Source organism: Desulfurispora sp. (assembly GCF_052744395.1).
The window spans coordinates 1-57,671 of record NZ_JBRAJI010000008.1; the positions used below are offsets into that span (position 1 = coordinate 1).

The window sequence follows — 57,671 nt, forward strand, 5'->3', positions numbered from 1 at the left end:
TAAATATCGCAGAATATCAAGGGTTTTTTAAAAATTTATTTCACGGATTCAGGTTATTGTTAATGATGTCAGCCAGGACGCAGTACCGATTTTATGGTAAATTAATATTCAGAAAAGGGGTTGTTTTTGGGGAGGATAACGGCAATGAGTTACAAGCTGATTGGTCGGCGGCTGCAGCTGGCCCGGGAGGAAGCCGGGCTCAGCCAGGAGCAGCTGGCGACCCGCCTGGGTTGTTCCCAGTCCACCCTGTCCAATTATGAAAAAGGCAAGCGGCGCTTGTATTTGGCCCAGTTGGAGAAGATTGCCCGGGTGCTAAACAAGCCCCTGGAATATTTCATGCAGCCTCTGACAGAGGAGTGGCCGGAGCAAAACCTGCCGGATGTACCCGGGCGTAAAGCAGCCGGGAGCGAACCGCCGGAGAGCCCCAACCCGATACTGCCGGAGGCCGATGCGCAGAAAATCCTGCAGGCGCTGGCCGCGCTTTCCCCGCCCCACCGCCGGCTAGCCGTTGATTTTATCCTGTGGTTGAAGAAACGGGAGGAGGAAAACAATGGTAAGCTTTGAACTCACCCCGACCCAGGAGGAACTGCGGGAGGAAGTGCGATCCCTGGTGCAGGAAAAAATTGTCCCGGCCGCCCTGTCGGCCGACCGGCGGGGGGACCTGACGTTTGACCGTTCCCTGGCCGAATTGCTGGCGCAAAAAAACCTGCTCACTCCTACGGTGCCCCGGGAATACGGCGGCCGGGGGCTGGACTATTTCACCACCGCGCTGCTGCTGGAGGAAATCAGCGCCGGCTGCGCCGGGCTGGCGGCAGTGGTGACGGCCAACATCCATGCTGCCAGTCCGCTGATTCTGGCCGGCAGCCCGGAGCAAAAACAAAAGTACCTGCCGCTGCTGACCGGACCACAGGCCAGTCTGGCCGCCTTTGCCCTGACCGAAAAGGCGGCCGGCTCGGATATGGGCGCCCTGGAAACCAGCGTCACCCCCTACCGGGAGGAAGGTGCCACCCCCGGCGCAGGCAGCGGACAGCGCTGGCTGCTGAACGGCAGCAAAGACTATGTGATCAACGGCGGAGTGGCCCGCTTTATTACCCTCTTTGCCACCACCAATCCGTCCAACAAAAGGGGCAGTCTGCTTTCCCTGCTCGTGCCCGGCGATGCGCCCGGCCTGCAGGTGGGCACAGTGCGGCAGAAAATGGGCATCCGCTACGCCCACACAGTACAGCTGTTGTTTAAAAATGTCCGCCTGAACGAGGAAAACATCATCGGCCGGCCGGGCAGCGCCTATCTTTTGCTCATGCAGACCTTCGACCGGGGGCGGGCCCTGGCCGGCGCCATCGGCATCGGCATTGCCCGGGCAGCCTACGAATACGCCCTGCAGTACAGCAAAGAGCGCATCCAGTTCGGGCGTCCGGTGTTCTCCCACCAGGGAGTCTCCTTCACCCTGGCCGAACTGGCCACCAGCATTGAAGCCGCCCGCCTGCTGGTGTGGAAGGCCTGCTGGCTGATTGACCGGGATCTGGACTACTCCATGGCCTCCTCCATGGCCAAGCTGGCGGCCAGCCGGGTGGCCGTACAGGTGACGGCCAGGGCCATGGAGATCTGCGGCGGCAGCAGCTACCTGACCGGCCACCCGGTGGAAATGTACCTGCGCGACGCCCGGGTGCTGCCCATCATTGAAGGAACCGACAATGTACAAAAACTGGTGATCACCTCGCTGCTGTGAAACCACGGGCCGGACATGACCGGCAGCAGGTCGGCGGCGGCCCGGGTGTTCATGTCTGTAACAGCACAGCCCCCACTGCACGGCGGGGGCTGCGTATTTCAGCGAACGGCCGCTTTCAAAACAAACCGGCCACAGCTCTGTTTTTCTGGATGCGCTCCCTGAAGAACCTGCCTGAGCCCTTCCTGACCCACCAGGCGCATAATTTCCTGCACCGGGATCACCCCGGGAACCGACCTTTCATGGCTGGCATAAGCCCGAATGCTGGCCACGCAGCCCGGACGCAGCTCCTCCCGCCCCTGCACCAGTACGAAAAATTTGCAATCCTCACAAAGATGAATGGCCTTTTCCCGCATCTGGGGCAGGTACAGGCGGTGTTTTTCCCACAGCGTGTTGTTCTTGATCTGCATCAAGCTCCCCTCCTGCAGCGACACCCCTCGGAAAATGGTCTTTTCACCGTGCCGGCTCTTGATGGCATCACAGGCCTGGCTCAATCGCACCTGCCGCTCCTGGCGGCCGAACAAATCGAGCTGCCTGTACCAACTGTGCACCAGACCGCCCAGGGTAACCCCCACCAGACGTACCGGCTGGCCCTCGCTCCAGTGGCGATCCAGAAGCAGACAGGCAGCCCAGTAAATGTCGTCCTCCAGGTCGGTGTAGTAGTGCAAACTGGTAGAACGGGTGAGGAAGTGAAACTCGCTGTCCCGCAGAGTGAGCGATACCGTCCTCCCTCCGTAACCTCCCTGGCGCACCCGCCGGGCCACCATCTGGCACAATTCCAGAATGACCGTCCGGATCTGCTCCCGGGTACAGACATCCCGGGGCAGAGTTTTTTGCTGCCCGATACTGCGGGAAACATCCAGCGCAGCGGGACTGACCGGCGAGCAGTCCTCCCCCCGGGCACAGTGCCAGAGTGTTTCCCCGTTTTTACCCCAGCGCTGTTTAAGAATCTGCACCGGAAAGGCCGCCAGATCACCAATGGTGCGAATACCGTAGTTGCGCAGGTGTCGTTCGTAGTGGCTGCCCACACCAAACAACTCCCGCACCGGGCGATGGTAAAAAGCCCGCCGGTAATCCTCCAGGGTGGGCAGCCAGGTCAGCCCGTCGGGTTTTTGCAGGCCGGCGGCCATTTTAGCCACCAGCTTGTTGGGGCCCAGGCCCACACTGCAGTATAGACCGGCCTCCCGGCGGATGCGCTGTTTGATCAGGGTAGCCGTTTCCAGGGGTGTTCCCCACAGGTGCAGCACAGCGGTGAGATCCAGAAAGGCTTCATCAATGGAAAATGGTTCCAGCAGATCGGTAAAATCGCGCAGAATGCCCAGAATGCGGCTGGAATAGGAAACATACAGGCGATAGTCAGGCTTAAAGTAATGCGCATCCGGACAGAGCACCCTGGCTTCACCCACCGCCATGCCGGTTTTCACTCCTTTGGCCTTGCAGGGATAGGAACAGGCCAGTACAATACCGGTGCGCTGGGCCGGATCTCCGGCCACGATCACCTCTTTCCCTTCCAGGGCCGGGTTCTCGGCCTGGTGACAGCTGGCAAAGAATGAGTTCATGTCCACCAGGGCAATCACACGCTCCATGCCACCACTTCCCGGAACGGGTGTTTTTAGAATAATAGTACGACAAACATTAGTTTTGTGTCAAGGAGCGAACAGTACCTGTGTTCCAGTTAATTTATGGGAAGAAAAAAGCAGCCTGCACTCCGGCTGTTCGGACAGCCAGCGTGAAAGCTGCTTTTTATGCCAACCTGTTTCCCCGCATCCTGGCCTTAAGCCGGATAGAACTCCGAACCCTGGGCGGCCAGTTCCAGATCCACTTTGATTTTTTTGGCCATTCTTTCCTGGAGAAACTGTGGTGCTACCTGGGGGAACAGCGCTACCGAGATCACATCCTCGGGCTTTTCCATGTAAGGTCCTGCTTCCTGCCTGGCTTTGGGCAGCTCGGGTTCAATCAGATCAGCCGGTCGGCAGGTGATGGGTTCCTCATCGCCAATGATTTTCTTACGCGCTTCTTCGTTTACGGGAGCCGGCGGTCGACCGTAGTAACCGCGCATATAATTCTTCACTTCATTGGTGGCCATTTTATAACGCTCGCCCAGGATCACATTGATGGCCGCCTGGGTACCCACAATTTGACTGGACGGTGTTACCAGGGGAGGGTAGCCGAAATCGGCCCGCACTCTGGGCACCTCGGCCAGCACCTCGGGCAGCTTGTGCAGAGCGTTCTGCTCCTTGAGCTGGTTGATAAAGTTGGAGATCATCCCGCCGGGCACCTGGTACTGCAGCACATTGGTGTCCACACTGGTGGAAGCATTATCGAACTGGGCATAATGCTTGCGCACCTCTTTGAAGTAGTCGGCTATTTCCGACAGCAGGGCCAGATCCAGTCCCGGATCATGCGGAGTATCCTTCAGGGCCGCCACCATGCTTTCGGTGGCCGGTTGGGAGGTTTGCAGGGCCATGGAGGAGATGGCGCAGTCAATAACGTCTACACCTGCCTCTACAGCTTTCAGATACGCCATCGAGGCCATACCGCTGGTATAATGGCAGTGCAGCTGTACGGGAATGCTCAACCTTTCCTTCCAGCCCTTGATGATCTCGTAGGCCGGGTAGGGAGCCAGAATACCGGCCATATCTTTCAGACAGATGGAATCAGCCCCCAGTTGCTCCAGTTCCTGCGCGGTGCGCATATAAAAGTCGAAGTCGTGCACCGGGCTGATTGTATAAACCACGGTAGCCTGAGCATGAGCTCCTTCCTGTTTGACCACCCGGATGGCCCTTTCCATGTTGCGCACATCGTTTAAAGCGTCGAAGATGCGGAAAATATCCAGCCCATTATAGACCGTGTATTTGATAAACTCATCCAGCACATCATCCGCGTAATGCTTGTAACCCACCACATTCTGGCCGCGCAGCAGCATTTGCAGGCGGGTCTTTTTAAAATGACGCCGCAGTACCCGCAGCCTTTCCCAGGGATCTTCATTCAGAAAGCGCAGGCAGGAATCAAATGTAGCCCCACCCCAGACCTCGGCAGAGTAAAATCCGGCGTCATCAATCTTCTCCACAATGGGCAACATGTGTTCCAGCTTCATGCGCGTAGCCAGCAGCGACTGGTGACCGTCGCGCAGTGTGGTGTCGGTTATCCGCACCGGTTTTTTATCGGTTGTCACAGATATCCTCCCCTTTTTTCGCATGCCGGAGCATGCCAGGAAGTTGTGTATGCACAACATTGTATACTGGTAAGGTGAGTGCACCGGGAAACCGATTGCCCAACCGGTCCCCCGTCTTGCTGATCAGCCACCTTCGCGGTTTAAAACTGCACGTATTCATGCATGGTTTGCATCACCTTGCGCACGGACTGGATCGATTTGTCCAGAGCTTCCTTTTCCTCGGGTGTCAGATCCACTTCAATCACTTTTTCCACACCCGCACCACCGATAATTGCCGGAACGCCGAAATACATGTCGGTTTGTCCGTACTCGCCATTCAAGTAGGCTGCTACCGGCAGAATACGCTTTTTATCCTTGAGCACTGCTTCCACCATCTGGATGACCGAGGCCCCGGGGGCGTAATAAGCACTGCCCGACTTCAGGTAGTTAACAATTTCTGCACCACCCTTGCGGGTCCGTTCAACAATAGCCGCAATCCGGTCAGCCGGGATGAGCTTTTCAATCGGTATTCCCCCGGCATAACTGTAGCGCACCAGCGGCACCATGTCATCGCCATGCCCGCCCAGAACGAACGCGCTGACATCTTCAAAGGAGATGCCCAGCTCCAGAGCGATAAAAGTTCTGAAGCGGGCCGAGTCCAGCACGCCGGCCATGCCGAATACTCTCTGGGGCGGCAGGTTGCTGGCCCGCATGGCCGCGTAGGTCATCACATCGAGCGGGTTGGTAACCACAATGATAATAGCGTTGGGCGAATAGCTGGCGGCCTGGCGGGCGCAATCAGCCACAATGCGCGCATTGGTGGCCAACAGATCATCCCGGCTCATGCCCGGTTTGCGAGCAATACCGGCTGTGATGACCACCACGTCGGAACCGGCTGTATCAGCAAAATCGTTGGTGCCTTTGATGTAGCAATCATAGCCTTCCACAGGGGCCGCTTCCATCAAGTCCAGAGCCTTGCCCTGGGGAATCCCTTCCACCACGTCAATCAGCACAATGTCGCCCAGCTCTTTGCTGGCCGCCCAGTGCGCACAGGTCGCTCCCACATTGCCGGCTCCCACAATGGTAATTTTATTGCGTTTCAAAACATCCAACCTCCCACATCTCGTAAATTAATGCTGTGCCCGGCAGCTGTTGTTAACCAATTACCACCAGAACATCGCCGTTGTTCACGGTCTGACCTTTTTGCACTTTAACTTCTTTGACCACTCCGTCCACCGGCGCAGTGATCTCGTTTTCCATTTTCATGGCCTCCAGAATTACCAGACCATCACCGGCTTTAACCTGGTCGCCCACGCTAACTTTGACCGCATTGATATTACCCGGCATAGGTGCGGTCACCACACCTGCTCCGGCCGGCGCAGCCGGTGCGGGCGCCGGGGCAGGAGCAGCCGGCTGTGCCGGCTGGCGGGCAGTGTTTACCACCGGCGGTACCGGCGGTGCAGCCACCACGGGGCCGGGAGCTGCGGGCGGGGTATATGATGGAGCAACCGGAGAGTTGCCGATCTCTTCAATTACAACGTCAAACACTTCCCCATTTACTGTTACCTTAAATCTGGCCATGCTTTAACCTCCTTGAATAATGTTGGCGAAATCACAGGGACCGGCAGATTTTTTGCTAAAGCTTGACTAACTCCCGCCGGCGCATATTTTCAATAATACCAGCTCTTTTCCACAGATTACCTGACGGTGCAGTCTGCTGGCGGCGAATAGAAGCAATTCTCTGCCCCGGCTGCAAATATCCGCCGGCAACCAGGGCGGCCGTGATGGCGGCAACCACCTGGGGCGAAGGATGTGCGGACATATTTACGCACCTCCTCATTAGACCGGCAGATTGCCGTGCTTTTTGGCCGGCCGGTTTTCTCTCTTGCTGCTGTAAATATCCAGTGCCCGGATGATCTTCTCCCTGGTATCGCGCGGATCAATTACATCATCTACATAAGCCCTGGCCGCCGCAATATAGGGATTGGCAAACTTTTCCCGGTACTCGGCCGTCAGCTTGGCGCGCATTTCCGGCGGATTCTCCGCATTGGCAATTTCATTGCGGTAAATAATATTAACCGCACCTTCTGGACCCATCACGGCAATTTCAGCCGTAGGCCAGGCATAGACGGTGTCGGCCCGCAAACTGCTGCTGCACATGGCCAGGTATGCCCCGCCATACGCTTTGCGCAGGATGATGGTTATTTTGGGAACCGTGGCTTCTGAATAGGCATAAAGCATTTTGGCTCCGTGTCTGATGATGCCGCCATACTCCTGCGCCGTGCCGGGCAGAAAGCCGGGAACATCCATAAATGTAACCAGGGGGATGTTGAAGCAGTCACAGAAGCGGACAAAGCGCGCAATTTTATCCGAAGCATTGATGTCCAGGCAGCCGGCCAAATATTCCGGCTGGTTGGCAATAATCCCCACCGACTGGCCGTTAATCCTGGCGAAACCCACCACCGCATTGCGGGCAAACAGCGGGTGCACCTCCAGGAAAGAGCCGGCGTCAACCACCAGATTGATGATGCGTTTAACATCATAGGATACGTTGGGCGAGTCAGGAATAATTTCCAGCAGTTCATCCGGATGGCCCGTCGGTGCCTGCGGCGCGTAAACCGGGGGATCCTCCAGGTTGTTGGAGGGGAGGTAACTGATCAACTGCCTGACCATGTTCAGGCAGTCGGTTTCGTTTTCGGCAATGAAGTGAGCCACCCCGCTGGTCTGGTTGTGCGTCAGAGCACCGCCCAGCACTTCCATGCTCACCTCTTCGCCGGTTACGGCCTTGATCACCTGCGGCCCGGTAATAAACATCTGGCTGATGCCCTGAACCATAAAAATGAAGTCGGTCAGGGCCGGCGAATAAACCGCTCCCCCGGCACATGGCCCCATAATTACCGATATCTGGGGGATAACTCCCGAGGCAATGGTATTGCGGTAGAAGATCTCACCATAGCCGTTCAGAGCGTCAACGCCTTCTTGAATGCGGGCCCCGCCCGAATCATTCAGGCCGATCACCGGTGCTCCCACTTTCATGGCCTGATCGAGCACCTTGCAGATTTTGGCCGCATGGATGCGCCCCAGGGAGCCCCCGGCCACAGTGAAATCCTGGGCAAAAACAAAGACCTTGCGCCCATCAATCATTCCATAGCCGGTGACCACCCCTTCACCGGGATTCTTTAAATTCTTCACATTTTCATCACCGGCAAAGGTATCGATCTCCACGAAACTGCCCGGATCAAAAAGCCGGGCGATTCTCTCCCGGGCAGTTTGCTTGCCCGCCTCATGCTGCTTCTCAATTCTTTTGGCACCACCGCCGGCGTGTATCTGTTCCCTGAGCTTGTTCAATTGCTCCAGTTTATCGTGCATTTACAACCCTCCCGTTATTTTCGCTCACACAGCTCCACCAGAGTACCCAGCGATGCCTTGGGATGGATAAAAGCAATCAGCGCTCCCCCGGCCCCTTTCCTGGGTATTTCGTCAATCAAACGCACACCCCGGGCTTTGAGTTCCTCCAGCTTTTCCGCCAGATTTTCCACCCGGAAGGCAATGTGCTGTACACCTTCCCCGTTCTTTTCAATAAACCTGGCCACCGGGCCATCCGGAGTCATGGATTCCAGCAGTTCCACCTTGCTCTCTCCCAAAGGCAGAAAAGCCACGCGCACTTTCTGTTCCGGTACTTCCTCGATACCTTTGACCGTAAGACCCAGCACCTGTTCATAAAATTCAATGGCCTGCTGGAGATCTTTCACAGCAATGCCGATATGGTCAATTTTGCTGATCACTGGGGCCACCTCCTGCCGGGCCGGCCACGCCCAATTTTTGCCGAATGTAATCCACCACCAGTCTGGTAGGGGTTCCCGGACCGAATATTTCGGCGATGCCGGCCTCTTTCAGCACGGGTATGTCTTCATCCGGAATGACCCCACCACCCAGTACCAGCACATCCTCCGCTCCCTGCTGGCGCAAACCCTCAACCACTGGAGGGAAAAGATACAGGTGGGCACCGGACAGGCTGCTCAAGGCCACCACCTGCACGTCTTCCTGCAGGGCCGCTTCCACAATTTGTTCCGGGGTCTGCCTTAGACCGGTATAGATAACTTCCATGCCGGCATCCCGCAGGGCCTGGGCGATCACCTTGGCCCCGCGGTCGTGCCCGTCCAGCCCCGGTTTGGCCACCAGCACGCGGATAGTTTTTTCCGCCATCACATTCCCTCCTAGAAAACTATCTGCTGTTTATACTCACCGAATACTTCTCTCAAGACTCCGCAAATTTCCCCCAGGGTGGCGTACTGCTGAACCGCATGGATGAAGTGGGGCATCAGATTTTCGGTAGTGCTGGCCGCTTCGCGAATATTCTGCAGAGCCCGGGCTACCGCCTGGTTGTCCCGTTCCGCCCGCAGCTTCTGCAGCCGGGCGCTCTGCTTCTCGCCCACGGCCGGATCCACCCGCAGCAGGTTGCGCGGCCGTTCTTCCTGCATCTGGAATTTATTTACCCCAATCACCACTTTGCGCCCGCTTTCAATATCCTGCTGGTAGCGATAGGCGCTGTTCTGGATTTCTCTTTGCATGAATTCTATGGCCTCCGGTGCTCCACCCATCTCGTCAATCCGGTTGATGTATTCTAAAGCCTTCTCCTCTATCTGGTTGGTCAGAGACTCCACATAGAATGAACCACCCAGCGGATCCACCACATCGGCCACGCCAATTTCATAGCCAATCACCTGCTGAGTGCGCAGGGCAATCAGCACCGAGTCCTCATTGGGCAGGGCCAGCGCTTCATCGCGGGAGTTGGTGTGCAGCGACTGGGTTCCGCCCAGCACAGCGCTGAGCGCCTGGTAGGCCACCCGCATGATGTTCACATCGGGTTGCTGGGCTGTCAGAGTGCAGCCAGCCGTTTGGGTATGGAAGCGCAGCATCCAGGAACGCGGATTTTTCGCTCCGAAGCGCTCCTTCATAATTCTGGCCCATAGCCGGCGGGCCGCCCGGAATTTGGCTATTTCCTCGAAAAAGTTCAGATGGGCGTTGAAGAAGAAGGACAGTCGCGGCGCAAAGGTATCCACATCCAGTCCGGCATCAATGGCCGCCTGAACGTATGCTATCCCATCAGCCAGTGTAAAAGCCACTTCCTGCACCGCTGTGGACCCGGCCTCCCGGATGTGGTAACCACTGATGCTGATGGTGTTCCAGTTGGGAATGTTCCGGGCACAGTAGGCGAAAATATCGGTAATCAGGCGCATGGAAGGAGCGGGCGGAAAAATGTATGTGCCCCGGGCGATATATTCTTTTAAAATGTCATTTTGAATGGTCCCGTTTAAGGCCGCAGGATCCACGCCCTGCTTCTGGGCCACGGCAATGTACATGGCCAGCAGGATGGCTGCCGGAGCGTTGATGGTCATGGATGTACTAACTTTTTCCAGGGGTATGCCGGCAAACAGCGTTTCCATGTCCTGCAGGGAATCAATGGCCACCCCCACCTTGCCCACCTCTCCCCGGGCCATGGGGTGGTCGGAGTCGTAACCAATCTGGGTGGGCAGGTCGAAAGCCACACTCAGCCCGGTTTGCCCCTGTTCCAGCAAATATTTAAAACGCTCATTGGTTTCTTCCGCCGAACCAAAACCGGCATACTGGCGCATGGTCCACAGCCGGCCCCGGTACATATTGGGCTGTACGCCCCGGGTAAAGGGATATTCCCCCGGCAGTGCCAGATCCCGGGCATAATCGGCTCCGGCCAGATCATCGGGTGTATAGACAGTATGCAGACTGATGCCGCTGTCCGTAACAAATTCTGCCTGTCTTTCCGGTCTTTTTTGCCGCTGGGCGGCCAGTTTTTCCTCCCACCGCTTTTTCTGGCTGGCTATGTCTTGAATAAAACCTTCATTAAACAAGCTCATCTAGCCCTCCTTTCACCGCACAGAGCGGGGCATATTTAATATTCTAACCCAGGGCCTGCTTGATTAAGCCCGGCACTTCAAAAGGCAGGGTGGCCACAGCGACACCGGCCGCCTGAAGCGCCTGAACTTTGCCTTCAAACGTACCTTTGCCGCGCTCGATGATCGCTCCGGCGTGTCCCATTCTCTTGCCCGGCGGGGCGCTCTTGCCGGCAATGTAGGCAATCACCGGTTTGCTCATTTTTTTAATAAACTCGGCCGCCTCTTCCTCGGCATTACCGCCAATCTCCCCGACCAGCACCACGGCTCTGGTTTCCGGGTCTTTGTCGAATTTTTCCAGAACATCAATAAAGGACAGGCCGACTACCCGGTCGCCACCCAGCCCCACAACCGTGGATTGTCCCAGTCCATTGGCCGAAAGGTTGGAAACTATCTCGTAAGTGAGGGTGCCGCTGCGGGCCACCACTCCCACCGGGCCCGGCTGGAAAAACTGGTTGGGCGGTATGCCGATTTTGCATTTGCCGGCCGAAACAATACCAAAAGTATTGGGGCCGATAATGGTCGTGCCTTTTTGCCGGGCGAAAGCAATAATCTGCATCTCGTCATGTACGGGAATGTGTTCGGTGATGATCACCACAACCTTGATCCCGGCATCAATAGCCTCAAAGGCGGCATCTTTGGCCAGAGCAGCCGGTATAAACAGGCAGGCGGCGTCCACCTTCTGCTCTTCCAGAGCGGCATAAACCGTGTCATAAACGGGAACGCCTTCGACTTCCTGCCCCCCCTTGCCAGGCGATACACCGGCGACAATCTTGGTACCAAAATTCAGCATTTGCCGGGTGTGGAACCGGCCCTGATTGCCGGTAATCCCCTGTACCAGGACATGAGTGTTTTCATCTATAATAATGGCCATTTTCTTCCCTCCTCACTAGTCGCGGGCCAGCTCGACCGCCTTGGCCGCTGCTTCGTGCATCACCCGGTAAGCCTCAAAGCCGTTTTCTTTCAATATGCGCACACCAATCTCCTCATTGGTGCCCACCAGGCGGATAACCACCGGAACCGGTATGCCGATTTCTTTTTTCACCTGCACCAGAGCGCTGGCCACATCATCACAGCGGGTAATGCCGCCAAAAATATTGATCAGGATAACTTTGGGATTGGTGGAAAGCAGAATCTCCAGCGCTTTGGCCGTAGCTTCCTTGCCGGTGCCCCCGCCGGCATCCAGGAAATTGGCCGGAGCGCCGCCATAATGCTGGATGATGTCCAGAGTGCCCATAGTAATACCGGCACCGTTGGCCATCACGGCAATATTGCCGTCCAGCTGCACATAGGAAAGGCCCAGGGCGTGCGCCTTTCTTTCTGCCTCGGTTCTTTCTTCCACATAGGGGATGTCCTTCTGTCTGAACAGGGCCTCGTCATCAATGGTCACTTTGGCGTCAGCAGCAATCAGGCTCTCCCCGCTCACCACCAGCGGGTTGATTTCCACCAGTTCGGCATCTTTTTCCCGGAAGATCTGGTACAAACGGGGCAGCAAAGCGTTAAACTCCTTGTAAATGCTGCCGCTCAAGTTCAGGCGGCGGGATATTTCCCGGGCCAGATACGGTTGAATGCCATAATTAACATCAATATGCTGTTTGACAATGTCCTCTTCCGGCACCTCTTCTATATCCATACCGCCCCTGGTGGAAGCGATCAGAACGGGCTTGCGGGCGGCGCCATCAATGGTGATGGCCACATAAAACTCACTGTCAATGTCCAGCTTTTCTTCCACCAGCAGCATTTCCACCGTATAACCCTGCACCTGTGTACCCAGAATCTGCGCGGCGGCCTGAGCGGCTTCCTCCGGACTGCCGGCAAACTTGATGCCCCCACCTTTACCCCGTTTGCCCGAAAGGATCTGCGATTTAACAACCACCTCTCCACCCAGCTCCCGGGCCACAGCGGCAGCCTCATCGGGAGATACCACCATTTTGCCGCGGGGTGTCCGGATCCCGTAGGCCGCCAGGATCTGTTTGCCCATATATTCAAATAGTTTCAAAACGCTTCCCTCCCTTAATTAATTGGTAGCAGGTACTAATAAGCAGTTCTCCCTGCCCGGCCCAAAAACCTTTTCCAGCCTGGCAAATTTCACCGCGTACCGTAAATCTTTACCCCTTCTTCGTAGAGGTCCCCCCCCAGGGAGTCATTGACCACGATTAAAGGAAAGTTCTCCACCACCAGCTCATGAATGGCCTCGGGTCCCAGCTCCGGATAGGCCAGCACCCGGCAGCTCTTGATGCAGCGGGCGATCAAGGCACCGGCTCCGCCCACAGCGGCAAAGTAAACCGCTTTGTGCTGCTTGATGGCCTTCAGCACTTCTGGAGAGCGCTTGCCCTTGCCAATCATCCCTTTCAGGCCCAGCGCCAGCAGGCGGGGAGCATAGGCATCCATTCTGCCCGAGGTAGTGGGACCAGCCGAACCAATCACCTGACCCGGTTTGGCCGGGGCGGGCCCCACATAATAAATCACCTGCCCCTTGATGGGAAAGGGCAGTTCCTGGCCCCGGTCAAGCAGTTCCATCATTTTTTTATGAGCGGCATCGCGCCCCGTATACAGGATACCGTTCAACAGCACACGCTGGCCAATGCGCAGGTTTTCCACTACTTCGTCTGACAGTGGTGTGCTCAAGCTAATGTGAGGCAATTAAATCTCCTCCCTGTTACAGTACCGCTTTTTTGTGTCTGGCGGCATGGCAGTTGATGTTAACGGCGACAGGCAGGCTGGCAATGTGACAGGGATAGGTGAGAATATGCACACCCAGCGCCGTGGTTCGGCCTCCCAACCCCTGTGGCCCAATCCCAATTTTATTGATTTCCTCCAGCAGTTCGCTTTCCAGCTCGGCCAGGTCGGGCTCGGGATGGGGCTGCCCCAGGGGCCGCAGCAAAGCCTGTTTGGCCAGCAGAGCGGCTTTTTCAAAAGTTCCGCCCAGGCCCACACCTACCATAATGGGCGGGCACGGATTGGGACCGGCATTTTTTACTGTTTCCAGTACAAATTTTTTTACACCTTCCCGGCCTTCTGCGGGTTTGAGCATGCGGATGGCGCTCATGTTTTCACTGCCGCCGCCTTTGGGAGCTACGGTGATGGTCAGCTGATCCCCGGGCACTATGGTGGTATGGATGACAGCAGGTGTGTTATCCCCGGTGTTGATGCGCTGTAAAGGATGGTTTACAATTGATTTGCGCAGGTATCCCTCCGTATACCCTTTTCTGACTCCTTCGTTGACAGCATCATAGAGAAAACCACCGGTTATGTTAACATCCTGGCCCAGCTCCAGGTAAACCACAGCAAAGCCTGTATCCTGACACATAGGCACAGCATTTTCCCGGGCGATGCGGGCATTTTCCAGCAATTGCTTCAATATATCCTTACCGGTAAGCGAAATTTCGGTATTGAGGGCGGCTTCAAACGCGTTTTGCACGTCTTCTCCCAGATAATAGTTGGCCTCCTGACACAGTCGGGCTACAGTGTCAATTACCTCCTGGACGTGAATAACTTTAATAAAAATCCCTCCTGTCTACTGGCTTTTGCATAAAAACCCTCTGCACAAGAACTATTGATACGCAAATATCATGCCATATTATAGAAAATATAAAATAGTAAAAACAATGGCCGGCCCCAAATTCGAATAATTAAAACTCGCCGCTGTTCACCTCCATTCTTATAAGTATTAGAAATAAAAACTAAAAAACCCTTTTGTTACAAAGGGTTTGTTAATAAATAAATGTTTCTAATATTTAAAAGGTATCATAAAAATTAGATACTCCCGCCGGCCGTCTTACTCAATCTTGCTTTTTTTCAGCTTATTATAAAGTGTGGCCAGAGAAATATTCAGGGCCTGGGCCGCCTTTCTTTTCCCTTCAACAGTATTTCCGTACTTGGCAATGGCTTTGCGGATCAGCAGCTGCTCCATCTGCTCAATGGGCATGATATCAATGTCTTTTTCGGCCATGCCTCTAAACTGGTTGATGTGCTGCAGCAGGCTTTTCTTGCTGAACACTTCCTCGTCCACAGTAACCATGATTCGTTCAATTACATTCTCCAATTCGCGCACGTTGCCCGGCCAATCGTAATTGTAGAGTATCTCCTCGGCTTCCTTGCTCAAACCCTTGACTTTCTTGCCCAGCTTGCGGTTGAGCTTGACGATCAGATTGCCCACCAGGTGCGGCAGATCTTCTTTGCGGGTGCGCAGGGGTGGTATGGTTATTTCCACCACATTCAGGCGGTAATACAAGTCCTCCCGAAACCGGCCCTGCCGGATCAGTTCGCGCAGGTTGCGGTTGGTGGCCGCAATCACCCGCACATCCACTTTAATGGTTTTATTGTCGCCCACGCGCTCAAATTCCATTTCCTGCAAAACACGCAGCAGTTTACCCTGGAGATGCAGGTTCATGTCACCGATTTCGTCCAGAAAAATGGTTCCGCCATTGGCCAGTTCAAACTTGCCGATTTTGGATTTTACGGCTCCGGTAAAGGCACCTTTGGCGTAACCGAAAAACTCGCTCTCCAGCAGGTTTTCCGGTATGGCGGCGCAGTTGACCTTGATAAAGGGCCTGTCCCGCCGCGAACTGGCGCTGTGGATGGCGTGAGCAAACAGTTCCTTGCCCGTACCGCTTTCCCCCAGCAGCAGGACTGTAGAGTGGCTCCTGGCCGCCCTTTCGGCCACAGTGATGCACTTTTTCAGCTCCGCACTCTGTCCGACAATGTCCGCAAAAGTATATTTGCTGGTGGTAGCCTGGCCCAGCTTTTCTGTCAGGTTTTCCAGCATGGAAGTGCGCTGTTTCAATTCTTCCAACAGCTTCATCACATCGGTGAAATGCTGAAATACCACCACGGCACCCTCCATTTTTCCGTCAATGAAAATGGGGGAAGCATTAGAGACGACTTCCGCATTGCTTCCTCCCACCCGGGTGCGGTGGCCGAAGATGCTCTGCCCGCTTTTTAGAGCCATGGCCAGAGCGCCATCCGGCGAGACCTGAAAAATGTTCTGGCCGATTCTCTCCTGTTCGGGTATACCGGTGATGCGCGTAAATGCCGGATTTACATATTTGATATAGCCGTTGTTGTCAACCACCTCAATCGCTTCTTGCACCGAATTGAGAATAGCCGACAGTTCACCCTGCATGCGCTTGAACTCTAGCAGTTCTTCTTTTTCCCGCAAAATATTCTTAATCAGATCAACTGCACCCAGTTCCACCACAGTAGCTTTTTCCGGTTTATATTTAAAAACCTCATCGCGCACTTCTCTGGCCGTGCTGGACAGTATGATTACATCTACCGGCTGTCCGGTCAGCAGTTCGCTAATGCGAGAGGTTACCAAAACTTCAGGATGGTCATCCCTGACGGAAGCAGCAGAACCTGGATCAGTGCTGACCACACCGGCCAACTCCACTTCCGGCATCGCCAGCAGACTTTTCAACACACCCAGCCCTTCCCGGCCCGCCCCGATAACGGCCACCCGTATTCTGGGCATCTAGCTCACCTTCTATAGCAGGAAATTTATCTATCTTCAGATAAATACGACGATTTTGCCTTTTATCCTTCTAATTTATAAAATGAAAAATTTTCTTTTTTGACGAACAGGCGTTTTAATTACTGATCAGATGTGCTATAATCTGGGTAACAGGATTGTCCAAACAACCGGAAAATATATCTTTATATGGAAGCGGGGTTTTATGATGAAACAGGAGCTTACACCGCGGGAAAAAGCTGTGCTGGACTTCATTGCCCGAAATGTACGGGTCAAAGGTTATCCCCCTTCGGTGCGGGAAATCGGCCAGGCGGTAGGCTTAAAGTCCAGCTCCACCGTGCATGGCTACATTCTGCGCCTGGAGAAAAAAGGTTATTTGCGACGCGATCCCACCAAACCCCGGGCGCTGGAATTGTGCGATGAACGGGCAGATATCATCCGCCGGCGTGTTCTGGTCGCCCCCATGCTGGGGCGGGTGGCGGCAGGGCAGCCGATTCTGGCAGTGGAAAATGTGGAATACCATCTCCCGTTATCCACCGAATTTTTTGGCGAAGGCGATTATTTCCTGCTGACCATCAGGGGCGAAAGCATGATTGAAGCTGGCATCCTGCCCGATGACATTGTGGTGGTCCGGCAGCAAAACATGGCCGAGAATGGTGATATCGTAGTGGCCCTGCTGGAGGACGAAGCTACCGTCAAGCGTTTTTACAAAGAAAAAGGCCGCATCAGACTGCAGCCGGAAAACAGGGCTATGGAGCCCATTATTGTCGACAATGTGGAAATTCTGGGCAAGGTGATCGGTCTAATGCGCCGGTACCACTGAACAGGCCCATCCTCCGAACTATACGCCCTGGAGATTCTCCAGAGCCCGGGCGGCCTGGACGACGGCCAGACGGGTATGGTGGCGGGACAGGCCCCCCTGCAGGTATACTATGTAGGGAGGGCGCATGGGCGCATCGGCGCTCAGCTCCAGGGAAGCTCCCTGGATAAACGTACCGGCCGCCATGATCACCGGATCGGCATAACCGGGCATATCCACAGGCTCCGGCCGCACATGGGCGTCTACGGGAGAGCTGGCTTGGATGGCCTGACAGAAGGCGATCACTTTTTGGGGTGAGTTGAGCACCACAGCCTGAATAATATCGCTGCGGGCCTCTGTGTAGCCCGGGGAAGTGTCATATCCCAGCTTCTCGAAGAGCCTGGCGGCAAAGACCATCCCCTGCAGCGCCTCCCCAACAAAAGCTGGGGCCAAAAACATCCCCTGGAATAGCAGCCGCACATAGTCCGGGCTGGGTCCCACCTCCCGGCCCAGGCCCGGTGCGGACCACCGGCTGGCGGCCATTTCCACATATTTATGCCGGCCAACCACATAGCCCCCGGTGGGAGCCAGCCCCCCACCGGGGTTCTTGATCAGCGAACCGGCTACCAGGTCGGCACCGATTTCTGTGGGCTCCCTCTCCTCAACAAACTCTCCGTAACAGTTATCCACAAAAATAACCACATCGGACTTCTGCGCCCGGATAAAATCAATCAGCTCTTTCATCCGGTCGAGGGTCAGGGCGGGTCGCAAGCTGTAACCCCGGGAGCGCTGCAACATGACCATCCTGGTACGGGAATTGATGGCCTGTTTGATGGCCTGGTAATCCGGGCTGCCGTCCGGCAGCAGTTCCACCTGCCGGTAAGTTATGCCGTATTCCTGCAGGCAGCCGCTTTCCCGGCCGCTTACGCCAATTATGGCGGCCAGAGTATCATACGGGGCTCCCTGCACGGCCAGCAGTTCGTCACCGGGACGCAGAACACCGTACAGACACAGAGCAATGGCATGCGTACCGCTAACAATCTGACTGCGCACCAGAGCAGCTTCGCTGGAGAAAACCCCGGCATATACTTCCTCCAGGATTTCCCGGGCCGGGTCGTTATAACCGTAGCCCGAGCTGCCTTTCAGGTGGAAATCGCTCACCCGGGCTTTTTGCATGGCCCGTAGCACTTTTTCCGTATTAAGGCTTACGGTTTCCTCAATCCGCCGGCAAACCGGCAAGGTGTCCACAACAGTCTCCTGATAAAGGTTGTACCAGTCACCTTCCAGTGTCAATTCTTCCACCTCGGCACTCAACAGATATTGATTTTCTGTCTGGCCCGCACCAGATCCTCCCGGTTGATGGTAAGTAAATCCTCCCGGGAAACCTGGCGGGCCTCCAAAAGCCGGACCGCCTGCTGGCGAATGGCCGCTTCAATAATGTTGCGTACCAGCCGGGCATTGCCGCTGTTGACATGCGACCTCTTGAGGGTCTGCAAAACTATGCGCAATTCTTCCCTGGCCCCGCCGCTCAGAACATATTGTTTTTGCTGCAGCATTACATCGGCTATGGCCAGCAGTTCGGTCAAATCGTAATCGGGGAAACGAATCTGGATGGGAAAGCGGGAACGCAAACCGGGATTGGTTTCTAAAAACCATTCCATTTCATCGTTGTATCCGGCCAGGATCAGGATAAAGGCATCTTTCTGGTCTTCCATTTGCTTAACCAGCACATCAATGGATTCCTTGCCAAAATCTTTTTCGCCGCCCCGGGCCAGGGAGTATGCCTCGTCCACAAAAAGGATACCGCCCAGCGCTTTTTTCACCGCCTCCCGGGTGCGCTGCGCTGTATGCCCGATATACTCGCCCACCAGGTCCGCCCTTTCCACTTCCACCAGGTGACCTTTGGGCAAAACCCCCATTTCCTTGAACAACTGGCCCAGCAAACGGGCCACCGTGGTCTTGCCCGTGCCCGGGTTTCCTTTGAAAATCATGTGCAGGACCTGGCTTTCCGTAGCCAGCCTTTCTTTTTGGCGCTTTTTCTGGATTTCGATCCAGGCATAAATCTCCCTGACCGCCTGTTTGACCTCCTGAAGCCCCACCAGCCTCTCCAGTTCATTCAAGATGGTCCGGATATTTTTTTGCCTTTGCTGTTCGGAGTCAGGTTTTGTCCTGTCCGGTGCCAGCTGGTTCCTCTTTTCACTCCACAGCACAGGCCTTCACCTCACCGGCTAACACTAATTAATTATACGCCGGTAAAGAAGCCGTTTTGCTTGAAAAAAGCAACAGGTCTCTCGGTGGAGAGACCGGTTGGGCCGGATTCTTTTCAGGAAGGCCTGTTTTCGGAAAAATTGGTGTTCACGGGGCGCAGCGGGCTGATCGTAGATATGGCATGTTTGTAAACCATCATTTGTTTACCATCACTTTCCAGAATCACGGTGAAGTTATCAAAGCCCCTGACCTGTCCCCGGAGCTGAAAACCATTTACCAGGTAAATGGTCACCAGGATATTTTCCTTGCGTACCTGGTTTAAAAAAGCATCCTGCAGATTTATTTGTGGTTTGGTCATTGGATTCCCTCCATATGTATTTATCTCTATGCATAATTCTTGTTCTACATTCCCGGGGATAATCCTGCCAGATCTCTGGAAATTTGTAACACTAAAGACTCCAGCGGCAGGCTGGCATCCAACCACTTGATGGCAGGATCGCCTCTAAACCAGGTTAATTGTCTTTTGGCAAAACGCCGGGTATTGCGCTTCAGGTTCTCCACAGCCAGAGGCAATGGAACCTGCCCCTCCAGATAGGCGGCGATCTCTTTATAACCCAGCCCCTGCATGGAAGTAAGGGTGGGAGAATACCCCTGTTCCAGCAGCCAGCGCACCTCCTCCACCAGCCCCTGTTGCAACATTTCATCCACCCGCTGGTTGATCCGCCGGTAGAGCAATTCCCGGTCCATGGTCAGTCCCCATTGCCGGATACGGTACGGCACCTCCCGGTTATTCCGGGGTTGATTGTGCCAGGAAAAAGGTTTGCCACTTAAATGGTAGACCTCCAGAGCACGGATAATCCGTTTCTGATCGTTGGGATGCAGGCGGCCGGCCGCGGGCGGATCAACCCGGGCCAGCATTTCATGCAGGTAAATATTGCCCTTTTCCCGGGCCAGTTGCTGCATCTCCCGGCGAAAAGCTTCATCCTTGCCGATGTGGCTGCAGTGGAAACCGGCCACCACCGAACGGATATATAAACCGGTGCCCCCCACCAGCATGGGCAGCTTGCCCCGGGCCAGCACAGCAGGAATTATTCTTTCCACTTCCTGCTGATACAGCGCCACGCTGTATTCCTGGTCCGGCTCGACAATATCAATCATGTAATGCGGAATGCCCCGGCGTTCCTCTAAAGTGGGTTTGGCCGTACCGATATCCATATACTTGTAAATTAACATAGAATCGGCAGAGATAATTTCACCGCCAATTTGCCGGGCCAATTCCACCGACAGCGCCGTTTTGCCTGTGGCCGTGGGGCCGGTGATCACCAGCAGCGTTTGCTCAGTTTTCTGCACCATCAGCCCCGCCCTCACGCTTTCCTGATAATTCCAAAGGCAACAGGCGCATATTTGCCGCCGGATACCTCACGAAAACCCAGCCGCTCAAATTCCCCGCTATTCCTGGTCTCTTTCAGCACCACCCTTTTCCGGGCCACCCGCAGGGCCAGCCGAATGGCTTCTGGCGACACGGGACGGTGATCGGCCAGCCGGCGTAGCGGCAGCATGGACGATGAACGCTGCAGAGGATGGCGAAACATGGGATCAAAATATACAACATCCACACTTTCCGGCGGCAGGGTCGACAGGTAGGTCATATGATCCGCCGTCTGCACCTTGATCCGGCGCAGGGCCAGGTTCAAGGGCGGTATCTCTTTATCCTGATAGGTCGCCTGCCCGTCTTTAACCAGCCAGGCCAGCAGGGAACTGTTCTCCAAACCGGTAACGCTGCCGGTTTCACCAACCACAAAGGCGGCCACAATGGCATCGGCGGCCAGACCCAGAGTACAGTCCAACACCACATCTCCCGGCTGCAGATCCATGGCTTTGATCATTTGGTCAGTTTTCCCGGCCAAAATTCCTTTTATACGCAGTTTGGCCATGCCTGGATGGAAAAACAAGTCGGTCCGGCCGTCCGTATAAACATTTTTATTTTTACCAATAACCAGCAAGCCCTGCAAATTGTTCTGCCGGAGGATTTTCTCCAGGCTGTTTTTTTCTCTGGGGATACAGGGCCATAGCAGATCCCGGGCGGCCTGCGCGGCTTTTTCCAGCACAGGAATCTCCGGATGCAGCGTGGTGGTTACAGCACTGGTCATGACGGCTACTTGCAACCTGCCTTTCAACTGTGGCTTCTCTTAAAATGAGCGGCAATCTCCAGCAAGGGCTTTTTCAGAATGGTCGGCCGGCCGTGCGGACACTGATAAGGGTTTTCCGTATCCCGCAGCCGGGCCAGGAGTTCTCTGATCTCGGATTCGGTCAGGGCCTGACCGGCTTTGGCGGCAGACTTGCAGGCGGCCATCCGGGCCATCTGCTTGAGCAGGTTGGCCGGAGTGAGATTTCTTTCGGCTGTTAACTTCTGCAGAGCGGCTGCAATATCGTAAATGAGGTGTTCGTCATCCGGCAAAACAACCGGCCAGCTGCGCAGCAAAAAGCTGTTTCCACCCAGAAATTCCAGCGACAGTCCCATTCTCTCCAGCAGATCCCGGTGTTCTTGCAAAAGCTGGGCTTCCCGAAAACTAAAATGCAGGGTTCGGGGCACCAGCAGCCTCTGGGGCATGGAGGGACTGTGGTTATAGGCCTGCAGCAGCTCTTCGTATAAAATTCGCTCATGGGCGGCATGGTGGTCAATAATATAGAAATTAACCTGATCGGTGGCCAGTATATACACGGGAGGCAAAAAGCCCACTGGAGTCATATCCGGCAGCACGGTTTTTTCCGGTCCGGAAAACAGGGTTTCCGGTTTCCCACCCGCAGCGGACACCGGCCGGTATGGTTCGGGCGGAGGAGGTTCTCTAATCTGTCCTTCCACCCGTTCTCCAACCTGTTCCCGGTGCTCCAGTAGAAAACCTGCCGTACCTTTTTCCATACTGCCCGTGCTGCAGTATGCCGCCGGTGGCGAGACAGCGGTCCCTTCTGCCGGTGCCGGTGCTGCCGGCAGGTTATTCCCCCGGGCCATACCGGTCTTATGCCAGCCCAGCACCGGTACCGGGTCGGTCCCGGCCAGCGCATCCCGGATGGCCCGGCGCACCAGGATAAAAACCTCCTGTTCGTCCTGCAGCTTTATTTCCATTTTGGCCGGGTGGACATTTACATCCACCCGGCGGGGATCGATGTGCAAGTTGAGCACGGCCACCGGATACCGCCCGGCGGGCAAGAAACTCTGATATACATCCAAAAGGGCCTGTAAAATGGTCCGGCACCGGACATAGCGCTGATTGACCAGGGTGGTAATATAGCGGGGCGTACTGCGCTGCAGGGCTGGCGGGGAAATATAACCGGCGAGCTGCAGCCCATCCCCGGTACCGGAAACCGGTAGCATTTGCCGGCCCACCTCCCCGCCGTAAACAGCACAGAGCACATCCAAAAGCCTGCTACTGCCGGGAGTATGCAGGCACAGACGCTGATTGTTCTTGTAAATGATGCTTATATCGGGTCGGGCCAGAGCCAGCCTGGTGATGTAATCGCTGATGGCGGCGGCCTCGGCTGACACAGATTTCAGATATTTGCGGCGGGCCGGTGTATTGTAAAACAAATCCTCCACACAAACAAAAGTTCCTGCCGGACAGCCGACAGGAGAAAAACCAATCGTCTCACCACCGTGCACAATAATCTGGTGCCCCTGTACATCGTGCCGGGTACGGGAACTGATCAGCAGCCTGCTGACGGCGGCAATGCTGGGCAAGGCCTCGCCGCGAAAACCCAGCGTAGTAATATGATCCAGATCGGGCAATCCAGCGATCTTGCTGGTGGCGTGCCGCTGCACGGCCAGCTTCAGGTCGGCGGCATCCATACCCAGGCCGTTGTCCCGCACAGCAATATACTTCGTGCCCCCCTCCCTGATTTCCACCTCTATACGGCGGGCACCGGCATCAAAGGAGTTCTCCAGCAGCTCCTTGACCACCGAAGCGGGACGTTCCACCACCTCCCCGGCGGCAATCAAATTGGCCAGGGCCGGGGGCAAAATGTTGATCCTGGGCAAATATCACACCTCCGAACGGGGACCCTCCGAACACCATTCCTGATTCTTGGCCCGCTCATAGGACATGTAGGTATCGGTAGTTTTATCCTGCAAATAAACATAGTCAAATCTGCCCTCTTTTTTGGCCCGCTCATAGGCATCGGCGGCTTCCGCCTGACAGCCGGAGCAGGCTTGAAAAGGCACGGAAACCGCAAAGATGCGGCTGGGCGATCCGTAACCCCGGTTGGCCCGGGATTCGATGATGATATATCCCGGACATTGCGGACACATCCGCACTTTTTCAAACTGTTCTTCTTCAATGTAATCAGTATCGTAGTAGATATTTTTCTTGCGCTGATAGAATTTACCTGTACCAAACAGTTTTTCTATATCAGCCCGGTCCCTATTTTCCCAGATCCCCAGTAAATTATCTACCATTCTTTTCACCTGGTCAAGCCGTTCCGGGCTCTCCTGGAACTTGCCCGGCCAGTAGTCCGGCTCGCGAACACAGGAATAATCATGGCCCGACAGGGCCAGCAAAATGGCCAGATTTACATAGGGTAGGGCCGACTCGATGGCATAACCGCCTTCCAGCACGGCCAGGTGGGGGTTCAGGCGCCGGGTAAACTCGGCATAGCCCTGGGCGGTAAAACGCATGCTGCCCAGCGGATCCGTGTAGTGGTTATCCTGACCGGCCGAGTTGATCACAAAATCGGGGGCAAAATCCTGCAGGACGGGCAAGATCAGCTGATCAACCACATAGAGAAAGGTTTCATCGGTAGTACCCGGGGGCAGGGGTATATTCAGCGTGCGGGCATAAGCCAGGGGCCCGCCCAGCTCATGGGTAAATCCGGTACCCGGATAAATAGTGCGTCCATCCTGGTGGAATGAAATGAACAAAACATCGGGATCGTGGTAGAATATCTCCTGCGTGCCATCACCGTGGTGCACATCGGAATCAATTATGGCAATTTTCTTCACACCATGCCGGCGGCGCAGGTATTCCACCAGCACAGCTTCGTTATTGATATTGCAAAACCCCCGGTTGCCGTGCACCACCCGCATGGCGTGATGTCCCGGCGGCCGAACCAGGGCAAAGCCGTTTTGCAACCGGCCTTCCATAATCAGGTCACCCAGCAGCATGGCGGCACCGGCCGCAATCAGATGGGCCTCGGTAACCTGGCTCTGCACCCGGGGCACGCAAAAGTGGACCCGGGCGATATCGTGAAAGGTGGCCAGCCGGGGAGCCAGCTCTTCAATGTTGGGCAAATCCAGGACACCCTCTTCAAAGATTGTGTCTCTGGTGTACAACAGCCGCTCCTCCCTCTCCGGGTGCGTGGGCGAGATGGACCAGTCGAAAGCAGGAAAGAAAACCAGGCCGGTTTTGCCGGACATCAACGACCACCTCCCCCAACATAGTGCAGTATACCGCGCTGGGTCTGGACACCAATATCAAAAATCTTGCCGCAGGTAACCCAGTTACGCACAACATTGAATACTTCCCGCCGGATGATCTCTACCTCGCCCAGCGAACCGGACAGGCCGGCGTTTTCCGCCCGCCGCTGCAACCAGGTCCGGGCCAGGGCAATAGCTTTTTCCTCGTTGAAATTACTTTCCTCTATTTTCCCCTGAAAGCCCTCTTCCTGAATGGTATATATTCCCTGCTGAGTATCGGCGCGCAGGCTTACCCGCAGGGTGGGCCGGGCCACGGCTGCACCAATGGCGTTGGCCACACTGGCATAGGGAGGCAGTACGGGCTGGCAGTTCATCCGGGAGGCAATCTGGGCAATCAGGCCGGATGCGCCTCCGCCCACCCCCACCACGGTGGTCGGGCGGACTTTTTTCTTCTGCAAAACCTCCCAGACCCGGTAACTGGGCTCCTGCTCCCAGCTCTTGAACATCTCATTGATTTCCTGCACAATGGTGTCCACCACCAGATCAGCTACCCGTACCGCAATTTCGGTACAGCTCAAGTTCAGCCCGTCTCCCAGCTGATACATGGCCTGGCAGGCCCGGTCATAATCCCCCCGGTGAAACAGCCCCAGAACGCGCAGGGCGTCTGTAGGGGTGGGGGCGGGTCCGCCCAGGCAAAAGGGTGGACCCTGCCTGCCGGACTGAAGAATGATGCGACTCTCCTGCCGGCCCAGCGTGGTATCGCCGCCCACGGGCACAGATTTTACAGCCAGGGCCCGCACATGGGTTAACTGATTGTAGATACAAACTCCCCGGGTAGCCAGCAGGGGCTGACCACTAAGCAGCAAAGCCAGGTCGGAAGTGGTGCCGCCAATATCCACCACCACGGCAGTTTCACCGGGCGGCAGCAGCGCCTGTACGCCCAGCGTGCTGGCCGCCGGCCCGCTGAAAATGGTTTCTATAGGCGATCTGATGGAATTTTTCAGCCGCATGGTGCCCCCGTCGGCCCGCAGAATATATATTTCCGCCTTCAGTCCGCGCTGTTCCAGGGCCTGAAAAACCGAACGCACAAAAAATTCATATTTGTCCCGGGTGGCACAGGTGAGCATTGTGGAAACAATGCGCCGGGGAAAATTCAACTGGCCGGCCACCATGTGCCCCAGTTCCACCTGCCACTGGGGGTGCAGCAGTTTGATATACTTTTCTATCTCTTTTTCATGTTTGTTATTGCGGGAGGAGAATTTACCCACCACGGCCACTTTGTTGTAACCGGCCGCCTCCAGCTGTTCCACCGCCCGCTCCACCTGTTTGAGATCCAGGGGGATGATTTCCCGGCCCCGGTAATCAATGGCACCGCTAATGATATGGGTTGGGGTGGCAAAACGGTAGTGGTCGTGGCTGAGACCGGGACCGGGGATGATGATCAGGCCTACCGGGTCATATTTTTTCTCGGCAATCAGGTTGGTGATCACGGTAGTGCTGAAAACCACCCGCTCAATCAGATCGGGTGAGACGCCATGCAGGATGCAATCCAGAGCCTCCAGCAGGGAGGACAGCAGATCCTGCCGTGTGACCACCTTGGCCGTTGCCCTGATCATACCCCGATCGAGCAGCACGGCATCGGTGAATGTTCCTCCCACATCTATGCCAATGAACACACATACACCCCCCCGGCAAATTACCCTTTTCACTTATCTGCACACAGTTGGGCCAGGATATTCAACGCCTGCACCGGTGTGATATGGTTGATATCTATATCCTGCAACACCGCGTTAATACGGGCACAGCCCGGACAGGCCGGTTGCCGGTCCTGACGAACACCGGCCGCAGTGTTCCGGCAGCCGGCAGCTGAAATTTCCCGGCTTTCGATATCGGCCAGAATTTCCCCCGCCCGCCGGATGATCTCGGCTGGCAGGCCGGCCAGGGCGGCCACGTGCAAACCGTAACTCTTATCGGCCCGGCCGGGTATGACCCGGCGCAGGAAGCAGACCTGCTGGTCTTGCTCCAGCACGGCCATGGTGTAATTGGCCACGCCGGGCAGGCAATCCAGCGCGGTCAGCTCATGGTAGTGCGTAGAAAACAAGGTGCGGGCCCGGATATGCACAGCAATATGTTCCAGCAGCGCCCTGGCCAGACAGATGCCGTCATGGGTGCTGGTCCCCCGCCCCACTTCATCCATAATAATCAGGCTGCGCGGACTGGCATTTTTTACTATTATTTCGCACTCTTTCATTTCGACCATGAAGGTGCTTTCTCCTGCCGCCAGGTCGTCCGCCGCCCCTATCCGCGTAAAAATTCTATCCACCAGTCCGATTATCGCCCGGTCGGCCGGCACGAAACTGCCGGCCTGGGCCATCAACACAATCAAGGCCACCTGCCGCATGTATGTACTTTTACCGGCCATGTTGGGCCCGGTGAGCAGGATGAGGCGCGTTTGCTTGTCCAGACGCAGGTCGTTGGGGACAAAGGACCCGTCATCCAGCACTTTCTCCACCACCGGATGGCGGCCGTTTTCGATGTACAATACGGTATCCTCTGTAATCAACGGCCGGGTGTAACCCGAGGTTACAGCTACCTCGGCCAGTGCTACCAGGGCATCCACGGTGGCCAGCCAGCGAGCGGTCTGCTGGAGCATTTCGATTTGTCCGGCCACCTTTTCCCGAATCTGGTTGAAGATATTATATTCCAGCTGAATCAGGCTTTCTTCCGCACCCAGGATTTGCTGTTCCAGTTCCTTGAGGGCGGGAGTAATAAACCTCTCCGCATTGGCCAGAGTCTGCTTGCGCTGGTAATCGGCAGGAACTGCGGCAAGGTTCGCTCGGGTGACCTCGATGTAGTAGCCGAAAACCTTGTTGTAACTGATCTTCAGGGACTTGATGCCGGTACGCTCCCGCTCCCGGCTTTCCAGTTCGGCCAGCCAGCTGCGGCCATGATCGGCCGCCCGGCGCAGCTGGTCCACCTGTGCGGAAAAACCGCTTTTAATCAGGTTGCCTTCCTTAAGGGAGGCGGGCGGGTCATCCGCCAGCGCCGCCAGCAGGTAATCTCCCAGCTCCTTGAGAGCACCGGTGACCGGCGGGTGCTCCCGCAGCAGGCTGGTGCGGCAGTTCTGGCAGACCGAGACAATCTCGGGCAGCAGGAGCAGGGACTGGCGCAGCGCCAGCATATCGCGGGCATTGATGGTAGTATAGAGAGTTCTGGTGGCCAGTCTTTCCAGGTCATAAATGCCTTTCAGATGTTTTTGCAGCGTCTGTCTTAAAAATGTGTCCTCCACCAGTTCAGCGACAGCGTCCAGGCGCCGGTTGATTTGCTCCACATCCAGCAGGGGCTGTTCCAACCAGCTGCGCAGCATCCTGCCCCCCATGGCGGTTCTGGTTTTGTCCAGTACCCAGAGCAGGGTACCCCAGCGTTCCCGGTGCCGCAGGGAATGAACCAGTTCCAGGTTGCGCCGGGTGCCGGCATCCAGAATCATATACTGGCCGGCAGTATACACCTGAATACTGCGGAACTGGCCCAGGGAATTTTTCTGTGTTTCCAGCAGGTAGGCCAGCAGGGCTCCCGTGGCCACCAGCGCCCCGGGATAGGCGGCCACCCCGCTGTTGCGCCAGCGGGCACCCAGCACCTGCTCCAGGTGCCGTCCGGCTCTGTCGGAGCAAAAGTATCCCTCCTCCAGAGCGGTCACGGCAGGGGCCAGCCGCTTTTTCACTTCTTCAACCAGCCGGTCGGTCACCTGACCGGCCGGCAGCAAAATTTCGGCCGGCATGGTTCTGGTCAGCTCGGCCAGTAATTGCCCTTCTTTTTCCGGGCCGTCGATTTGCGTGGCCTGCAGCAGGCCGGTGGTCACATCGGCAACAGCCAGACCGTAGTGCCGTTCGGAAAGAAAGACCGCGGCCAGGTAATTGTGCTGCTGCTCCTTTTGACGGGGCAAATAAGTACCCGGGGTCAAAACCCGGATTACTTCCCGCCGCACTATCCCCCGGGCCTGGGCCGGATCTTCCACCTGTTCACAAATAGCTACTTTATATCCTTTGTTAATCAGTTTTTCAATATAAGTATCGGCGGCGTGATAGGGCACGCCACACATGGGCACTCTTTCGCCCGCTCCGGCGTCGCGACCGGTGAGAGTGATGGACAGTTCCCGCGCTGCCAGCAGGGCGTCATCAAAAAACATTTCGTAAAAATCCCCCAGGCGGAAAAACAGGATGGCTTCCGGATACTGGGACTTGATTTGCAGATACTGTTCCATCATGGGGGTGTAAGCCAAAGCGATCCCTCCTGTTCAATTATAGCATAAAGAATTATCTGAAAAAAGAAAAGCCGACAGCTCTGTCGGGAAAGAACACGCGGTTTTAAACAGTTCTCACACACCACATCCGCTGCAGCTGGAGCAGCATTCATCCGAACAACTGTCCGCGCTGCAGGCAGCCTGACCCGAAATGGCCTGGCTGATAATGTTGTTAATCTCCTCCAGGATTTTCTCAAAATTCTGCTGGGCCCGGAAAAATCCCAGCACCAGCTCGTTGTCCAGCATTCTTTCTTCCAGGTCGGCAATGTCCTGCTTCTGGCTGTCGGTCAATTCCAGCCCCTGTCTTTGAATGGTCATATAGTACTTTTGTTTTCTGTTGAATTCTTCAATCAACGCCGCTGCTTCCGGGCTGCCGAGCATGGCCTGCTGGGCGGCCAGCATTTCCTGAAGTTCAGCGGAACGAGAAATCTCCTCGCCCAGTTCGCGGGCTTTTTGCAAAATAGCAGACAAAACCAAAACCTCCTAAAATAAATTTAATTTATGAAAAACCGGCTACGGGTTTTCCCTCCAGATAGGTTAAAGTAGCCCGGGTGATTTTTACCGGAACAATATCACCGGGGGCGATGTGCTGCCCTTCCAGCAGCACGGTCTTATTGGTGCGGGTGTGACCGCTGAGCACTCCCGGATTGGTTTTGCTCACTCCCTCCACCAGCACCTCGTGGACACGCCCGACTTCGGCCTGGTTGAGTTCCAGGGTGATCCGGTTCTGGGTTTCCACCAGCTCTTTGATCCGCGCTACCTTAACCTCCTCAGGTACCTGATCGGGCCGCTGTGCCGCCGGAGTACCCCGGCGGGGATTGTAAACAAACATGTAGGCATTGGCGAACCGGACTCGCCGCACCAAGTCCATGGTCTGGGCGAAGTCATCGTCCGTTTCCCCGGGAAATCCGACCATGATGTCGGTAGTAATGGCCACCCCGGGAATCTCCCGGTAAATATTTTCCACCAGGGACAGGTAATATTCCCGGTTGTATTTGCGGTTCATTTCCTTAAGCACCCGGTCGCTGCCGGCCTGCACAGGGAGATGGATGTGTTCGCAAATGGCCGGGCAGGCTTTCATCACCTCAATCAGGTCCGGGCTGAAATCTTTGGGGTGGCTGGTGACAAACCGCAGCCGGGAAATGCCGGTCTCCCCGGCCAGCAACCGGAGCAAACCGGCAAAATTCATACCGTTCTCCAGATCCCGGCCGTAGGAATTCACATTCTGCCCCAGCAGGGTAACTTCTTTGTAACCCCGCTCCACCAGGCTCCGGACTTCCTGCAGGATCTGTGCAGGAAGACGGCTTCTCTCCCGCCCCCGTACATAGGGCACAATACAGTAAGTACAGAAATTGTTACACCCCAGCATTATGGGCACCCAGGCCTTGATGCCGCTGCGGCGTTTTACGGGCAGACCCTCGGGCAGGCCCACACTCTCCTCCTGCCAGGCCAGCAGGCGCTTTTTGCCGGTCCGGGCCTGTTCAATCAAATCCGGCAGTTCGTGCGTATTGTGTGTACCAAAAATAAAATCCAGGTGGGGAAAGCGCTCTTTAAGCCTTTGCGCGGTTTCTTTTTGCTGGGTCATGCACCCCCCGACCCCTATGATCAGGTGGGGCCGGGCCTTTTTGTATTTGCGCAGCCGGCCGATCAAGCCCAGAATCTTGTTTTCCGCACTCTGGCGGACACAGCAGGTATTGACCAGGATAACATCGGCATCTTCGGGCTGCAAAGCGGCCTGGTAGCCCATTTGTTCCAGCAAACCGGACATGACCTCGCTGTCATACTCATTCATCTGGCAACCAAAAGTAATAACATGATAGTTCTGCATTTTGTTCACCAACATTTCGCCATACGGTTCATCCTGCATGCTTTGGTGCTATGTATTATATCATGATTTTATTTTTCCAACCAAAGTTTTTTGCCAGGTATCCGTCCGTTCAAAATAACAAAAATTTAGCCAAGTGCGAATTTTTCTATTGACTGAATGGTCATTTAGGATCAAAATTATAGATAAGTCCACCTGCAGTAATTCTGGTAAAAAGGGGTAATAACATGGCCGCCAACTTTTTGCTGAACACCAGGGATCACAAGTTTATCCTCAAAGAATGGCTACCCATGACACAAATCTTTGCTTACGACGCCTTCAAAGAGTCCTACAGTGTAGAAGACATCGACATGATCCTGGACCAGGCGCACAAAATGTGCCGGGAGATTCTGGCTCCCACCAACGAAGAGGGCGATAAGAACCCGGCCCGTCTGGTAGACGGAGAGGTTATCCTGCCTGAATCTTTCAAGGAAGCCTACCGTTTCGTTCAGGAAAACGGCTGGGGTAGCAGCAACCTGGACCATGAGAGCGGAGCTGCCCTGCCGGAAACCGTATTGACCGCAGTGAACGAGTTTATGCTGGGTGCCAACCCGGCTTTTGTCCCCTACGTGGGAGCTACTACCGGGGCAGCCCGGCTGATTCAGACCTTTGGCAGTGACTGGCTCAAGGAAATGTTCCTGCCCAAAATGATGGACGGCACCTGGACGGGCACCATGTGCCTGACCGAACCGCATGCCGGCTCGGATGTGGGCGACATTTTGACCAGGGCCTATCCTACCGATACCCCCGGTGTTTATAAAATCAAGGGAACCAAATGCTTTATCACCGGCGGCGATCACAACCTGACAGAAAACATCATCCACCTGCTGCTGGCCCGCATCGAAGGTGCCGCTCCGGGCACCAAAGGCATCTCGCTGTTCGTGGTGCCCAAGAACCGCATTAATGAACAGGGCGAAATAACCGGCTCCAACGATGTTACCTGTGTGGCTGTGGAGCATAAGATGGGCCTGAAGGGTTCGGCTACCGCCATGCTCAGTTTTGGTGACAACAATGACTGTTACGGCTACCTGGTGGGGGATCCCCCCGATGAAAAAGGGCAGGCCCAGGGCATGGCCCAGATGTTCCAGATGATGAACGGTGCCCGCTTTGAGACCGGCCTGATGGCTCTGGCCGTGGCCGCCGTGGCCTACCACAATGCCGCCCAGTATGCCCGCGAGCGCATCCAGGGACGGCCCATCACCAACCCCAAAGGTGAACGGGTACCCATTATCAAGCACGCCGATGTGCGGCGCATGTTGATGAACCTGAAGGCCCACAATGAAGCAGTGCGGGCCATGATCTACAAGACCGCCTTTCATATTGACGTGCTGCTCCACGAGCCGGATCAGGAGAAAAAGGCCTTTGCTGAAGCCCTGGTGGACGTAAACACACCGCTGATCAAGGCCTACGCTTCCGATGTGGTCTGGCCGCTGGTGGCCGATGCCATCCAGGTTTACGGCGGATACGGCTTCTCCGAAGAATACCCGGTAGCCCAGGCCGCCCGCGACTGCAAGATCTACTCCATCTGGGAAGGCACCAACTACATCCAGGCCATGGATCTGATCGGCCGCAAGTGGACCATGAAGAATGGCCAGGTGTTCCAGGGCTGGATGGCCGAGCTGCACAAAACCATTGAGTCGTTTAAAGGACTGCCCGAGTTCAGCCGCGAATACCAAATGCTGGCCCAGGCCTTCCAGACCTACCGGTCGATTCAGAAAACCGCCATGGGCTTCTACATGCAGCAGAAATATGAAATGCTGCCGCTCTACGCCACCCGCATCCTGCACTGCACGGCCAAACTTTACTGCGGTGCCCTGATCATGGAGCAGGCCGTACTGGCCCAGAACCAGATCGCTCAACTGGGCGAAGGGCATTTCGACTATGCCTTCTACCGGGGTAAAGTGGAAGCAGCCCGCTATTATGTACGCAACATTGTACCCGAAATCATGACCGTAGCCGGCATTATGGCCGATGCCGACACCTCGGTACTGGACGTCCCGGAGGAAGCTTTTGAATATTAATCACGGACAGGATCCAGTATGACACAAATCCACAGGTTATCTGCCATCTCCAAATACATCAGGGCAGCTCGGAAAAAGGGCTGCCCTTCTTTTCTCCTGGCTAATATCCTCTAATGAAAATGCAAACAATAAAATCAGCAAGCATTTCCAGGTATGATTGATGGTGTCAGAGGAGAGGGAAAATATGTCCCGGCGCACCAGAATAATTAAGCCACAGCCCCTGAGCAGTCTGCGGCAGGGGAAAATCAAAAAACAGGAGCAGTTCCAGGCCACCAGCGGAGAAAACAAGGCCGCTCAGGCTGTGCACAACCCCCAGCCGGCGGAGATGCTGCCGCAGCCGGTGCAGCGCGAACTGACCGCCAATATCCAGTTTCTGCAACAGGCCTTCAGCAATGCGCCCGATTTTGTGCTGCGGGAGATCCCCCTGAGCGGCCAGTGCTACAACAAGCTGGCCATTGCCTACCTGGATGGTATGGTGGATCTGGACGTGGTCAACCGGGATATCCTGGCCCCCCTGGTCTTTGCCGGGGAAAAGGCCCTGCTCTGCCTGGAAGAAAATCCGGCAGTGAACACGGCCAAAATGAAAAAAAGCCGCCAGATGCCGGATGTGCTGACCGCCATCCTCACCGGCCTGGCCGTATTGTTTGTAAACGGGCTGGAATATGCCTATATTTTTGATGTCATCACCTACCCGGCCCGCCCGGTAGGCCAACCCATTACCGAATCCACCATCCGCGGCCCCCAGGAAGGTTTCACCGAAGTGCTGCGCATCAACATCACCCAGATCCGGCGGCGCATCAAGGATCCCGATTTAAAGGTGAACATTTATAAAGTCGGCCAGCGCACTCAGACCGATGTGGCCCTGTTCTACGTGCGCGATTTGACCCCGCCGGCATACCTGCAGGAAATTGAAAAACGCCTGCAAACAATCCAGATTGACGGCGTGCTGGACACCGGTTACCTGGAGCAGATGATTGCCGACCATCCCAATGCGGTATTTCCTCAGGCCCTAACGGTGGAACGGCCCGACCGGATGGTAGCCAACCTGCTGGAAGGGCGGGCCGCCCTGATGGTGGATGGCAGCCCCTTCGCCCTGATCCTGCCAGTATCCTTTTGGCAGCTTTTTCAAAGCCCCGACGACTACTACCAGCGCTGGATCATGTCCAGTTTCATCCGCCTGCTGCGCTTGCTGGCCGTGCTGGTGGCCCTGCTGCTGCCGGCTACCTATATCTCTGTGGTTTACTTCCATTACGAACTGATTCCCCAGGGCCTGATCATCGCCATCGCCCAGGACCGTTCCCGCCTGCCCTACGGCCCGCTGGTGGAGGTTTTATTCATGGAGCTGACCCTGGAAGTGCTCCGGGAAACCGGTCTGCGCATCCCGGGCACACTGGGCCCTACCATCTCCATCGTGGGCGGCCTGGTCATCGGCGATGCGGCAGTCAAAGCCGATCTGGTCAGCCCGATTATGGTCATTGTAGTGGCCCTGACCGCGCTTTCTTCTTTGACCATTCCTTCTTTTGATACCGCTTACGGTATCCGGCTGCTGCGCTTTGTCTTCAGTATCCTGGCCGCCCTGCTGGGGGGATTTGGCATGGCGGTGGGAGTATATATGCTGACCATATACCTGTCCAGCATGCGCAGCCTGACCGTACCCTTCTGGGCACCGGTCATGCCGCTGTTTTATAGCGACATCCGGGATACCTTTATCCGGGCCCCCTGGCGCCTGCTTTCCCGCCGTCCCGACTATTTGCGGCCCCTGGACGCCATCCGGCAAAGAGTTTCCCGGCAGGAGCGCCCATCCCGCTGAAACTTTTTGAGGTGATCTATGGCCGACAAAAAAGCGCACCCCGGCGGACAGCACAATAGTATTACCATCACCCAGCTGGCCCTGACCATCACGGCCGTACAGATTGGCACCGGCATAGCCATCCTGCCGCGCCAGCTGGCCAAAGCGGCCGGGCACGACGGATGGATCAGCGCCCTGCTGGGGGGCTTGCTGTTCATCCTGCTGGGCCTGTTCATGCTGGGCCTGGCCACCCGCTTTCCCAGTCAGGATCTATACACCTATCTGCCTCGCATACTGGGTAAACCACTCAGCGTACTGATTATTGTTTTTCTGATTGTCAGTTGCCTGGGAGCACTGGCGGTAGGAACCCGGTCTTATGTCGATGTGGTGCAGCTCTGGTCGCTGCCCCGCACCCCCCGCTGGGTGCTGGCCACCCTGACCCTCCTGCCCGGACTGTATCTGGCCTGGTGTGGACTGCAGGCCATTACCAGGCTGGCCGAACTGTTCGGGTTTTTACTGGTTCTGGCCACATTTATGGTTATTTCCCCCTGGTCGGAGATCAACTGGGGCAACCTGTTGCCCGTGGGGGATGCCGGCTGGAAAAATATTGCCCTGGCTGTTATGCAAACCAAATACGCCTACGACGGCATTATCATTTTCCTGCTCCTGTTTCCCCTGCTCAAACCGCAGGACAGGCCCCGGGCCGGCCGGGCCCTGGCCGCCGGCATCACTATCACCACCGCGGTCTATACTTTAATGAGCATCATTACCACGGGAGTTTTTTCCACCGCAGCCCTACAGAGCGAGCTCTATCCGGTGATGACCCTGATCTCCCTCACCAAACTGGAAATAGTGCAGCGGATCGAGATAATTTTTATGTACATGAATATGATCACTATCATCACCACCCAGGGCCCCTTTGCTTACCTGATCACGGCCGGCCTGCAGAAGCTGACCGGCCTGGACCGAAAAATATTGCTCCTGCCTGTAGGCCTGCTCACCGTGTACCTGACCGCCTATCCGCTGGATCTTTTTGTCTTCGATACCTACAGCGAGTATATAGCCTGGGCCGTATTCCTGTTAGAAGCGGCCATCATCCCCCTGATCTGGCTCATTGCCCTGGTGCGCAGGCAAAGGGAGCAGTAACCAGACCTGTTTAGCCGGCCAGAAATGCCGCCGCTGTGGTACACAGGCAATTTTCCCCGCACACCGGACAGGGCTCGGGGCGTTGCTGCTCCAGAGCGGCGGCCAGGCGGTGGGGGTCCAGGGCCAGGTCAGCCCAGCGCTGCCAGTCCCCCCGCCGGGCGGCCTGCCCCATTTCCCGGCTCTGCTGCCAGGCCAGGCGGTTGCCCCGGGCCAGATCGGCGGCATGGGCGGCCAGACGGGCGGCCATCACCCCGGTGTAAACATCATCCTCGGTGGGCAGACCCAGATGTTCGGCCGGAGTAACATAGCAGAGGAAGTCGGCTCCGCTCTGTCCGGCCAGGGCCGCCCCGATGGCGGCGCTGATGTGGTCGTAGCCGGGAGCAATGTCGGTGGACAGGGTACCCAGAATATAATAGGGTGCCTGCTGACAGAGGCGCTTTTGCAACAGCATGGTGGCCGGGACGTGGTGCAGCGGCACATGGCCGGGACCTTCCACCATCACCTGCACCCCGGCGGCCCGGGCCCGGGCCACCAGCTGCCCGGCCACCATCAGCCCCTGGAGCTGGGCGGCGTCCAGCGAGTCGGCCGTGCAGCCGGGGCGGATGGCATCGCCCACACTCAAAGTGACATCATATTCCCGCAATATCTCCAGCAGGCGATCGAACTGCTCATAAAGCGGATTCTCCTGCTGGTTGTGCAGCATCCAGCCGGTCATAAAGGCCCCGCCCCGGCTGACAATATCGTTAATGCGGCCGGTTTCCTGCAATCGCTTTAATACATCAAAATTCAGGGCACTGTGTATGGCCATGAAGTCCATACCCTCGGCGGCCTGTTTTTCAATGACGGAAAATATGTCTTCGGCAGTCATGGCCACCACCGAACCGCGCTGTTCTATGGCCATCACTGCTGCCTGGTAGAGCGGCACGCTGCCTACGGGTACTCCGGCCGTGGCCAGGGTGAGCCGGCGCATGCCGTCAATGTCGCCCCCGGTGCTCAAATCCATAAAGGCATCGGCACCGGCCCGCAGGGCGGCGCGGATTTTCCTTTCCTCCAGGGCCGGATCGTCCCGGTCGCTGGAAGTGCCGATGAGGGCATTGACCTTAACCCGCAGCCCTTCGCCAATGCCACAGACTTTTTCCAGCCGGCGGTTTTTGTTTTTGGGTATGACTACGGTGCCCCGGGCCACTCTGTCCCGTACCACTTCCGGGGCGATGTTTTCCGCTCCGGCCACGGCCAGCATTTCGGGGGTAATTTCGCCGGCCCGGGCTTTTAATAACTGGGTCATGCAGCATCACCTTCCGGTAAATATTTTTATGCTTCCGGCAATAGTTAACAGGAATGTACCGGTTTATCCAGATACTGCGCGATCACCTGCATGGCGCAGTATTTACCGCACATGGCACAGGCGGCCGAAGCGGCACTGGTTTTCTGCCGCTGCTGGCGGGCCCGCCGGGGGTCAATGGCCAGGGCCATTTGTTTTTCCCAGTCCAGATTTTTGCGGGCCCGGGAAAGTTCATTATCCCACTCGGCAGCACCGGGCAGCCCCCGGGCCAGATCGGCAGCGTGGGCGGCAATGCGGGCGGCGATTACCCCTTCGTGCACCTGCCCGGCATCGGGCAAACCGGTGTGTTCGGCTTCTGTCACATAGCACAGGAATTCGGCGCCGGCCAGAGCGCTGAGCGCCCCGCCAATGGCCGCGCTGATGTGGTCGTAGCCGGGGGAGATGTCGGTGACCACCGGACCGAAGACAAAATAGGGAGCGCCCTGGCACAGGCTTTTCTGCAGGGTAACCGTGGCCGACAGGTGGTGCAGGGGAACGTGCCCCGGCCCTTTGACCATGATCTGCACCCCGGCCTGGCGGGCCCGTCTGACCAGCTCACCCAGCACAATCAGCTCCTGCACCTGTGGTGCATCCAGCGAGTCCTCCAGACAGCCCGGCCGAAAGGCATCGGCCAGAGCAAGCACCGTGTCATAGCGCCGGCAGATGTCCAGCAGGCGGTCAAACTGCTCATAGAGAGGGTTTTCCCGCTGGTTGTGCACCATCCAACCAATCAGATGGCTGCCACCAAAACTGACCAGCATCTCCTGCCGCCCGGCGCGGCGGGCCCGCTCCAGCACCGGCCAGGTCACTCCGGCATGCACGGCCAGAAAGTCCACCCCCTCCCGGGCCTGCTGTTCAATCACCGCAAAAAGATCTTCCACAGTCATGGACGAAGGGTGGCCATATTTCTCCCGGGCCACGGCCAGCGCCTGATAAAGGGGCAGTGTGCCCAGAGGCAGCCCGGCTTCGTCCAGAATTTTCCGGCGCAGAACATCAATGGGACCGCTGACACTGAGGTCCATCAGGGTATCGGTGCCGGCTCCCAGAGCGGCCTGCACCTTTTCCCACTCCGCGTCCGGGTGGACCGAGCGACCATACATGCCCACACTGGCGCTCACTTTAGTGCGCAGCAGGCGCCCGATCCCCACCGGCCGGCAGCGGGGACGCCGCTGACCGGCCAGCACCACCGCCCGGCCCTCCGCTACTTCTTCCAGCAATTGTTCCTCGGAAACATTTTCCTGACGGGCCACCTGCCTGAGGGCCGCTGTTGCTTCGCCCTGCCGGGCCAGTTCCAAAATTGTGGTCATAATCAAACCTCCCCTGAAGATGTAAAAAAGCCCACAACTCTTTCAACAAGAGCTGTGGACTTTACCATCATCGCACAGTAAACCTGTAGCCCTGCCGCGTGGCTACCAGCGAGCATCCGGCAGGCAGGTCTCCTGGCTCACGGGTCATCATCCCGGCTCACCTTCCCGGCCTGACGGCCAGTGGTGCTCGAACCGGACTCACCGCATACAGTGGCGGGACCGCGCCGTTTCAAACCCTGCGCAAAGCACCTGGGCAGCGGGTTTGCCGGTCTTCCCTATTCTCCTTGCCCCGGGACTCTCCCGGCCCCGGGCAAAGCACCTGCCGGACATATGCAGTTTTACAGCAATCTCGAAACCTGAACCGACGGGAAATAATACCACCCGTAATAATGTGAGTGTATTCTCTGCTTCCGGCAATTTTCCTGCCAGCAGGCAACAATTTATTTTGGCATCAAATAAATCTTTTCACTACTCAGTTGATTATGATAAAATATTTCTGCTTACAAGCGCCGCTTGTATACAGAATATTGTTTTTCTTCTCAACTATTTTGCCAGTATATTTCAAGATGTGACATTTTATTTAAATCTACACCGTTGGGAAAAGAGGGGTTTAGAATGGCACAGGAACTGGAAAAAAGGATTAAAGAAACCGGTCTGAAAATTTACCAGCTCATTGAGGGAGATGCCCCGTCGGTTTTCAAAAAAGAATTCTGGTCGGGCAAAATAATGGACTGGTGTATGCGCAACGAAGCCTTCAAAGTGGAAATGTTCCGCTTTGTTGACGTTTTCCCCAGCCTGAGCTCGTCGGTTTCGGTAGCCAAACACATTCAAGAGTATTTCTGCCGCCCCGATCAAGACTTCCCCAGCAGCCTGCAGTGGGGTCTCAAGCTGGTCTCGCCCAATTCGCTGGTGGCCAAGGTGGCCACCAAGGCCATTTCAGAAAACATCACCGGCATGGCCCGGCAGTTTATTGTGGGGGAAGACGCCCGCGATGCGCTCTCCACATTGAAGAAGCTGCGCAAGGAAGGCTTTGCTTTCACCGTCGATCTGCTGGGGGAAGCGGTGGTTTCCGAAGCCGAGGCCGACGAGTTCTACCAGCGCTACATAGAACTTTTCGAAACCCTGGCCAGAGAGCAGAGCAAGTGGAAACCTCTGGGCAACAGCCCGGGCGATCTGGACTGGGGATTTTCGCCCAAAATCAATGTTTCCATCAAACCGTCAGCCATGTATTCCCAGATGAATGCCCGGGCCTTTGATTTCTCGGTGGAGGCCGCGCTGAAAAGGCTGCGCCCCCTCTTTCGCCAGGCCAAACAAATTGGCGCCGCGGTCCTGCTGGATATGGAGCATACCGGGCTGAAGAACCTCACCCTGGCCATGTTCAGGAAGCTGCTGGAGGAACCCGAATTCCAGGATTACGAGCATGCCGGCATAGTTATTCAGGCCTATCTGAAAGATAGCGAGCAGGATTTGCGCGATCTGATTGACTGGGCTAAAGCCCGCGGCCGGCGCATTACCATTCGCCTGGTCAAAGGAGCCTACTGGGATCAGGAGGTCATCCTGGCCCGGCAGCAGAACTGGGAAATCCCGGTGTTCACCAATAAATACGAAACCGATGCCAACTATGAAAAGCTGGCCCGCATCCTGCTGGAAAACCACCAGTATGTGTCTTTTGCCTGTGCTTCGCACAACATCAGAAGCATTGCCTATGTCTGGGAGGTAGCCAAAGAACTGAACGTACCCGACGGGCGGTTGGAATTCCAGGTGCTGTACGGCATGGCCGAGCCAGTACGCAACGCCCTGCGCAGAGTGGGGCTGCCCTTGCGCCTTTATGCGCCCATTGGTCAGATGCTGCCCGGTATGGCCTACCTGGTACGCCGGCTGCTGGAGAACACGGCCAACGAGTCCTTCCTGCGGCAGAGCTTTGCCGAAGGGACGGCCCGGGAACAGCTGCTGCGCAATCCTCTGGAACTGCTGGCCGAAAACCCCACCCCGCCGGAGAAAGTTTACAGCGCTCCCGAGTACGGCGACAAGGGCGCTTTTACCAATGAACCGGTCATCGACTGGACCATAGCCGAAAACCGGGAACGCTTTGCCCGGGCTCTGGAAAAAGTGGGCAAAGAGCTGGGCCGGAAAATCCCTCTGTACATTGGCGGACGGGAAGTGCTCACCGCCGAGGAAATCATTTCCACCAACCCCAACCAGTCCGACCAGGTAGTGGGCCGGGTGGCGGCAGCCACCCTCAAAGAGGCCCAGATGGCCGTGGAAGCAGCCAAGCAGGCCTTTCCGGCCTGGCGGGATACTTCGCCCCGCGAGCGGGCCGAAGTGCTTTTCCGGGCCGCCGGGGTGGCCCGCCGGCAGCGTATGGAACTGGCCGCGCTACAGGTCTACGAGGTGGGCAAGAACTGGAGCGAAGCCGATGCCGATGTTACCGAAGCCATTGACTTTCTGGAGTATTACGGGCGGGAAATGATCCGCCTGGCCCAACAGCGGCGCATGGGCCGGGCCCCCGGGGAAACCAGCCATCTATTCTACGAACCCCGGGGGGTGGGCGCGGTCATCGCGCCCTGGAACTTCCCGCTGGCCATCTCGGTGGGCATGACTGCTGCCGCCATTGTCACCGGCAACACGGTGGTGTACAAGCCGGCCTCCCTCTCCCCCATCACAGGGGCCAAAGTATACGAGATCTTCCAGCAGGCTGGACTCCCGGCCGGCGTGCTCAACTTCCTGCCCGGTCCCGGAGGTGCCATTGGGGATTACCTGGTCACCCACCCCGATATTGCTTTTGTCACCTTCACCGGCTCCATGGAAGTGGGCCTGCGCATCATCGAGCTGGCTGCCCGCACCCCGGAAGGGGCCCTGGGGGTCAAGAGCGTGGTGGCAGAAATGGGTGGCAAGAACGCCATCATTATCGACTCGGACGCCGATATTGACGAAGCGGTTGTGCATACGCTGTATTCGGCCTTTGGTTTCCAGGGACAGAAATGTTCGGCCTGTTCCCGGGTGATTGTCCTGGAGGAAAACTATCAGAAGTTTGTGGACCGGCTGGTGCAGGCGGCGCGCAGTATCAATATCGGTCCGGCTGTAAACCCGGAAACCTACATGGGCGCGGTAATAGATGAGCAGGCCCGGCGCAAGATCATGGGCTTCATTGAGCAGGGCAAAAAAGAAGGCCGGCTGCTCCTGAGCCGCGAGGACGTGGAGCTGCCGGGACACTATGTGCCGCTGACCATATTTGCCGATATTAAACCGGAGCACGTGCTGGCTCAGGAAGAGATTTTCGGCCCTGTGCTGGCGGTGATCAAGGTTAAAGATTTCACCGAAGCGCTGCAGGTGGCCAACGGTACTCGCTACGCCCTGACCGGCGGTGTCTTCTCGCGCAGTCCGGAAAATATTGAAAGGGCCAAAAGAGAGTTCCGGGTGGGCAACCTGTACATCAACCGTGGCTGCACCGGGGCGATTGTGGAGCGCCATCCCTTCGGAGGCTTCAAAATGTCGGGTGTGGGCTCCAAGGCCGGCGGGCCGGATTACCTGCTGCAGTTCATGGTGCCGCGCACAGTGACCGAGAACCAGATGCGGCGCGGCTTTGCCCCTGCCGAGGAGGAATGCTAGGCTTTCCCTTCCGGTCGGCCGGGACAGACCGGACACTGCTGGCAGTCGGCCGTACACGGTTCCACATGAATGATCACATCCGGGTTTTGTAATTGGTCTTGCAAATCCTGTTCAATGGCATCACAGATGGCATGGGCCTGAGCAGTGGTCAGACGGGCCGGCACTACCAGCTGCAAGTCAATGTAGCGGTAAGGGCCGGCCTTTCTGGTGCGCAGGTTCTGGTAGGCAACGTAACTGGCGGAATGTTTTTGCAGCACCTGACAAATCAATTCTTCTTCACCGGCCGGCAGGGACTGGTCCAGCATGCTGCGCAAAGATTCCGCGGTCAGCTCCCAGGCCGCCCGGATGATCATCAGAGCCACCACCATGGCTATGGCCGGGTCCAGCCAGTACCAGCCCGTGAGGCGAATGCCCCCAATGCCGGCCAGCACGCCCAGAGAAGTATAAACATCGGTGCGCAGGTGCAGAGCGTCGGCCTGCAGGGCGGGCGAATCGCTCAGGCGGGCCACCCGCAGCAGGTGGCTGGAAATAAACCAGTTCACTGTGGCCGACAGGCCCATCACCAGCATACCCCAGTCCAGCCCCTGGACGACAAATTGCCGGTGCAACAGCCGCGGAACACTGTGATATATGATCAACACCGCCGCAGCAAAGATGAGCAGAGCTTCGGTAATGCTGGCCAGGTTTTCAAATTTGCCGTGACCGTAGCGGTGCTCTTGATCGGCCGGCCGGGCGGACTGCCTTACCGCCAGGTAGGCAATGACGGCCGCCAGCAAATCCAGGCTGGAGTGCACGGCCTCGGAAATCACACTGACCGATCCCATAAACAGCCCGGCAGCCAGCTTGCCCACAGTCAATATTGTATTGGAAGCAATGGAAAGCCGGGCGGCTTGAAATTTAGCCTTTTGAAATTGTTGCAATGCTCCGCCCTCCCGGATAAGTATTCCTGGCCTAATTATATTCGGTTGACCGGACTTTGTCAGCCTGCCAGGCCAAATTATTTTTTATACGTTCATAATAATTATTGTTATCATTTTCACTGACCGTTTCATTCAGCCATCCCGGCAGTAACCAATCTCAAACTTAATTGCGGGGTAATATAAATTTAACGGTTTGCTATTAAAATCATAAGTGTACCATCATTTATTCTTCAACCGAGGTGAACTTTCATGCGCCTGGCCTTTATTTCGGATATTCACGCCAATCTGCCCGCGCTGCAGGCCGTGTGGGCGGACATTGAACGACAGCAGTGCCAGCAGGTGTACTGCCTAGGCGACCTGGTGGGATATGCCCCCTTTGTGAACCAGGTGATCGAATTTGTCCGGGAAAAAGCGATCCCGTGTATCCAGGGCAACTATGACGATGCTGTGGGCCACTACCGCCTGCTCTGCGGATGTGATTTTGCTGACGACCGGGCCCGGGAGCTGGGAGAAAAATCCCTGGCCTTCACCCAGCAGGTGATCACGGCAGAAAACCGGGCCTTTCTGGCCGCACTGCCCGCCCAACTGCGCTTTACCATTCAGGGATGGGATTTCTTGCTGGTGCACGGCAGCCCGCTGCGCCAAAACGAGTATTTGCATCCCAACACCCCGGAGCATTACCTGAACAACCTGCTGGAGCAGTTTGCCTGCCAGGTGCTGGTCTGCGGGCACACCCACCTGCCTTTTATCAAAAATTTGCCCGCCGGGCTGATCATTAATGCAGGCAGCGCAGGTAAACCCAAACACGGCTCGCCCGCGGCCACCTATGTGTTGCTGGAGGCAGGCGAAGAAATCCAGGGCCGGGTTGTAGAAGTACCCTATGACGTAGCTGCAACAGTGCAGGCCATCAAAGAGGCCGGACTGCCTGAGGAATTCGCCCGCCTGCTGGAAACGGGCAACGGTTAAAAATCCCCATCCCGCCCCATAATATTACCGGCTGGCGTTTTGAGCCCGCCGGTATATTTTGGGGCCGCAGCATTTTCTGCTGTACGGGCCGGCAGCCAAATAGCGGCATCCTGATGGAGCGGGGAAAGAAAATGGCGGATAAAAAGAACTGGGACCTGCCGTATAGAAAAGTTTTTCAGCAACTGGTGCGGGCAGCTTACCAGGGGAACCTGCCGGAAAAAATGGCCGAGCTGGAGCAAAGTGGTGATGATTTAATCAGGGCCTACGTAAGATACGGCAGTGGGGGCGGTGACCCCCGACGGGTGGTACACCAAATCGGCACCTGCCAGAGCGATTGCCCGGCCGATGACGAGGTTTGCCACGCCTCCTGTTTATTCAACGGCATCGTCCGCGATATGGAGGGCCGGGTAGTACTGGATTACAGCCAGTGTACCGATTGTGGCCAGTGCGTGGAACAGTGCCGCTTTCAATGTTTGCTGGATCGCAAGGAATTTGTTCCACTCGTACAGATCTTGAAAGACAAAACAGTACCGGTGTTTGCCATTATGGCCCCGGCCTATATCGGTCAATTCGGTCCCCGGGTGACACCGGGCCGGCTGCGGGCGGCGCTGAAAAGTCTGGGTTTCTATGGCATGGTGGAGGTAGCCCTGTTTGCCGACATCCTCACCTTTAAAGAAGCCCTGGAATTTGACCGGCACATCAGAGATAACCGGGACTTTTTGCTCACCAGCTGCTGCTGTCCGATCTGGGTATCCATGGTGAAAAAGGTCTATCACCAGCTGGTACCCCACATTTCCCCCTCGGTATCGCCCATGGTGGCCTGCGGGCGGAGTATCAAACAGCTGCACCCCGATGCCAAAGTGGTCTTTATCGGCCCCTGTCTGGCCAAAAAAGCCGAGGCCAAGGAACCCGATGTGGCCGACGCCGTGGACGCCGTGCTCACCTTTCAGGAGCTGCAGGACATTTTCACAGCACTGGGCATCGACCCGGCCCGGATGCCGGAGGATCAAAGCGAACACTCCTCCACGGCCGGGCGGATCTACGCCCGCACCGGTGGGGTAAGCCAGGCCGTGGCCGCCACGCTGGAGCGCCTGCGCCCGGACCGGGCCATCAAAATTAAAGCAGTCCAGGCTAATGGAGTGGCCGAGTGCAAAAAACTGCTCTCCCGCCTGCTGGCCGGCGAGCTGGAGGCCAATTTCTTTGAAGGCATGGGCTGCGCCGGAGGCTGTGTGGGCGGGCCACGGGCCCTGCTGCCGGTGGACCGGGCCACACAGCTGGTCGATGAGTACGGCCGGGCTGCCCGCTACTACACCCCGGTGGACAACCGTTTTGTGCTGGAGCTGCTGGCCCGGCTGGGCATTAGCGAACTGGAACAGCTGCTGGATGCGGAAAAGGGCGGGCGCATATTTATGCGCCGGTTTGTTTGAACACAGGCTTCCCCAACTACTGAATTACTGAGTTTATTGAAAGCAGATTAATAAATGCTTAAATATAACCACCTGTTAATCTTTGAAAGCTGCCCGTCCGGCCTAACCGGTCGGGCAGTTTTTTTGCCCGGCTTTTTTCAACCCGGCAGTAACAGCGGTAATGTCCCCTACGTAGTATGTATTAGCCATTAATCAATTCTTTGCTGTGGGGTGAAAGTGTGACGACAACAACACCACGTCACAGAAAGGAGGGTAACCTTGCGCATGGCGGCAACCAAACTCAGCCTGAACACTTTAACCCTGACCCCCGGTACCGAAGCTGAACTGAACATAACTCTGGAAGAAGAGTTGCGTTCAGTGGTGCACGGAGTGGTGCGTCTGCCGGATGGTTCCTATGCCCACAACGCTGCGGTCAAGCTCTTTGTACAGGACCCGGCTACCGGCAACCTGGTACCCATGGCCTTTGCTTTTACCGATGAGTTTGGGCAGTTCCTCTTTGGCATTGAGGACACCACCCTGACCTACAAAGTCAAAGTGTTCCACTATGTACCGGAAAACCCGCTGCCCACCAGCACGCCTTAAAGCAGACGGCACGGCCGGCATCAATTGCCGGCCGTGTTCTGCTCGCCCAAAGGGCTATTACACTGCGGGGTGACAGAATGTGTTAACCTTAAAAGCGCTGTTAATGGTGCTGATCCTGCTCTGTGTTGGTTTGAGCGCCGCTTTGCTCTATATTCTTTACCGGCGCTCAGAAAAAGCAACCGCTTCCCGGGCCATGGTACCCCGGCCCGCACCGGAAACCGAATCTGCCGGGGCCAGGGCGGAAAAAGCTGTATGCCACGTGGCACCGCCCGTGCTCATGCCCCCGGCCGGGCTGTACACCGCACCGGCACCCGAAGTTTCTATTATTATCCCCTGCAAAAATGAGGTCAACACACTGGAAAGTACGGTAAAATCGCTGCTGGAGGCACGGACGGAAATACAGACAGAAATCATCGTCGTAGATGATGCCTCCACCGATGGGAGTTGCAACTTTTTACAGAGCGGGCGTTACCCCGGCGTGATCCTGGAGCGCACAGGCGGACTGGGCGCAGCCGGAGCGCGCAATGCTGGAGCCGAGCTGGCCCGGGGTAAATATTTTTTCTTTTGTGACGCCCACATCAAAGTGCAAGATTACTGGCTGGACCGGCTGCTAGAAACCATGCTGCGCGAACAAGCCCACTGCATTGCCCCCGCAGTGACCGACCAGCCACATGCCCGCCGGGTGGGCTACGGGCAAACCTGGAACAATGCCTTAAGCGTGGTCTGGCTGAACCAGGAGCCGGAAAAGGCTGTGGAAGTACCCATTGCCTGCGGCTGTGCCCTGGGAATAAACCGTGAGGTCTTTCATGCGGTGGGCGGATTTGATCGTTATTTCGAGGTTTGGGGCAAAGAGGATGAGGAGCTCAGCCTTAAACTGTGGCTTTTCGGCTACCGGGTGATGGTGGAACCGTCCGTAAAGGTGGCCCACCTCTTCCGGCACAGTCATCCCTACCGGGTGTCGCTGGTCAATGTGATGCACAATCTGATTTGTCTGGCCTATTCCCACTTCAGCTACCAACGGCTGGCCAAAGCCCTGGATCTGGTGAGAAATCACGCTCTGTTTTCCGGCACCCTGGCCCGGGTCATGCTCAGTGATATTCACCGCCAGCGGGCTGATTATCTGGCCCGCCGGGTCCATCCTGATGACTACTTCTTTAAAAAATTCGGCATCGATTTTTAGGCAGGTGATTATCCTTGAAATTGCTGGTGCTTGTCCTGGCCGGCTTGCTGGTGGGATTGGCCCTGGCCTGGATCTATCATGCCGTACTGCGCAGGGCCAAACAGCCGTCCGGAGAGTCAAATACCTCCAGCAATCTGCCGGTGCAAGAACAACAAATAATTGCGGAAACCGCCGCCACGCCCCTGCCCCGCCCCAAAACAACCGCCGCAGGAACAGCAGCGCCGCCCGGCACCACTCCCCTGCCGGCCCGACCCGGCCTCGTCCCCGATGAACACCTGCGGGAGGCCGGCCTGGTCAGTGTGCTCATGGACACGCCACAGGGTAAACAAGATGCGGCAGAGGGATTTCGTCTGGAAGGAAGGCGGGAGATTCGCCTGGAAATTGTCCTGCAGCAGGAGAAAAAATAACAAGGCGGCCCGGTGCCAGGCCGGGGCTGCCTTTTTTCTGAAACCGCCTTGTTTACGAGCCGGCAGGGTTCACGGAGCGGTGATTTGATTGACCGGCAGGCCCACCATAATGCGCCGGTATACTTCAAAGTCCTCCCGCCTGATGCTGGCGATGCAGTGAATGCTGTCATAGCGCACATCCATGTGCACAGGATGTTTGGTTTCAGCATTGGTGAGCACCAGATAGTCATCCTGAATAGCGGTTACCTTACCAAAAATGATCCAACTGCCAAAAGCGATCACCACATCCATATTTTCATAAGTCTTGATATCATCTACAAAATTACTCGCCATCACATATCCCCCCAGGGCTAAATTTTTACTTGTTCATTCATTTTGCAAATATTCTGCCATGTCCAGCGGTTCGGATAAATCCACATGACCGTTGGGCGATTCTATGACATTGCCGTTCACCATGAACTGCACATATTTGATCTCCCGGTACGGCAGCAGCGCTTCCAGCAAAACATGATAGATGGCCATTTCCTGCTGGGAACCCAGTCCCCGGCTGATCTGCACATCGCTCAGATCCACATAGGCCAGCTGGTTGGCAGCTTTGTAAGTAAATTCCCGCAGGCGAATATCCTGTCCCAGCAAGGGCTGGAGCAAAAAAATCTGTTCCCGCAGGGCCACTTTGCGGATATCGTCAATCATATATTTGACCGGCTGATAAAAGTAATCGTCCGCTGTTTCTTCCGTTTTGGTATGGGGCCGGGCCAGTTTTACGCGCACTTCGGGGATGTAGAGCATTTGTCCTGGCGGCGCTTTTTCCACCATGTTTTCCATGGCAATGAGCTGGGGAGTGGTGTGATAGCGGGCGGCAATCTGCTCCAGGGTCTCCCCGTACTGCACCAGATGGTAGTACTTGTAGGGATGCCGGTAGGGTATTTTCACCTTTTCCCCCACCACCAGTTCCCGCAGGGGATACAGGTTGTTCAGTTCCACAAACTCCCTCACCCGGCTGCGGTGGCGGGCACAGAGCGACAGTAAAGTATCCCCCACTTCCACATAATAGTAAAAAAAGCCCATGATTTTCAGCTCCTCGGCAATATTTCCCCCTGTCTTGCTCTGGCTATGTTAACAGAGTATTGGGGGCACGGGAGGATCAGGAACGGTGCCGGTTGATCACTGTGGCAAATTCCCCCCAGTAGAGCAGGTCGGTGGGCTGGCGCAGGGTGCTGATCAGTTTGTCCAGCTGCAGTTGTTTGATCTCCCGCTCGGGATTCCAGACTGGCTCGTCGGGAAAACGCCTGCCCCGCAGCCGGTTGAGCACAGTGGCGAAAGGTCCCCAGAGCAGGCTGTTATAAGGCTGGTGCAAGGTGGTAATTAAATTGTCTTCGTAAAGAGCTTTGATTTCCCGCTCGGGGTTCCAGTTCAGGGTTCCCTGGACCACCCGGCCGCGCAGGCGGTTGAAAACCGTGGCCAGCTCGCCCCAGTTCACCACATCCAGGGGCAGGTGAGGACTGCTGATGATGCCTGCGGTGGTCAAACGGGCAATTTCTCCCACCGGATCCCAGGTCACTTCTTTAACTTGTAGATCCAGCGCCCGAACCAGGGCATCTTTAATGTTCACCGCCAGCAGGCGGCGCTTGGTTTCATCGGCCAGAAAAGTCCGGTCAACAGGATGATCAATAAACAGGTTTTCCAGTAGTATGGAAGGCATCTGCGAACGGCGCAACACGGCAAAATTGGCCCTTTTTTTGCCCCGGTCGATAAAACCGTGCTTGGTAAAAAAAGCGGCCAGCACACCGTGTATGATCTCCTGGGCCTGGATAGCTGTAGCGGAAGGAGTGCTGAAAATAAAACTCTCAAAGCCCGTACCGCCTCCGGCATTGTTATGCAGGGAAATAAAATAGCTGGCGCGCAACGAATTGGCAAAATCGGCCCGGGTGTTCAAAGCCACAAAAAGATCCCGGTCCCGGGTGAGGCGGATGTCCACATCATAGGGCTGCAATTCCAGGCGCAGTTTGCGGGCAATATCCAGACAAACATCTTTTTCCTGCAGATTTCCCCCGGTGGCTCCCGGATCCTTACCCCCGTGGCCCGGATCAATAACAATGATTTTAGGCATTTTTTCACCTCCTTGAAAAATACTTACAAAATGCCCGGACAGTAAAATATACTGATTAACCTCACCATTTATGTTCAACAATTAGACCCGGATGGCTGGTAAAAATCCGGATCAGGTGCTGATAATATGACCAGCGGACCATTTGCCCGAGGTGGGAATGGTCACAGATGGGCAAACAAATGATGCTTTATTGCATTTATTGATGCTGTATCGCATTTTTTTCAATGCACCAATAATAATTTATTCCGGATGATTTGCCGTCAAATCTGGCGGCTTAAGCGATGCGCATCTGCATTTTTCATAAATTTTATTTTTCCAGGAATGCAGTAATTGCTGGTAACAGCGGAACAGAACGGGCCAGTAGCCCGGGGCATGATTTTTGCTGCTATTTAAGATCATAGCCCACCTTTACCCACAGCGGGAAAGCTGGAGCAGGCACTGCTCCAGGGCCATGCTAGATTCAGGGAGGCGATTGCCAGATGGAGAAACTGAACCTGCCCGGTCCCGGTTCCCGGGCCCTGCTGGAAAGAAAGCAAAAATATGTGCCCCGGGGAATTGGTAACAGCATGCCCTTTTATGTACGGGAAGCCCGGGGAGCACTTTTGACCGATGTGGACGGCAACACTTTCATTGACTTTGCCGGCGGTATCGGCGTGATCAATGCCGGCCACTGCCCGCCGGAGGTGGTGCAGGCGGTACAGGAACAGGCAGCCCGCTACCTGCACACCTGTTTTATGGTGGTGGGATACCAGCCCTACGTGGACCTGGCGGAAAAGCTCTGCCAGATCACTCCCGGCAGCGGCGAGAAAAAGACCTTTTTTGTGAACAGCGGAGCCGAAGCGGTGGAAAACGCCATCAAGATTGCCCGGCTGGCCACCAAGAGGCCGGCGGTAATTGCCTTTGATTCGGCCTTCCACGGCCGCACTCTGCTCACCATGACCCTGACCAGCAAGGTCAAGCCATACAAATTCGGCTTCGGGCCTTTTGCCCCCGAGGTTTATCGCATCCCATACGCTTATTGCTACCGTTGCGCCTATGGGCGGACCTACCCGGATTGTGATCTGTACTGTCTACAGCATTTTGAAACCTTTTTTGCTTCCACTGTGGCGGCCGAGGAAGTGGCGGCCATCATTGCCGAACCGGTACAGGGTGAAGGCGGCTTTATTGTTCCGCCGCCCGAATTCTTCCCCGGCCTGCGACGCCTTTGCGACCGTTACGGCATCCTGCTGATCGCCGACGAGGTACAGACCGGCTTCTGCCGCACCGGTAAAATGTTTGCCGTACAGCACTGGGATGTGGAGCCCGACCTGATGACCATGGCCAAGTCGCTGGCGGCCGGACTACCTTTGAGTGCGGTTACCGGCCGGGCGGAAATCATGGATGTACCCGACCCCGGCCAGATTGGCGGCACCTACGGCGGCAACCCGCTGGCCTGTGTAGCGGCGCTGGCGGCTGTGGAAATTATGGAAAAAGATCGTCTGGCCGAACGGGCGGCGGCCATTGGCGGATATACCCTGGAACGCTTCCGCCGGCTGCAGACCCAATTCCCGGTAATAGGTGACGTGCGCGGCCTGGGCGCCATGGTGGCCATGGAGCTAGTCAAAGACAGGCAGACCAAAGATCCGGCCAAAGAGGCCTGTGCCCAGGTGGTGCGCTACTGCTATGAACACGGCCTGGTCACCTTAAGCGCCGGGGTTCATGGTAATGTGCTGCGGGTGCTGATGCCGCTCTGCATCACTGATGACCAGCTGGAGCAGGGTCTGAACATTATCCAGGCTGCTCTGGCCTCCCTCTAGCAGGTATCAGCCTGGCACAGCAATTCAGCCGTCCGTGCCGGGGAATTGTAAGGCTATATCGCCCGGCGAACCAGAAATGCTATAATGGTGTTACCAAAAAGCCTGACGATAACGGGTCCGGGTGCGGAGGGATCACCAGGTGCAGGACAGAGATGTGGAGCAATTGCTCCTGGAAAAACAGGAGCTGGAAGAAATCTTTAATTCTTCCTGTGACGAAATTTTTGTGACCGACGGCCAGGGCCGCACACTGCGGGTGAACAAGGTCTGTGAGCAGAACTACGGCGTGCCCGCCGAGGCCCTGATTGGCCAGAATGTGCGGCAGTTGCAGCAGCAGGGCTTTTTCAATCACTCGGTAGCCCTGCAGGCCATTCAGGAAAAAAAACGGGTAACAGCCATGCAGACCACCCGCAATGGCAAAAAGCTGATTGTCACGGCCAACCCCCTGCTGGATGAGCAGGGCCGGGTGCGGCGGGTGATCCTGAATTCCCGCGACATTACCGAACTGGTTAACCTGCGCCGCCAGTTGCTGGACAGTAAACAAAAACTGGCCAGCTACCGGGCCGAGCTGGACAAATTGCGCCGCCTGCTGGGACAGGAAAAGGAACTGGTGGCCGTCAGCCGGGCCATGCAGGACATTTTGACTATGGTGGAAAAGGTGGCCCAGCTGGATACCACCGTGCTGCTGGAGGGCGAGTCGGGCGTGGGCAAAGGGCTGGTGGCCCGGCGGCTGCATGAGCTCAGCCCGCGCCGGCAGCGCCCCTTCGTGGTGATCAACTGCGGAGCTATCCCGGAAAATCTGGTGGAGTCCGAGCTGTTCGGCTATGCACCGGGTGCCTTTACCGGTGCCCACCGGGAGGGCAAGGCGGGGCTGATAGAAGCGGCCAGCGGCGGCACTCTCTTTCTGGACGAGATCACCGAACTGCCCCTGAATGTCCAGGTGAAGTTGCTGCATGTGCTGCAGGACCGGCGGGTGATGCGGCTGGGGGAAAACCGCTACCGGGAAGTGGACATCCGGGTAATTGCCGCCAGCAACCAGCAGGTTTACCGACAGGTACAGGAGCAGAAATTCCGTGAGGACCTGTTTTACCGCCTGCATGTGGTGCCCATCATCATCCCCCCACTGCGGCACCGCCGGGAGGATATTGGACCCCTGGCGGAATATTTCCTGCAGATACTCAACCAGCGCTACCAGATTAACAAGCAGCTGGGCAGCGGAGCTCTGGAGGCCCTGCAGAAGTATCACTGGCCGGGCAATGTGCGCGAACTGGAAAATGTGATTGAGCGGGCGGTAGTGACAGCCGACGAGAACATCATTGAGCGGCACCATCTGCCGGAATATATCTTGACCGAACAGCAGCAGTTCCGCAATGTGTTTGTGGTGGACATCTGTCCCCTGAAGCAGGCTACCGAAGAAGTGGAAAGACAGATCCTCCAGAAGGCGCTGCAGAGGTACCGCAACACCTATCGCATGGCCCGAGCACTGCAGGTGAACCAGTCTACCATTGTGCGCAAGCTGAAAAAATACTTTCCCGAACTCAACCTGCGCGAAAAATAGTGTCGTTTCAAAGGCCGGTGAAAAGCAATGCCGGAGGACAGACCGGGGTTGCAGGTATTTCTGGGAATTTTGCTGGCCGGTCAGAGCAAGTGCGGGCCAGCCGCCACCACTGTGCACCTGCCGCCCGGTACCTGTGGTAATGTGGCCGAGCTACTGGATTATCTGGGCCTTTCCCCGACCCTGCTCGGCATGATCGTAGTGAATGGAGAGCGGGCCGGTCTGGATACCAAGCTGCCCGAAAGCGGCCTGGTGTATCTCTTCCCCTGCCTGGCGGGAGGGTGAAATGGCGTTGACAAGGAGGGGTTTTGTGGAAGGTTTTTTTGGTAAACTGTATCGCATCGATGTGAGCAGTTGTACCTTTCAGATTGAACCAATTAACGAACGTATTTATAGCCGCCTACTGGGGGGCAAGGGACTGGGCAGTTATTTGCTCTGGCGGGAAGTTCCGGCCGGCACCGACCCCCTGGGGCCGGAAAACAAGCTGATCTTCACCTGGGGGCCTCTGACCGGCACGGCGGCACCCGGTGCCAGCCGTTACGGGGTCTACAGCAAGTCCCCCCAGACCGGTTTGTACGGCGAATCCTACTCCGGTGGCCCGGCGGCTGCGGCCATGCGACGCACGGGCTGTGATGCCCTGATCATTCAGGGCCGGGCCGCCAGCCCGCTCTGGCTGGAGATCTCCGATGCCGGGGTAGATTTTCACCCGGCCGGCGCTATCTGGGGTCAGGACACCTATGCCGCCGCAGCCGCCATGCTGCAGCAGGTGCCGGCTGCTGACGCCCAGGCCGTGGTCATTGGCCCGGCGGGCGAAAACCAGGTGGTTTTTGCCTGCCTGGAGAACAACAACTGGCGCTCGGCCGGCCGCACCGGCATGGGCGCCGTGCTGGGCAGCAAGCTGGTCAAGGGGCTGGTTTTCCACGGCCAGACTCCCTATCCCCTTTATGATGCCGGGCTGCTCAAAGAGGTGGCCCGCCAGATCCGCCAGCAGTCCCTGAGCCACCCCGCGGTGAACACCTACCGCACCTACGGTACCACCGTAATGGTGGGAGCCATGAACGGTGCCCGCGCCTTCCCTGCTTCCTACTGGCGGGAAGGAACGCTGGAAAATTGGCCGGAACTGAGCGGGGACACCTTTTTGCAGAAATTTACCGTGAAGCCCCGGGCCTGCCCCAACTGTTTCATGGCCTGTGCCAAACTGGCGCAGATGGAAAGCGAGCGCTACGGTCAAATCACCATTGAGGGACCGGAATACGAGACTATTTTTGCCTTTGGCGGGCTCTGCCGGATTGCCTGCCTGGAGGATATTATCTACATCAACGACCTCTGCGATCGCCTGGGTCTGGATACCATTACGACGGGCAATCTGGTGGGACTGGTGATGGAGGCGGTCCGCCTGGGCCGGCTGGACTATCCCCTGGCCTATGGTGATACAGCGGGCACAGTACAGCTCTTGCAAGACATAGCCGCCCGGCGGGACCTGGGCAGCGTGCTGTCCCGGGGAATTATCCCTGCCGCCCGGGAACTGCACCTGGAAGACCTGGCCGTGCATGTCAAAGGGCTGGAACCACCCGGCTACGACCCGCGGGTGTTGAAGGGCATGGGTCTGGCCTACGCCACTTCCACCCGGGGGGCCTGTCACCTGCGGGCCACTTTTTACAAACCCGAACTGAGCGGCGTGATTGACCCGGCCACCGTGGAAGGCAAGGCCAAACTGTTTATCGAATATGAAAATCGCCTGACCATTTTCAACACCCAGATTTTCTGCCTCTTTTTCCGCGATCTGCTGGGCTGGCCGGAGCTGAGCCGCCTGATCCAGGCCGCCACCGGGGTGAACTACACCAGGGAACAGCTGGAGCAGATGGCCAATGATATAGTCACCATCACCCGCCTGTTCAACGCCCGGGAAGGGGCCACCCGAGAGCTGGATACCCTGCCCGACCGCCTGTTCCAGGAGGGCGTCAACAACGGCCAGCACCGGCTGACCCGGGAAGAGTTGAGCTTTATGGTTGACGAGTACTACAGCCTGCGCGGCTGGCAGGACAGCGGATACCCGCGGGAACAGGAGCTGCTAGAGTTTCTGGGCCGCTGAGGACCGGTGCCATCAGCTCTCCCGTTCCGCTCCGGCCCGGGCCGCCGCTGCGCCGGCCAGGCGTCCGGTAGCAAAAGCGATGTGCAGGTTGTAACCGCCGGTGGGGCCATCCACATCCATGACCTCACCGGCAAAATAAAGGTCCTGTACCAGGCGCGAGGCCATGGTGCGCGGGTCAATCTGGCGGACATCCACTCCCCCGGCCGTCACGGTAGCTTCGGCCAGGGGATGAGTACCGGTAATGTTTAATGGAAGATTTTTCAACAGCCTGGCCAGAGTTTGCCAGGCTGTTTTGCTGATCTGGGCCACCTGGCGCTCCGCCGGCAGGCCGCCCCGCTCCAGCACCACCGGCGCCAGCGCATGCGGCACCATCTGCCGGACAATATTTAACAGGCTCTTGCGCGGGTTTTGCCGGGCCTGCTCGCCCAGCACGGCCAGCAGCTGCTCCAGGGTTATGTCGGGAAACAGATCCACAAAGGCCGGCAGGGACCCCGGCACGCTCGTGGCCGGACGCCGGTGCAGATAGACCGAAACAGCCCGGCTGGCGCGCAGCGCCGCAGGCCCGGAAATCCCCCGGTGGGTGAAGAGCAAATCCCCCCGGCTGCCGGTCAGCAAGCGGCGGTCGGGGTCCAGCACGGTCAGGGCAATGCCCGGCAGGCTCACTCCCTGCACCAGCCGCTGCCGGATCCAGGTGTCGGCACAGACCAGGGGCACAGCCGCCGGGATGGGCGGTACAATGCGGTGGCCGGCCTGAGCGGCCAGCCGGTAACCATCGCCGGTGGAACCGGTGGCCGGATAGGACATGCCGCCGGTAGTCAGAATAACCCGGCCGGTAAGCGCCTGTCCGCCGGCCAGCCGCACTCCCAGCACGCGGCTCAGATCTGCCGGGAGCAGCAGCTCGCCAACCGGGCAGCCGAAGCGAAACCGCACCCCCAGCTGCCGGGCCCGTTCCGCCAGCGCGGCCACCATTTGCCGGGCATCCGCCCCCCGGGGAAAGACCCTGCCCTCATCTTCCACCACCGAGGGTATCCCCAGGCGTCGAAAAAATTCCCGGCAGTCCCGGCTGGTAAAGCTGTGCAGCGCGCTGTACAGAAATTTGCCATTGCCGGCAATGGCCTCCACCATGGCCCGGGGTTCACTGTCATGGGTAAAGTTGCAGCGACCGCCCCCGGTCAGAGCCATCTTGCGGCCGGGCCGGTCGTTTTTTTCCAGGATGGTCACCCGGGCTCCCGCTGCCGCAGCGGCGATGGCCGCCATCATACCGGCCGGCCCGGCCCCAACAACCAGAATCTGTGACGGCATAATTTTCCCTTTCCTGTCTTGATCATCAACTTCAGGCTTCTTCTATTTTAACCCATACATTGCCCCGGGCCGCGCTTTGCAGCATGGCTTCCACCAGGCGCACCGAACGGTAACCTTCCGCAAAGGTGGGCCAGGGCGGTGCAGCCGGCGGAGCGGTTTGAGCAGCCGGGATGCGGTTTTCTTTCTGCTGCAGCAGGTGGCTGTAAAAGCCGAGTAACAGGTTTTTCACACCGTCCGGCCAGCCTTCAATATGTCCGGGGGGGTAATGGCACAGCTCTCTGGCGGCACCGGGCCGCGCTGCATCCTTTACGATACACTGGCTGCCCGGCTCCCGCTGGCCCAGATGAATTTTTTCCGGCTCTTCCTGCCGCCAGGCCAGCGAAGCCCGGCTGCCGTCCAGGGCTAAAAATAGATCGTTTTTGTGTCCGGGGCTGACCTGGGACACGGTGAACACCCCCCTGGCTCCCGAGGCCAACCGCAGCAGGACGCTGGCGTATTCGGGAGCGGCCACCTCCTGCCAGCATCCCCGTGCGTCACGGCGCCGCTGGTGGATCACCGCAGTATCGGCCAGCACGGCGGTGATTCTGTCGCCGCTAATATACTCTACCAGATCACACCAGTGCGAAGCAATATCGGCCAGCACACCGCCCGGACCGCCCTGCCCGGTTTGCAGGCGCCAGTCAAAGTCGTCTTCTTCCAGCAACCAGTCCTGCAGATAGCCGCCGCGCACCAGGTTGATGCGCCCCAGGGCCTTACCGGCCACCAGCCTTCTGGCCTCCTGCACCATAGCATACATGCGGTAGTTGAACATGACCGCAGTGCTCAGGCCCCTGTCCCGGGCGAGGGCCGCCAGTTCGCGGGCCTGGGCGGAGGTCACCGCCAGCGGCTTTTCACTGACCACAGCTTTGCCCTCCAGCAGCGCGGCTTTGCTGATCTCATAATGCCGGTCGTTTGTGGTACATACGTGCACGGCATCAATATCCGGAGCGGACAGTACATCCCGGTAGTCATGGTAAACTCGCTCAATATGCCACTGCCGGGCCTGCTGCGCGGTATGATTGCGGTTTGTGCCGCAGAGGCCGGCAATTTCCACAAAACCCAGGCGCCGCAGGGCTTCGATATGAGCACGGGCGGCCTTGCCGGTGCCGATAACCGCTGCGCGTACGGGGGACATAAACTTCACCTCGGTATATTAATTTGCGGGAATTCACCCGGCATAAACGACCAATTTGCTCTCCCAATGGAAATGGCAGGCCGCACCAGCCTGCCAGGTTAAACAACTTCCGGTA

At 56.9% G+C, this 57,671-nt stretch carries 49 protein-coding genes and 1 riboswitch; of the genes, 16 read left to right on the top strand and 33 right to left on the bottom strand.

The annotated features are described in order from the left end of the window. Positions 1-144: 144 nt before the first annotated feature. Both ACUVTU_RS03340 and ACUVTU_RS03345 read left to right on the top strand, forming a co-directional pair. Positions 145-564, top strand: a complete 420-nt coding sequence (locus ACUVTU_RS03340) for a helix-turn-helix domain-containing protein (RefSeq protein WP_445888551.1) — start codon at positions 145-147, stop codon at positions 562-564. Next, positions 551-1,726 (top strand): acyl-CoA dehydrogenase family protein, encoded by a 1,176-nt coding sequence (locus ACUVTU_RS03345; protein ID WP_445888552.1) that lies wholly within the window; start codon positions 551-553, stop codon positions 1,724-1,726. The genes ACUVTU_RS03340 and ACUVTU_RS03345 overlap by 14 nt, the downstream gene beginning before the upstream one ends. A 98-nt stretch (positions 1,727-1,824) precedes the next feature. Here the strand turns inward: ACUVTU_RS03345 and ACUVTU_RS03350 are convergent, their stop codons facing one another. From ACUVTU_RS03350 to ACUVTU_RS03415, 14 genes are all read right to left on the bottom strand, one after another. Beyond that, positions 1,825-3,309 (bottom strand): DNA polymerase IV, encoded by a 1,485-nt coding sequence (locus tag ACUVTU_RS03350; protein ID WP_445888553.1) that lies wholly within the window; start codon positions 3,307-3,309, stop codon positions 1,825-1,827. 188 nt (positions 3,310-3,497) lie between these two features. Next, positions 3,498-4,898 (bottom strand): oxaloacetate decarboxylase subunit alpha, encoded by a 1,401-nt coding sequence (locus ACUVTU_RS03355; RefSeq protein WP_445888554.1) that lies wholly within the window; start codon positions 4,896-4,898, stop codon positions 3,498-3,500. Between the two features lie 140 nt (positions 4,899-5,038). Further along, positions 5,039-5,980, bottom strand: a complete 942-nt coding sequence (gene mdh / locus ACUVTU_RS03360; RefSeq protein WP_445888555.1) for a malate dehydrogenase — start codon at positions 5,978-5,980, stop codon at positions 5,039-5,041. Between the two features lie 52 nt (positions 5,981-6,032). Further along, complete coding sequence (locus ACUVTU_RS03365) at positions 6,033-6,458, bottom strand: biotin/lipoyl-containing protein (protein WP_445888556.1); 426 nt, start codon at positions 6,456-6,458, stop codon at positions 6,033-6,035. A 55-nt stretch (positions 6,459-6,513) separates the two neighbouring features. After that, positions 6,514-6,699, bottom strand: coding sequence for a hypothetical protein (locus tag ACUVTU_RS03370; RefSeq protein ID WP_445888557.1), 186 nt, complete (start codon positions 6,697-6,699; stop codon positions 6,514-6,516). A 17-nt stretch (positions 6,700-6,716) separates the two neighbouring features. After that, entirely contained in the window at positions 6,717-8,246 is a 1,530-nt protein-coding gene (locus ACUVTU_RS03375) for an acyl-CoA carboxylase subunit beta (RefSeq protein WP_445888558.1), read from the bottom strand. A 14-nt stretch (positions 8,247-8,260) separates the two neighbouring features. Beyond that, complete coding sequence (gene mce / locus ACUVTU_RS03380; protein WP_445888559.1) at positions 8,261-8,662, bottom strand: methylmalonyl-CoA epimerase; 402 nt, start codon at positions 8,660-8,662, stop codon at positions 8,261-8,263. After that, a complete protein-coding gene (locus tag ACUVTU_RS03385; RefSeq protein ID WP_445888560.1) occupies positions 8,646-9,083 on the bottom strand; it encodes a cobalamin B12-binding domain-containing protein in 438 nt (145 codons plus the stop codon). The genes mce and ACUVTU_RS03385 overlap by 17 nt, the downstream gene beginning before the upstream one ends. Before the next feature lie 11 nt (positions 9,084-9,094). Continuing rightward, entirely contained in the window at positions 9,095-10,771 is a 1,677-nt protein-coding gene (locus ACUVTU_RS03390) for an acyl-CoA mutase large subunit family protein (RefSeq protein WP_445888561.1), read from the bottom strand. 43 nt (positions 10,772-10,814) lie between these two features. Further along, the gene (gene sucD, locus ACUVTU_RS03395) at positions 10,815-11,681 is read right to left on the bottom strand and encodes a succinate--CoA ligase subunit alpha (RefSeq protein ID WP_445888562.1); all 867 of its coding nucleotides are present in this window, start codon (positions 11,679-11,681) and stop codon (positions 10,815-10,817) included. 15 nt (positions 11,682-11,696) lie between these two features. Next, positions 11,697-12,806, bottom strand: coding sequence for an ADP-forming succinate--CoA ligase subunit beta (gene sucC / locus ACUVTU_RS03400; RefSeq protein WP_445888563.1), 1,110 nt, complete (start codon positions 12,804-12,806; stop codon positions 11,697-11,699). 89 nt (positions 12,807-12,895) lie between these two features. Beyond that, a complete protein-coding gene (locus ACUVTU_RS03405; protein ID WP_445888564.1) occupies positions 12,896-13,450 on the bottom strand; it encodes a Fe-S-containing hydro-lyase in 555 nt (184 codons plus the stop codon). 16 nt (positions 13,451-13,466) lie between these two features. Further along, the gene (locus tag ACUVTU_RS03410) at positions 13,467-14,309 is read right to left on the bottom strand and encodes a fumarate hydratase (protein ID WP_445888612.1); all 843 of its coding nucleotides are present in this window, start codon (positions 14,307-14,309) and stop codon (positions 13,467-13,469) included. A gap of 276 nt (positions 14,310-14,585) precedes the next feature. Continuing rightward, complete coding sequence (locus ACUVTU_RS03415; protein WP_445888565.1) at positions 14,586-16,280, bottom strand: sigma 54-interacting transcriptional regulator; 1,695 nt, start codon at positions 16,278-16,280, stop codon at positions 14,586-14,588. Positions 16,281-16,485: 205 nt separating this feature from the next. On the opposite strand from ACUVTU_RS03415, the gene lexA reads away from it, so the two are divergent. Further along, positions 16,486-17,100 carry a transcriptional repressor LexA gene (lexA, locus tag ACUVTU_RS03420; RefSeq protein WP_445888613.1) on the top strand — a complete coding sequence of 205 codons (615 nt, stop codon included), beginning with the start codon at positions 16,486-16,488 and terminating at the stop codon, positions 17,098-17,100. A gap of 18 nt (positions 17,101-17,118) precedes the next feature. Here the strand turns inward: lexA and ACUVTU_RS03425 are convergent, their stop codons facing one another. From ACUVTU_RS03425 to miaB, 11 genes are all read right to left on the bottom strand, one after another. Continuing rightward, positions 17,119-18,369 carry a methionine gamma-lyase family protein gene (locus tag ACUVTU_RS03425; protein WP_445888566.1) on the bottom strand — a complete coding sequence of 417 codons (1,251 nt, stop codon included), beginning with the start codon at positions 18,367-18,369 and terminating at the stop codon, positions 17,119-17,121. 17 nt (positions 18,370-18,386) lie between these two features. Continuing rightward, the gene (gene spoVK / locus ACUVTU_RS03430; protein ID WP_445888567.1) at positions 18,387-19,286 is read right to left on the bottom strand and encodes a stage V sporulation protein K; all 900 of its coding nucleotides are present in this window, start codon (positions 19,284-19,286) and stop codon (positions 18,387-18,389) included. Between the two features lie 113 nt (positions 19,287-19,399). Beyond that, complete coding sequence (gene hfq / locus ACUVTU_RS03435; RefSeq protein ID WP_445888568.1) at positions 19,400-19,642, bottom strand: RNA chaperone Hfq; 243 nt, start codon at positions 19,640-19,642, stop codon at positions 19,400-19,402. 44 nt (positions 19,643-19,686) lie between these two features. Then, entirely contained in the window at positions 19,687-20,637 is a 951-nt protein-coding gene (miaA, locus tag ACUVTU_RS03440) for a tRNA (adenosine(37)-N6)-dimethylallyltransferase MiaA (RefSeq protein ID WP_445888569.1), read from the bottom strand. An 11-nt stretch (positions 20,638-20,648) separates the two neighbouring features. Then, on the bottom strand, positions 20,649-21,461 hold the full coding sequence (locus tag ACUVTU_RS03445) for a class I SAM-dependent methyltransferase (RefSeq protein ID WP_445888570.1): 813 nt from the start codon (positions 21,459-21,461) through the stop codon (positions 20,649-20,651). After that, positions 21,458-23,317 (bottom strand): DNA mismatch repair endonuclease MutL, encoded by a 1,860-nt coding sequence (gene mutL / locus ACUVTU_RS03450; RefSeq protein ID WP_445888571.1) that lies wholly within the window; start codon positions 23,315-23,317, stop codon positions 21,458-21,460. The genes ACUVTU_RS03445 and mutL overlap by 4 nt, the downstream gene beginning before the upstream one ends. Positions 23,318-23,320: 3 nt before the next feature. Then, on the bottom strand, positions 23,321-24,691 hold the full coding sequence (locus tag ACUVTU_RS03455) for a histone deacetylase family protein (protein WP_445888572.1): 1,371 nt from the start codon (positions 24,689-24,691) through the stop codon (positions 23,321-23,323). Then, positions 24,691-26,367 (bottom strand): hydantoinase/oxoprolinase family protein, encoded by a 1,677-nt coding sequence (locus ACUVTU_RS03460; protein WP_445888573.1) that lies wholly within the window; start codon positions 26,365-26,367, stop codon positions 24,691-24,693. The genes ACUVTU_RS03455 and ACUVTU_RS03460 overlap by 1 nt, the downstream gene beginning before the upstream one ends. Before the next feature lie 29 nt (positions 26,368-26,396). Then, a complete protein-coding gene (gene mutS, locus ACUVTU_RS03465) occupies positions 26,397-28,970 on the bottom strand; it encodes a DNA mismatch repair protein MutS (RefSeq protein ID WP_445888574.1) in 2,574 nt (857 codons plus the stop codon). A gap of 96 nt (positions 28,971-29,066) precedes the next feature. Continuing rightward, positions 29,067-29,462, bottom strand: coding sequence for a YlbF family regulator (locus ACUVTU_RS03470; RefSeq protein WP_445888575.1), 396 nt, complete (start codon positions 29,460-29,462; stop codon positions 29,067-29,069). 28 nt (positions 29,463-29,490) lie between these two features. Continuing rightward, positions 29,491-30,834 carry a tRNA (N6-isopentenyl adenosine(37)-C2)-methylthiotransferase MiaB gene (miaB, locus tag ACUVTU_RS03475; protein WP_445888576.1) on the bottom strand — a complete coding sequence of 448 codons (1,344 nt, stop codon included), beginning with the start codon at positions 30,832-30,834 and terminating at the stop codon, positions 29,491-29,493. A gap of 209 nt (positions 30,835-31,043) precedes the next feature. On the opposite strand from miaB, the gene ACUVTU_RS03480 reads away from it, so the two are divergent. The 3 genes from ACUVTU_RS03480 (at position 31,044) to ACUVTU_RS03490 (ending at position 35,811) form a co-directional block, all read left to right on the top strand. Next, a complete protein-coding gene (locus ACUVTU_RS03480) occupies positions 31,044-32,876 on the top strand; it encodes an acyl-CoA dehydrogenase (protein WP_445888577.1) in 1,833 nt (610 codons plus the stop codon). A 184-nt stretch (positions 32,877-33,060) separates the two neighbouring features. Further along, positions 33,061-34,686, top strand: a complete 1,626-nt coding sequence (locus tag ACUVTU_RS03485; protein WP_445888578.1) for a spore germination protein — start codon at positions 33,061-33,063, stop codon at positions 34,684-34,686. A gap of 18 nt (positions 34,687-34,704) precedes the next feature. Then, positions 34,705-35,811 (top strand): GerAB/ArcD/ProY family transporter, encoded by a 1,107-nt coding sequence (locus tag ACUVTU_RS03490; RefSeq protein ID WP_445888579.1) that lies wholly within the window; start codon positions 34,705-34,707, stop codon positions 35,809-35,811. A gap of 10 nt (positions 35,812-35,821) precedes the next feature. Here ACUVTU_RS03490 and bzaB read toward each other — a convergent pair whose 3' ends face one another. Both bzaB and thiC read right to left on the bottom strand, forming a co-directional pair. Further along, positions 35,822-37,096, bottom strand: a complete 1,275-nt coding sequence (gene bzaB, locus ACUVTU_RS03495) for a B12 lower ligand biosynthesis ThiC-like protein BzaB (protein ID WP_445888580.1) — start codon at positions 37,094-37,096, stop codon at positions 35,822-35,824. Between the two features lie 44 nt (positions 37,097-37,140). Further along, positions 37,141-38,439 (bottom strand): phosphomethylpyrimidine synthase ThiC, encoded by a 1,299-nt coding sequence (gene thiC / locus ACUVTU_RS03500; RefSeq protein ID WP_445888581.1) that lies wholly within the window; start codon positions 38,437-38,439, stop codon positions 37,141-37,143. Positions 38,440-38,544: 105 nt separating this feature from the next. Then, positions 38,545-38,777, bottom strand: a riboswitch (cobalamin riboswitch). 277 nt (positions 38,778-39,054) lie between these two features. Here thiC and pruA point away from each other — a divergent pair. Beyond that, on the top strand, positions 39,055-42,048 hold the full coding sequence (pruA, locus tag ACUVTU_RS03505; protein WP_445888582.1) for an L-glutamate gamma-semialdehyde dehydrogenase: 2,994 nt from the start codon (positions 39,055-39,057) through the stop codon (positions 42,046-42,048). Here pruA and ACUVTU_RS03510 read toward each other — a convergent pair. Then, a complete protein-coding gene (locus tag ACUVTU_RS03510) occupies positions 42,045-42,968 on the bottom strand; it encodes a cation diffusion facilitator family transporter (RefSeq protein WP_445888583.1) in 924 nt (307 codons plus the stop codon). The genes pruA and ACUVTU_RS03510 overlap by 4 nt on opposite strands. A gap of 249 nt (positions 42,969-43,217) precedes the next feature. Here ACUVTU_RS03510 and ACUVTU_RS03515 point away from each other — a divergent pair, with 249 nt between their 5' ends. From ACUVTU_RS03515 to ACUVTU_RS03535, 5 genes are all read left to right on the top strand, one after another. Continuing rightward, a complete protein-coding gene (locus tag ACUVTU_RS03515; protein WP_445888584.1) occupies positions 43,218-43,934 on the top strand; it encodes a metallophosphoesterase family protein in 717 nt (238 codons plus the stop codon). Positions 43,935-44,065: 131 nt separating this feature from the next. Then, positions 44,066-45,361 (top strand): [Fe-Fe] hydrogenase large subunit C-terminal domain-containing protein, encoded by a 1,296-nt coding sequence (locus ACUVTU_RS03520; protein ID WP_445888585.1) that lies wholly within the window; start codon positions 44,066-44,068, stop codon positions 45,359-45,361. Between the two features lie 264 nt (positions 45,362-45,625). Beyond that, complete coding sequence (locus ACUVTU_RS03525) at positions 45,626-45,943, top strand: hypothetical protein (RefSeq protein WP_445888586.1); 318 nt, start codon at positions 45,626-45,628, stop codon at positions 45,941-45,943. Between the two features lie 79 nt (positions 45,944-46,022). After that, the gene (locus tag ACUVTU_RS03530) at positions 46,023-47,123 is read left to right on the top strand and encodes a glycosyltransferase (RefSeq protein WP_445888587.1); all 1,101 of its coding nucleotides are present in this window, start codon (positions 46,023-46,025) and stop codon (positions 47,121-47,123) included. A 14-nt stretch (positions 47,124-47,137) separates the two neighbouring features. Beyond that, a complete protein-coding gene (locus ACUVTU_RS03535) occupies positions 47,138-47,530 on the top strand; it encodes a hypothetical protein (protein ID WP_445888588.1) in 393 nt (130 codons plus the stop codon). 69 nt (positions 47,531-47,599) lie between these two features. On the opposite strand, the gene ACUVTU_RS03540 is transcribed toward ACUVTU_RS03535, so the two are convergent. The 3 genes from ACUVTU_RS03540 to ACUVTU_RS03550 form a co-directional block, all read right to left on the bottom strand. Next, on the bottom strand, positions 47,600-47,863 hold the full coding sequence (locus ACUVTU_RS03540; protein WP_445888589.1) for a hypothetical protein: 264 nt from the start codon (positions 47,861-47,863) through the stop codon (positions 47,600-47,602). A 33-nt stretch (positions 47,864-47,896) separates the two neighbouring features. Next, positions 47,897-48,598, bottom strand: coding sequence for a LysM peptidoglycan-binding domain-containing protein (locus ACUVTU_RS03545; RefSeq protein WP_445888590.1), 702 nt, complete (start codon positions 48,596-48,598; stop codon positions 47,897-47,899). A 76-nt stretch (positions 48,599-48,674) separates the two neighbouring features. Next, the gene (locus ACUVTU_RS03550) at positions 48,675-49,640 is read right to left on the bottom strand and encodes an N-acetylmuramoyl-L-alanine amidase (protein ID WP_445888591.1); all 966 of its coding nucleotides are present in this window, start codon (positions 49,638-49,640) and stop codon (positions 48,675-48,677) included. Positions 49,641-50,119: 479 nt separating this feature from the next. Between ACUVTU_RS03550 and gabT the strand changes: the two genes are divergently transcribed. The 4 genes from gabT to ACUVTU_RS03570 all read left to right on the top strand — a co-directional run bounded on the left by gabT (position 50,120) and on the right by ACUVTU_RS03570 (position 55,080). Next, entirely contained in the window at positions 50,120-51,436 is a 1,317-nt protein-coding gene (gene gabT / locus ACUVTU_RS03555; RefSeq protein WP_445888592.1) for a 4-aminobutyrate--2-oxoglutarate transaminase, read from the top strand. A gap of 139 nt (positions 51,437-51,575) precedes the next feature. After that, on the top strand, positions 51,576-52,991 hold the full coding sequence (locus ACUVTU_RS03560) for a sigma-54 interaction domain-containing protein (protein WP_445888593.1): 1,416 nt from the start codon (positions 51,576-51,578) through the stop codon (positions 52,989-52,991). Positions 52,992-53,018: 27 nt separating this feature from the next. Further along, on the top strand, positions 53,019-53,273 hold the full coding sequence (locus ACUVTU_RS03565) for a MoaD/ThiS family protein (protein ID WP_445888594.1): 255 nt from the start codon (positions 53,019-53,021) through the stop codon (positions 53,271-53,273). A gap of 25 nt (positions 53,274-53,298) precedes the next feature. Further along, a complete protein-coding gene (locus ACUVTU_RS03570) occupies positions 53,299-55,080 on the top strand; it encodes an aldehyde ferredoxin oxidoreductase family protein (protein WP_445888595.1) in 1,782 nt (593 codons plus the stop codon). A gap of 12 nt (positions 55,081-55,092) precedes the next feature. Here the strand turns inward: ACUVTU_RS03570 and ACUVTU_RS03575 are convergent, their stop codons facing one another. Together ACUVTU_RS03575 and ACUVTU_RS03580 are read right to left on the bottom strand one after the other, a co-directional pair. Further along, the gene (locus ACUVTU_RS03575; RefSeq protein WP_445888596.1) at positions 55,093-56,382 is read right to left on the bottom strand and encodes an NAD(P)/FAD-dependent oxidoreductase; all 1,290 of its coding nucleotides are present in this window, start codon (positions 56,380-56,382) and stop codon (positions 55,093-55,095) included. Between the two features lie 31 nt (positions 56,383-56,413). Continuing rightward, positions 56,414-57,556, bottom strand: coding sequence for a Gfo/Idh/MocA family protein (locus tag ACUVTU_RS03580; protein WP_445888597.1), 1,143 nt, complete (start codon positions 57,554-57,556; stop codon positions 56,414-56,416). Positions 57,557-57,671 lie beyond the last annotated feature (115 nt).

What these genes read in the sequence shown, in the direction of transcription:
- ACUVTU_RS03340 (WP_445888551.1), top strand. Translation starts at nt 145, where the DNA reads ATGAGTTACAAGCTGATTGGTCGGCGGCTGCAGCTGGCCCGGGAGGAA.
- ACUVTU_RS03345 (WP_445888552.1), top strand. Translation starts at nt 551, where the DNA reads ATGGTAAGCTTTGAACTCACCCCGACCCAGGAGGAACTGCGGGAGGAA.
- ACUVTU_RS03350 (WP_445888553.1), bottom strand. Translation starts at nt 3,309, where the DNA reads ATGGAGCGTGTGATTGCCCTGGTGGACATGAACTCATTCTTTGCCAGC.
- ACUVTU_RS03365 (WP_445888556.1), bottom strand. Translation starts at nt 6,458, where the DNA reads ATGGCCAGATTTAAGGTAACAGTAAATGGGGAAGTGTTTGACGTTGTA.
- ACUVTU_RS03370 (WP_445888557.1), bottom strand. Translation starts at nt 6,699, where the DNA reads ATGTCCGCACATCCTTCGCCCCAGGTGGTTGCCGCCATCACGGCCGCC.
- ACUVTU_RS03375 (WP_445888558.1), bottom strand. Translation starts at nt 8,246, where the DNA reads ATGCACGATAAACTGGAGCAATTGAACAAGCTCAGGGAACAGATACAC.
- ACUVTU_RS03385 (WP_445888560.1), bottom strand. Translation starts at nt 9,083, where the DNA reads ATGGCGGAAAAAACTATCCGCGTGCTGGTGGCCAAACCGGGGCTGGAC.
- ACUVTU_RS03390 (WP_445888561.1), bottom strand. Translation starts at nt 10,771, where the DNA reads ATGAGCTTGTTTAATGAAGGTTTTATTCAAGACATAGCCAGCCAGAAA.
- sucD (WP_445888562.1), bottom strand. Translation starts at nt 11,681, where the DNA reads ATGGCCATTATTATAGATGAAAACACTCATGTCCTGGTACAGGGGATT.
- ACUVTU_RS03415 (WP_445888565.1), bottom strand. Translation starts at nt 16,280, where the DNA reads ATGCCCAGAATACGGGTGGCCGTTATCGGGGCGGGCCGGGAAGGGCTG.
- lexA (WP_445888613.1), top strand. Translation starts at nt 16,486, where the DNA reads ATGAAACAGGAGCTTACACCGCGGGAAAAAGCTGTGCTGGACTTCATT.
- hfq (WP_445888568.1), bottom strand. Translation starts at nt 19,642, where the DNA reads ATGACCAAACCACAAATAAATCTGCAGGATGCTTTTTTAAACCAGGTA.
- miaA (WP_445888569.1), bottom strand. Translation starts at nt 20,637, where the DNA reads ATGGTGCAGAAAACTGAGCAAACGCTGCTGGTGATCACCGGCCCCACG.
- ACUVTU_RS03455 (WP_445888572.1), bottom strand. Translation starts at nt 24,691, where the DNA reads ATGTCCGGCAAAACCGGCCTGGTTTTCTTTCCTGCTTTCGACTGGTCC.
- miaB (WP_445888576.1), bottom strand. Translation starts at nt 30,834, where the DNA reads ATGTTGGTGAACAAAATGCAGAACTATCATGTTATTACTTTTGGTTGC.
- ACUVTU_RS03480 (WP_445888577.1), top strand. Translation starts at nt 31,044, where the DNA reads ATGGCCGCCAACTTTTTGCTGAACACCAGGGATCACAAGTTTATCCTC.
- ACUVTU_RS03485 (WP_445888578.1), top strand. Translation starts at nt 33,061, where the DNA reads ATGTCCCGGCGCACCAGAATAATTAAGCCACAGCCCCTGAGCAGTCTG.
- ACUVTU_RS03490 (WP_445888579.1), top strand. Translation starts at nt 34,705, where the DNA reads ATGGCCGACAAAAAAGCGCACCCCGGCGGACAGCACAATAGTATTACC.
- bzaB (WP_445888580.1), bottom strand. Translation starts at nt 37,096, where the DNA reads ATGACCCAGTTATTAAAAGCCCGGGCCGGCGAAATTACCCCCGAAATG.
- thiC (WP_445888581.1), bottom strand. Translation starts at nt 38,439, where the DNA reads ATGACCACAATTTTGGAACTGGCCCGGCAGGGCGAAGCAACAGCGGCC.
- pruA (WP_445888582.1), top strand. Translation starts at nt 39,055, where the DNA reads ATGGCACAGGAACTGGAAAAAAGGATTAAAGAAACCGGTCTGAAAATT.
- ACUVTU_RS03515 (WP_445888584.1), top strand. Translation starts at nt 43,218, where the DNA reads ATGCGCCTGGCCTTTATTTCGGATATTCACGCCAATCTGCCCGCGCTG.
- ACUVTU_RS03520 (WP_445888585.1), top strand. Translation starts at nt 44,066, where the DNA reads ATGGCGGATAAAAAGAACTGGGACCTGCCGTATAGAAAAGTTTTTCAG.
- ACUVTU_RS03525 (WP_445888586.1), top strand. Translation starts at nt 45,626, where the DNA reads ATGGCGGCAACCAAACTCAGCCTGAACACTTTAACCCTGACCCCCGGT.
- ACUVTU_RS03540 (WP_445888589.1), bottom strand. Translation starts at nt 47,863, where the DNA reads ATGGCGAGTAATTTTGTAGATGATATCAAGACTTATGAAAATATGGAT.
- ACUVTU_RS03545 (WP_445888590.1), bottom strand. Translation starts at nt 48,598, where the DNA reads ATGGGCTTTTTTTACTATTATGTGGAAGTGGGGGATACTTTACTGTCG.
- ACUVTU_RS03550 (WP_445888591.1), bottom strand. Translation starts at nt 49,640, where the DNA reads ATGCCTAAAATCATTGTTATTGATCCGGGCCACGGGGGTAAGGATCCG.
- gabT (WP_445888592.1), top strand. Translation starts at nt 50,120, where the DNA reads ATGGAGAAACTGAACCTGCCCGGTCCCGGTTCCCGGGCCCTGCTGGAA.
- ACUVTU_RS03565 (WP_445888594.1), top strand. Translation starts at nt 53,019, where the DNA reads ATGCCGGAGGACAGACCGGGGTTGCAGGTATTTCTGGGAATTTTGCTG.
- ACUVTU_RS03575 (WP_445888596.1), bottom strand. Translation starts at nt 56,382, where the DNA reads ATGCCGTCACAGATTCTGGTTGTTGGGGCCGGGCCGGCCGGTATGATG.
- ACUVTU_RS03580 (WP_445888597.1), bottom strand. Translation starts at nt 57,556, where the DNA reads ATGTCCCCCGTACGCGCAGCGGTTATCGGCACCGGCAAGGCCGCCCGT.